Source organism: Aeromonas sp. SrichE-2G, from assembly GCF_017939565.1.
Taxonomy (GTDB): domain Bacteria; phylum Pseudomonadota; class Gammaproteobacteria; order Enterobacterales; family Aeromonadaceae; genus Aeromonas; species Aeromonas taiwanensis.
In genome coordinates this window covers 307,106-362,230 of record NZ_JAGKRG010000006.1, presented here as the reverse complement: position 1 = coordinate 362,230, position 55,125 = coordinate 307,106, and the positions used below count along the sequence as shown (strand labels likewise).

61 protein-coding genes (2 of these 61 only partly in view) are annotated in these 55,125 nt (G+C 60.6%); 13 read left to right on the top strand and 48 right to left on the bottom strand.

The annotated features are described in order from the left end of the window. The 4 genes in view from gshA to J9885_RS11650 are tightly spaced (at most 59 nt apart) and all read right to left on the bottom strand, a layout consistent with a single transcriptional unit that may run on beyond the window. Positions 1–51: the 5' portion of a glutamate--cysteine ligase gene (gene gshA / locus J9885_RS11665; RefSeq protein WP_210549521.1), read on the bottom strand. The gene continues 1,545 nt to the left of window position 1, outside the view; the window shows 51 of its 1,596 coding nt (coding positions 1–51); its start codon is at positions 49–51; the stop codon falls past the left edge of the window. 59 nt (positions 52–110) lie between these two features. Next, complete coding sequence (locus tag J9885_RS11660; RefSeq protein WP_210549520.1) at positions 111–2,924, bottom strand: pitrilysin family protein; 2,814 nt, start codon at positions 2,922–2,924, stop codon at positions 111–113. A gap of 26 nt (positions 2,925–2,950) precedes the next feature. Next, positions 2,951–3,388 carry a VTT domain-containing protein gene (locus J9885_RS11655; RefSeq protein ID WP_043757748.1) on the bottom strand — a complete coding sequence of 146 codons (438 nt, stop codon included), beginning with the start codon at positions 3,386–3,388 and terminating at the stop codon, positions 2,951–2,953. Then, entirely contained in the window at positions 3,385–4,359 is a 975-nt protein-coding gene (locus J9885_RS11650; RefSeq protein WP_043809011.1) for an NADP-dependent oxidoreductase, read from the bottom strand. Before J9885_RS11650 ends, J9885_RS11655 begins: the two co-directional genes overlap by 4 nt. A gap of 56 nt (positions 4,360–4,415) precedes the next feature. Between J9885_RS11650 and J9885_RS11645 the strand changes: the two genes are divergently transcribed. Beyond that, the gene (locus J9885_RS11645; RefSeq protein WP_167576551.1) at positions 4,416–4,583 is read left to right on the top strand and encodes a hypothetical protein; all 168 of its coding nucleotides are present in this window, start codon (positions 4,416–4,418) and stop codon (positions 4,581–4,583) included. A 48-nt stretch (positions 4,584–4,631) separates the two neighbouring features. Here J9885_RS11645 and J9885_RS11640 read toward each other — a convergent pair whose 3' ends face one another. Further along, on the bottom strand, positions 4,632–5,636 hold the full coding sequence (locus J9885_RS11640; protein ID WP_210549519.1) for a Preprotein translocase subunit SecY: 1,005 nt from the start codon (positions 5,634–5,636) through the stop codon (positions 4,632–4,634). 258 nt (positions 5,637–5,894) lie between these two features. Between J9885_RS11640 and J9885_RS11635 the strand changes: the two genes are divergently transcribed. Both J9885_RS11635 and J9885_RS11630 read left to right on the top strand, forming a co-directional pair. Beyond that, positions 5,895–6,191, top strand: a complete 297-nt coding sequence (locus J9885_RS11635) for a hypothetical protein (protein ID WP_210549518.1) — start codon at positions 5,895–5,897, stop codon at positions 6,189–6,191. 18 nt (positions 6,192–6,209) lie between these two features. Continuing rightward, positions 6,210–6,545 (top strand): hypothetical protein, encoded by a 336-nt coding sequence (locus J9885_RS11630; RefSeq protein ID WP_043757739.1) that lies wholly within the window; start codon positions 6,210–6,212, stop codon positions 6,543–6,545. 54 nt (positions 6,546–6,599) lie between these two features. Here the strand turns inward: J9885_RS11630 and J9885_RS11625 are convergent, their stop codons facing one another. From J9885_RS11625 to rpsF, 4 genes are all read right to left on the bottom strand, one after another. Then, entirely contained in the window at positions 6,600–7,343 is a 744-nt protein-coding gene (locus J9885_RS11625) for a ferredoxin--NADP reductase (protein WP_210549517.1), read from the bottom strand. Between the two features lie 113 nt (positions 7,344–7,456). Further along, positions 7,457–7,903 (bottom strand): 50S ribosomal protein L9, encoded by a 447-nt coding sequence (gene rplI, locus J9885_RS11620; RefSeq protein WP_043757734.1) that lies wholly within the window; start codon positions 7,901–7,903, stop codon positions 7,457–7,459. A 52-nt stretch (positions 7,904–7,955) separates the two neighbouring features. Beyond that, positions 7,956–8,186, bottom strand: a complete 231-nt coding sequence (rpsR, locus tag J9885_RS11615; RefSeq protein ID WP_005313392.1) for a 30S ribosomal protein S18 — start codon at positions 8,184–8,186, stop codon at positions 7,956–7,958. Between the two features lie 32 nt (positions 8,187–8,218). After that, positions 8,219–8,605: a 30S ribosomal protein S6 gene (rpsF, locus tag J9885_RS11610; protein ID WP_005331771.1), complete on the bottom strand. Its 387-nt coding sequence runs from the start codon at positions 8,603–8,605 to the stop codon at positions 8,219–8,221. Between the two features lie 236 nt (positions 8,606–8,841). Here rpsF and J9885_RS11605 point away from each other — a divergent pair, with 236 nt between their 5' ends. Both J9885_RS11605 and J9885_RS11600 read left to right on the top strand, forming a co-directional pair. Further along, positions 8,842–10,065: an Nramp family divalent metal transporter gene (locus J9885_RS11605; protein ID WP_210549516.1), complete on the top strand. Its 1,224-nt coding sequence runs from the start codon at positions 8,842–8,844 to the stop codon at positions 10,063–10,065. Positions 10,066–10,176: 111 nt separating this feature from the next. Continuing rightward, on the top strand, positions 10,177–11,025 hold the full coding sequence (locus tag J9885_RS11600; protein WP_210549515.1) for a hypothetical protein: 849 nt from the start codon (positions 10,177–10,179) through the stop codon (positions 11,023–11,025). Between the two features lie 45 nt (positions 11,026–11,070). On the opposite strand, the gene J9885_RS11595 is transcribed toward J9885_RS11600, so the two are convergent. The 5 genes from J9885_RS11595 to rnr form a co-directional block, all read right to left on the bottom strand. Then, positions 11,071–11,907 (bottom strand): DMT family transporter, encoded by an 837-nt coding sequence (locus J9885_RS11595; protein ID WP_210549514.1) that lies wholly within the window; start codon positions 11,905–11,907, stop codon positions 11,071–11,073. Positions 11,908–12,008: 101 nt separating this feature from the next. Next, positions 12,009–12,464, bottom strand: a complete 456-nt coding sequence (locus J9885_RS11590; protein ID WP_210549513.1) for a GNAT family N-acetyltransferase — start codon at positions 12,462–12,464, stop codon at positions 12,009–12,011. Between the two features lie 56 nt (positions 12,465–12,520). Continuing rightward, the gene (locus J9885_RS11585) at positions 12,521–13,090 is read right to left on the bottom strand and encodes a Crp/Fnr family transcriptional regulator (RefSeq protein WP_043757721.1); all 570 of its coding nucleotides are present in this window, start codon (positions 13,088–13,090) and stop codon (positions 12,521–12,523) included. Between the two features lie 7 nt (positions 13,091–13,097). Then, a complete protein-coding gene (gene rlmB / locus J9885_RS11580) occupies positions 13,098–13,847 on the bottom strand; it encodes a 23S rRNA (guanosine(2251)-2'-O)-methyltransferase RlmB (RefSeq protein WP_210549512.1) in 750 nt (249 codons plus the stop codon). Then, positions 13,844–16,237 (bottom strand): ribonuclease R, encoded by a 2,394-nt coding sequence (gene rnr / locus J9885_RS11575; protein WP_210549511.1) that lies wholly within the window; start codon positions 16,235–16,237, stop codon positions 13,844–13,846. The genes rlmB and rnr overlap by 4 nt, the downstream gene beginning before the upstream one ends. A 133-nt stretch (positions 16,238–16,370) precedes the next feature. Between rnr and J9885_RS11570 the strand changes: the two genes are divergently transcribed. Further along, positions 16,371–17,393 carry a GGDEF domain-containing protein gene (locus J9885_RS11570; protein ID WP_043757713.1) on the top strand — a complete coding sequence of 341 codons (1,023 nt, stop codon included), beginning with the start codon at positions 16,371–16,373 and terminating at the stop codon, positions 17,391–17,393. 59 nt (positions 17,394–17,452) lie between these two features. Here J9885_RS11570 and luxS read toward each other — a convergent pair whose 3' ends face one another. The 8 genes from luxS to J9885_RS11530 form a co-directional block, all read right to left on the bottom strand. After that, positions 17,453–17,962, bottom strand: coding sequence for an S-ribosylhomocysteine lyase (gene luxS, locus J9885_RS11565; protein ID WP_011704660.1), 510 nt, complete (start codon positions 17,960–17,962; stop codon positions 17,453–17,455). A gap of 18 nt (positions 17,963–17,980) precedes the next feature. Continuing rightward, positions 17,981–18,574, bottom strand: coding sequence for a transglycosylase SLT domain-containing protein (locus J9885_RS11560; RefSeq protein ID WP_209279864.1), 594 nt, complete (start codon positions 18,572–18,574; stop codon positions 17,981–17,983). Positions 18,575–18,579: 5 nt separating this feature from the next. Continuing rightward, positions 18,580–18,918: a nitrogen regulatory protein P-II gene (gene glnB / locus J9885_RS11555; protein ID WP_005308848.1), complete on the bottom strand. Its 339-nt coding sequence runs from the start codon at positions 18,916–18,918 to the stop codon at positions 18,580–18,582. A 9-nt stretch (positions 18,919–18,927) separates the two neighbouring features. Beyond that, entirely contained in the window at positions 18,928–20,550 is a 1,623-nt protein-coding gene (locus J9885_RS11550) for an NAD+ synthase (RefSeq protein ID WP_210549510.1), read from the bottom strand. A gap of 147 nt (positions 20,551–20,697) precedes the next feature. After that, positions 20,698–22,800, bottom strand: coding sequence for a prepilin-type N-terminal cleavage/methylation domain-containing protein (locus tag J9885_RS11545; protein ID WP_210549509.1), 2,103 nt, complete (start codon positions 22,798–22,800; stop codon positions 20,698–20,700). 14 nt (positions 22,801–22,814) lie between these two features. Then, the gene (locus tag J9885_RS11540; RefSeq protein WP_210549508.1) at positions 22,815–23,930 is read right to left on the bottom strand and encodes a PilX N-terminal domain-containing pilus assembly protein; all 1,116 of its coding nucleotides are present in this window, start codon (positions 23,928–23,930) and stop codon (positions 22,815–22,817) included. A 4-nt stretch (positions 23,931–23,934) separates the two neighbouring features. After that, positions 23,935–24,546 (bottom strand): prepilin-type N-terminal cleavage/methylation domain-containing protein, encoded by a 612-nt coding sequence (locus J9885_RS11535; RefSeq protein WP_210549507.1) that lies wholly within the window; start codon positions 24,544–24,546, stop codon positions 23,935–23,937. Beyond that, positions 24,537–25,070 (bottom strand): GspH/FimT family pseudopilin, encoded by a 534-nt coding sequence (locus J9885_RS11530; protein WP_210549506.1) that lies wholly within the window; start codon positions 25,068–25,070, stop codon positions 24,537–24,539. The genes J9885_RS11535 and J9885_RS11530 overlap by 10 nt, the downstream gene beginning before the upstream one ends. A gap of 87 nt (positions 25,071–25,157) precedes the next feature. Here J9885_RS11530 and J9885_RS11525 point away from each other — a divergent pair, with 87 nt between their 5' ends. Beyond that, on the top strand, positions 25,158–25,544 hold the full coding sequence (locus tag J9885_RS11525) for a type IV pilin protein (RefSeq protein ID WP_210549505.1): 387 nt from the start codon (positions 25,158–25,160) through the stop codon (positions 25,542–25,544). 202 nt (positions 25,545–25,746) lie between these two features. Here J9885_RS11525 and ispH read toward each other — a convergent pair whose 3' ends face one another. The 6 genes from ispH to murJ form a co-directional block, all read right to left on the bottom strand. Further along, complete coding sequence (gene ispH, locus J9885_RS11520) at positions 25,747–26,682, bottom strand: 4-hydroxy-3-methylbut-2-enyl diphosphate reductase (protein ID WP_210549504.1); 936 nt, start codon at positions 26,680–26,682, stop codon at positions 25,747–25,749. Continuing rightward, on the bottom strand, positions 26,682–27,134 hold the full coding sequence (gene fkpB, locus J9885_RS11515) for an FKBP-type peptidyl-prolyl cis-trans isomerase (RefSeq protein WP_210549503.1): 453 nt from the start codon (positions 27,132–27,134) through the stop codon (positions 26,682–26,684). Before fkpB ends, ispH begins: the two co-directional genes overlap by 1 nt. Further along, the gene (gene lspA / locus J9885_RS11510; RefSeq protein ID WP_210549502.1) at positions 27,131–27,646 is read right to left on the bottom strand and encodes a signal peptidase II; all 516 of its coding nucleotides are present in this window, start codon (positions 27,644–27,646) and stop codon (positions 27,131–27,133) included. Before lspA ends, fkpB begins: the two co-directional genes overlap by 4 nt. Continuing rightward, positions 27,646–30,507 (bottom strand): isoleucine--tRNA ligase, encoded by a 2,862-nt coding sequence (ileS, locus tag J9885_RS11505; protein ID WP_210549501.1) that lies wholly within the window; start codon positions 30,505–30,507, stop codon positions 27,646–27,648. Before ileS ends, lspA begins: the two co-directional genes overlap by 1 nt. Then, the gene (gene ribF, locus J9885_RS11500; RefSeq protein ID WP_210549546.1) at positions 30,507–31,481 is read right to left on the bottom strand and encodes a bifunctional riboflavin kinase/FAD synthetase; all 975 of its coding nucleotides are present in this window, start codon (positions 31,479–31,481) and stop codon (positions 30,507–30,509) included. The genes ileS and ribF overlap by 1 nt, the downstream gene beginning before the upstream one ends. A gap of 215 nt (positions 31,482–31,696) precedes the next feature. Then, positions 31,697–33,259 (bottom strand): murein biosynthesis integral membrane protein MurJ, encoded by a 1,563-nt coding sequence (murJ, locus tag J9885_RS11495; protein WP_210549500.1) that lies wholly within the window; start codon positions 33,257–33,259, stop codon positions 31,697–31,699. 191 nt (positions 33,260–33,450) lie between these two features. Between murJ and rpsT the strand changes: the two genes are divergently transcribed. Then, complete coding sequence (gene rpsT, locus J9885_RS11490; RefSeq protein ID WP_005308808.1) at positions 33,451–33,714, top strand: 30S ribosomal protein S20; 264 nt, start codon at positions 33,451–33,453, stop codon at positions 33,712–33,714. 49 nt (positions 33,715–33,763) lie between these two features. On the opposite strand, the gene J9885_RS11485 is transcribed toward rpsT, so the two are convergent. The 8 genes from J9885_RS11485 to rppH form a co-directional block, all read right to left on the bottom strand. Beyond that, positions 33,764–34,066, bottom strand: a complete 303-nt coding sequence (locus J9885_RS11485; RefSeq protein ID WP_210549499.1) for a metalloregulator ArsR/SmtB family transcription factor — start codon at positions 34,064–34,066, stop codon at positions 33,764–33,766. 49 nt (positions 34,067–34,115) lie between these two features. After that, positions 34,116–35,048 (bottom strand): transcriptional activator NhaR, encoded by a 933-nt coding sequence (gene nhaR, locus J9885_RS11480; RefSeq protein WP_043757675.1) that lies wholly within the window; start codon positions 35,046–35,048, stop codon positions 34,116–34,118. Further along, positions 35,035–35,439 (bottom strand): hypothetical protein, encoded by a 405-nt coding sequence (locus J9885_RS11475; protein ID WP_043757673.1) that lies wholly within the window; start codon positions 35,437–35,439, stop codon positions 35,035–35,037. The genes nhaR and J9885_RS11475 overlap by 14 nt, the downstream gene beginning before the upstream one ends. After that, positions 35,436–36,626, bottom strand: a complete 1,191-nt coding sequence (gene nhaA, locus J9885_RS11470) for a Na+/H+ antiporter NhaA (RefSeq protein ID WP_043757670.1) — start codon at positions 36,624–36,626, stop codon at positions 35,436–35,438. Before nhaA ends, J9885_RS11475 begins: the two co-directional genes overlap by 4 nt. A gap of 288 nt (positions 36,627–36,914) precedes the next feature. Continuing rightward, positions 36,915–37,709, bottom strand: a complete 795-nt coding sequence (gene thyA / locus J9885_RS11465) for a thymidylate synthase (protein WP_043757667.1) — start codon at positions 37,707–37,709, stop codon at positions 36,915–36,917. After that, positions 37,709–38,533, bottom strand: coding sequence for a prolipoprotein diacylglyceryl transferase (lgt, locus tag J9885_RS11460; RefSeq protein WP_210549498.1), 825 nt, complete (start codon positions 38,531–38,533; stop codon positions 37,709–37,711). Before lgt ends, thyA begins: the two co-directional genes overlap by 1 nt. A 66-nt stretch (positions 38,534–38,599) precedes the next feature. Then, a complete protein-coding gene (gene ptsP, locus J9885_RS11455; RefSeq protein ID WP_210549497.1) occupies positions 38,600–40,879 on the bottom strand; it encodes a phosphoenolpyruvate--protein phosphotransferase in 2,280 nt (759 codons plus the stop codon). A 13-nt stretch (positions 40,880–40,892) separates the two neighbouring features. Further along, positions 40,893–41,420, bottom strand: a complete 528-nt coding sequence (gene rppH / locus J9885_RS11450) for an RNA pyrophosphohydrolase (protein ID WP_082035008.1) — start codon at positions 41,418–41,420, stop codon at positions 40,893–40,895. 732 nt (positions 41,421–42,152) lie between these two features. Between rppH and mutH the strand changes: the two genes are divergently transcribed. Beyond that, positions 42,153–42,827 carry a DNA mismatch repair endonuclease MutH gene (gene mutH / locus J9885_RS11445; protein ID WP_210549496.1) on the top strand — a complete coding sequence of 225 codons (675 nt, stop codon included), beginning with the start codon at positions 42,153–42,155 and terminating at the stop codon, positions 42,825–42,827. 83 nt (positions 42,828–42,910) lie between these two features. Beyond that, positions 42,911–43,240 carry an isoamylase early set domain-containing protein gene (locus tag J9885_RS11440; protein ID WP_210549495.1) on the top strand — a complete coding sequence of 110 codons (330 nt, stop codon included), beginning with the start codon at positions 42,911–42,913 and terminating at the stop codon, positions 43,238–43,240. A gap of 105 nt (positions 43,241–43,345) precedes the next feature. Here the strand turns inward: J9885_RS11440 and rplS are convergent, their stop codons facing one another. The 5 genes from rplS to ffh all read right to left on the bottom strand — a co-directional run bounded on the left by rplS (position 43,346) and on the right by ffh (position 46,860). After that, a complete protein-coding gene (gene rplS / locus J9885_RS11435; protein ID WP_005313505.1) occupies positions 43,346–43,693 on the bottom strand; it encodes a 50S ribosomal protein L19 in 348 nt (115 codons plus the stop codon). 35 nt (positions 43,694–43,728) lie between these two features. After that, entirely contained in the window at positions 43,729–44,475 is a 747-nt protein-coding gene (gene trmD, locus J9885_RS11430; protein ID WP_043757649.1) for a tRNA (guanosine(37)-N1)-methyltransferase TrmD, read from the bottom strand. A 34-nt stretch (positions 44,476–44,509) separates the two neighbouring features. After that, positions 44,510–45,031 (bottom strand): ribosome maturation factor RimM, encoded by a 522-nt coding sequence (gene rimM, locus J9885_RS11425; RefSeq protein WP_043757647.1) that lies wholly within the window; start codon positions 45,029–45,031, stop codon positions 44,510–44,512. A 24-nt stretch (positions 45,032–45,055) separates the two neighbouring features. After that, positions 45,056–45,304, bottom strand: a complete 249-nt coding sequence (rpsP, locus tag J9885_RS11420; protein WP_010673084.1) for a 30S ribosomal protein S16 — start codon at positions 45,302–45,304, stop codon at positions 45,056–45,058. Between the two features lie 179 nt (positions 45,305–45,483). After that, complete coding sequence (ffh, locus tag J9885_RS11415; protein WP_043757643.1) at positions 45,484–46,860, bottom strand: signal recognition particle protein; 1,377 nt, start codon at positions 46,858–46,860, stop codon at positions 45,484–45,486. Between the two features lie 370 nt (positions 46,861–47,230). Here ffh and ccsA point away from each other — a divergent pair, with 370 nt between their 5' ends. Beyond that, positions 47,231–48,022 carry a cytochrome c biogenesis protein CcsA gene (ccsA, locus tag J9885_RS11410; protein ID WP_043757788.1) on the top strand — a complete coding sequence of 264 codons (792 nt, stop codon included), beginning with the start codon at positions 47,231–47,233 and terminating at the stop codon, positions 48,020–48,022. A gap of 40 nt (positions 48,023–48,062) precedes the next feature. Continuing rightward, positions 48,063–49,343: a CNNM domain-containing protein gene (locus tag J9885_RS11405; protein WP_043757640.1), complete on the top strand. Its 1,281-nt coding sequence runs from the start codon at positions 48,063–48,065 to the stop codon at positions 49,341–49,343. Between the two features lie 32 nt (positions 49,344–49,375). On the opposite strand, the gene J9885_RS11400 is transcribed toward J9885_RS11405, so the two are convergent. Beyond that, positions 49,376–49,843 carry an Rrf2 family transcriptional regulator gene (locus J9885_RS11400; protein WP_043757639.1) on the bottom strand — a complete coding sequence of 156 codons (468 nt, stop codon included), beginning with the start codon at positions 49,841–49,843 and terminating at the stop codon, positions 49,376–49,378. A gap of 111 nt (positions 49,844–49,954) precedes the next feature. Between J9885_RS11400 and hmpA the strand changes: the two genes are divergently transcribed. Next, positions 49,955–51,148 (top strand): NO-inducible flavohemoprotein, encoded by a 1,194-nt coding sequence (hmpA, locus tag J9885_RS11395; RefSeq protein WP_210549494.1) that lies wholly within the window; start codon positions 49,955–49,957, stop codon positions 51,146–51,148. Positions 51,149–51,231: 83 nt separating this feature from the next. On the opposite strand, the gene J9885_RS11390 is transcribed toward hmpA, so the two are convergent. From J9885_RS11390 to J9885_RS11365, 6 genes are all read right to left on the bottom strand, one after another. Continuing rightward, entirely contained in the window at positions 51,232–51,801 is a 570-nt protein-coding gene (locus tag J9885_RS11390) for a flagellar protein MotX (protein ID WP_349237388.1), read from the bottom strand. Beyond that, positions 51,782–52,057: a hypothetical protein gene (locus J9885_RS11385; protein WP_210549547.1), complete on the bottom strand. Its 276-nt coding sequence runs from the start codon at positions 52,055–52,057 to the stop codon at positions 51,782–51,784. Before J9885_RS11385 ends, J9885_RS11390 begins: the two co-directional genes overlap by 20 nt. Positions 52,058–52,210: 153 nt before the next feature. Then, positions 52,211–53,146: a malate dehydrogenase gene (mdh, locus tag J9885_RS11380; RefSeq protein ID WP_210549493.1), complete on the bottom strand. Its 936-nt coding sequence runs from the start codon at positions 53,144–53,146 to the stop codon at positions 52,211–52,213. A gap of 242 nt (positions 53,147–53,388) precedes the next feature. Beyond that, on the bottom strand, positions 53,389–54,051 hold the full coding sequence (gene artM / locus J9885_RS11375; RefSeq protein ID WP_134694865.1) for an arginine ABC transporter permease ArtM: 663 nt from the start codon (positions 54,049–54,051) through the stop codon (positions 53,389–53,391). A 2-nt stretch (positions 54,052–54,053) separates the two neighbouring features. Next, positions 54,054–54,704, bottom strand: coding sequence for an arginine ABC transporter permease ArtQ (gene artQ / locus J9885_RS11370; protein WP_210549492.1), 651 nt, complete (start codon positions 54,702–54,704; stop codon positions 54,054–54,056). Between the two features lie 3 nt (positions 54,705–54,707). Next, on the bottom strand, positions 54,708–55,125 hold the 3' portion of the coding sequence (locus J9885_RS11365) for a transporter substrate-binding domain-containing protein (RefSeq protein ID WP_210549491.1). Its footprint extends 320 nt past the window's final position; the window shows 418 of its 738 coding nt (coding positions 321–738); the start codon falls outside the window, past its right edge; its stop codon occupies positions 54,708–54,710.

Sequence of the window (55,125 nt, the reverse complement as noted above, 5' to 3'; positions counted from 1 at the left end):
GGTGCCCAGCGCAGCCAGCAACTCGGTGAACGACAAGCTAGTAGTGGTCATATTCACGGCTCATGTATGGCCGCCCCACCTGGGGCGGCACTCATTTTTTGCGACGCCCCTCAGGGCAGTTGCAGTGGATAGATGGGAAGATGAAGCTCGCTCAGGGGTTTTTCAAGCTTTTGCTTGTCCCCCACCACCACAATCACCATGTCGGACGGATCCAGCCAGCGGGCCGCACTGGCCTTTAGCGTCTCGGGTGACACCGTCTTGATCAGGTTGTTCTGGGCCTGCACATAGTCCGGCTTCAGGTCATACATGATCATCTGCAGCAGGAAACCCGCCTTCTGGCCGAGCGTCTCGTAGGAAAGCGCATCCTGCTGGGAGACGGCGCTGCGCATGTAGGCCAGCTCCACCGGGGTCGGCCCGCTCGCGCGATAACCGTCCATCTCCTTGAGGAACTGGCGGATGGCATCCACGGTCGCATCGGCCCGCACGTTGGCGCCGGTGGCGAACACGCCCGCCTCGCGGTTGGCCTGGAAACCGGAGCTCGCACCATAGGTGTAGCCCTTGTCTTCCCGCAGGTTCAGGTTGATGCGGCTGTTGAAGTTGCCCCCCAGGTTGAAGTTCATCAGGTTCGCGATGAAGTAGTCACCCGTGGTGTCGAACGCCATGGCCCGGCGGCCGATGCGGATCACCGACTGGGGCGCCCCCGGCTTGTCCACCAGATAGATGCCCGGTTTGGCCTGCTCTCCCCTGGGCTTGAGATCCCCCAGGGTCGGCACTGCCCCCTGCCACTGAGTCAGGAAGGCGAGACCGGACTCTACCTGCTGGGCCGTCACGTCCCCGGTCACCACCACCTTGGCGTTGGTCGGGTTGTAATAGTGCTGATAGAAGCGCTTCACGTCCGCCAGGGTCAGCTTCTCCACATCTGCCAGCACCCCGTCTGTGGGCTGGCCGAGGCGGTTCTGCTTGCCATAGACCAGCTCGCGGAAGGCCTGGCCCGCCAGCCACTCGGGCTGCTGTTCGCTCTGCTTCATCCCTTGCAACGTCTGCGCCTTGAGACGCTCGAAGTCCGCCGCACGCAGGCCGGGCTGCAGCAGCACCTCGCGTACCAGATCCAGGGTCTGGGGCAGCTTGTCCACCAGACTGCTGATGGTGATGAGGTTGTTGTACTGGGCGCTGGAGACGCTGATGCTGGCCCCGAGCTTTTGCAGCTCGTCGCTGAGCTCGGCCTCGGAGAGGCGCTTCGTGCCCTGCTCCAACATGGCGGCGGTGAGGCTGGCAAGCCCCAGCTCCCCCTTGCCTTCGGCCCGGATGCCCCCCGGCAGAGCGATCATGATGGAGACTGCGGGAATTTCGTCGCTCCGGGTGCCGATGATCTCGATGTTCTTGTCGAGCTTGCCGTGCCAGATGGCGGGCACCTTGACGCTCACCGCCTCAGCCGCCTTGGGCTGCACGCTGCGGTCGAAGCTGTCTTTCACCGGTCGCTCGGCCAGCGCCTCCCCATGCTTGCTGTAGTCAGGCAGCTCGCGCTTGGCAGGAGTGAAGTTGGGTTTGGCGACCTGCCAATCCGTCTTGCCCTTGGGTACCACGCTCAGCACCACGGCGGGCTTGTTCGCGATGAACTTGTCGTAGGCGGCCTGGACATCAGACCCCTTGACCCGGGCGATGGCATCCAGGTTCTTGAACACATAGTCGGGATCCCGGGCCAGCACCTGGCCCATGGCCAGCTGGCTCACCTTGCCCTCGATGCTGTCGAGGCCCCAGATGGCGGAGGCACGATAGCTGCTGATGGCCTTCTCCAGATCCGCCGGCTTGATGCCACGTCGGGCAAATTCGCCGATCACCTTGTCCACCTCCCCCTTGAGGGTCTTGAGGCTGCCATCCACCGCAGGGTTGGGATAGGCATAGACCGCCAGGGTGCAGGCCAGCTCCTCGCAGGAGTGGGAGGCCCCCACTTCGATGGCCTTGCCGGTTTTGACCAGGGACTGGTAGAGCATGGAACTGGCTGAGCCGCCGAGCACGTCGGCGAAGATGTCCAGCGCCGGCTCCTGCGGGTCACCGAGCGACACGGTCGGGTAGCTGACATAGAGCAGCGGCAGGTGCACCTTGTCTTCCAGCGTCACGTAGCGGGTCTCTGGCAGGGTCGCGGGCTGGGGCGTCGGCTTGGCCACCTCGGGCCCACGGGGAATGGGGCCGAAATACTGCTCGATCCAGGCCAGGGCCTGCTTGCTGTCGAAGTCGCCCCCCAGGGTCAGGGTGGCGTTGTTCGGACCATACCAGCGCAGGAAGAACTGCTTGAGGTCGTTCACGTCGACCCGGTCGAGATCTTCCACATAGCCGATGGGCTGCCAGGAGTAGGGATGGGTGCGCGGATAGAGCGCCTCCCCCACCCTCTCGCCCACCAGGCCATAGGGCTGGTTGTCGATGCGCTGGGCCCGTTCGTTCTTGACGGTGGCACGCTGGATCTCGAACTTCTTCTGGCTCACTGCGTCGAGCAGGAAGCCCATGCGATCCGCCTCCAGCCAGAGCACCTTCTCCAGCTGGTTGGCCGGCACTGTCTCGTAGTAGTTGGTGCGATCCCGGTTGGTGGTGCCGTTCATGTCACCGCCGGCCTCGTTGATGATCCGCATGTGCTCCTGATCCCCCACGTGCTTGGAGCCCTGGAACATCATGTGCTCGAAGAAGTGGGCGAACCCGGACTTGCCCACCGTCTCGCGGGAGGAGCCGACGTGATAGGTGACGTCCAGATGCACCAAGGGATCGGACTTGTCAGGTGCCAGGATCACGGTCAGGCCGTTGTCGAGCCGGTACATCTGGTAGGGAATGCCGAGCTTGCCTTCCTGCTTGACCTGCTCCGACACCAGGGTCGGAGCCGCCAGGGCCGGCAGTGTGAAGCCCATCAGCAGGCTTAATGGAATGAGTTTGTTCACGGTTACCTCGTGAGTGACAAAAAGGGCTAGAGGATCTGACTGGCCAGCAGAAACACCAGGGCATAACGAAGCAATTTGCCGAGCCCGATCAAGATGAGGGAGCGCCAGAAGGAGAGGCGCAGCCAGCCGGCCAGCAGACAGAGACCATCGCCGACCACGGGTGTCCAGGCGAGCAGCAGACACCAGTGGCCATGACGTTTGAGCCAGGAGAGCGCCTTTTGTTCCCCACGGCCTTGAAAATCTTCCGGTTTTTTCTTGTAGGTGGCGAGCCAGCCGAGCCACCAGGTGGTCATGGAGCCCAGGGTATTGCCCAGCGTCGCCCAGAGCAACAGGTTGGCCATGCTCCACTCCCCCCGGGTTGCCATGGCCCCCAGCAGCACTTCAGAGCTGCCGGGCAGCAGGGTGGCCGAGGTGAAGGCGCTCAGAAACAGCCAGCCGAGCCCCATTTCGCTGAGCTCGCTCATCCCGGCTGGCCGTCGGCGGCGGGCATGCGCAGCAGCAGCTTGCCGCGAACATGGCCATCCTCGATGGCATGGTGGGCCAGCGCCCCTTCCGCCAGGGGGAATTCGCCGGAGACGGTGATCTGCACCTCCCCCTGACGCAGCAACATCAGCATCTGGGTCAGCTGCTTCTGATCTGGATGGACCAGCATGCCGAGTACTTCGACCCCGAGCCCGGCCCCCGCGTCCTTGATCTGCTGGGCCGTGATGGTCGGCACCGTCACCAGCCGGCCGCCCGACCTGACGCAGGCAAGGGCGGCCTTGCCGCTCTCGCCTCCCACCAGGTCCAGCACCAGATCCACGGGCCCCTCGGCCACCACCTGGGCGGGCCAGTCGGCGTCGTGGTAGTCCATCATCTGGCTGGCCCCCAGACCGTGCAGGAAGCTGTGGTTGTCACGGCTGGCCGTGACCAGCACCTCGGCGCCATAGGCACTGGCAAACTGCACCGCCAGGTGACCGACGCCGCCAGCCCCGGCCAGGATCAGCACTTTCTGCCCGGCCTTGAGGCCGCCGTGCTCGAACAGACCCTGCCAGGCTGTCAGGCCCGCCAGCGGTAGCGCCGCCCCCTGCCTGAGACTGACCCCGTCCAGCTTGACCAGCTCCTCTTCACGCACCACCACGGACTCGCCATAGCCACCGGCCGAGAGCGGGAACCCCACCATGCCGCACACCCGATCCCCTTCGGCCAGCACGGTGACACCGGGCCCCACCTTCTCCACCAAGCCGGAGACGTCGTAGCCCGGCGTCCAGGGCAGGTTGTCCTTGTTCTGGGCTGCCGCCCAGCCGAGGCCGGCCCGGGTCTTCGCATCGATGGGGTTGACCCCCGCAAAGCAGATGCGTACCCGGACCTCGCCCTCGGCGGGCACCTTGTCCAGGGAAGGGTTGAGCCTGAGTACCGAGGGGTCGCCGAATGCGGTAATCTGAAGCTGCGTCATTGCACAATCCATCCTGTTGATTGATCAAGGGTCAACAGAATAACAGCGAGGACACCATGGCTCGAATGTTTCTTATCCCTCTGTTGCTGGCGCTGGGGTGGTGGGCGTTTCTGCTCTACTTCCGCATCCCGCTCAAGCAGGGGGCAAAGGGGTTTTACTGGATCATCGCCATCGGTGGCGGACTTGCCGCCTTCCTCAGCCTGATGATGGTGCTCACCCACTGACGCCGTGCCCACGGGTCAATAAGAAGGCCACCCGAGGGTGGCCCATGTTCAACCCGCTTGCTGGTTGAGATGATAGTGACGGTTGCTGCCCTGCCCCAACACCCCCAGAGCCAGCAGGTGCTGGAATACCCTGTCGACCTCTTCCAGGGACAGCGACAGGGCCTCGGCCACCTTGCGCTTGCTGCACTTGAGCTCGCCGCTCTCCAGCGCATCCCGCACCTGGGCCACCACCGCCGGCTCGGGTTCCGGCCGGCTTGCCACCACCGGCATGGCCGGCATCGGCGCCGACTCCGCGCGTCTGGCCTCCGCCTGTTCCCGCTCTCGCTGCCAGAGCCAGCTGCGGCGAAAGCGGTTCTCCTCGCCGATCAGACTGACGAAGAAGGCACCAAACGCATCGAGCAGCACGGAGAGGAAACAGACCAGCAGGAACTGCACCTGGCTGATGCTCATGCCCACCCCGTCCGCCAGGCTGCTCATCAGCCCCAGCATGGAGGATTGCTCCCCCAGCGGCTTGGCGTCCCGCTCCTGGCGCAGCTCGTCCTGACGCAGCCTGAGCTTGGTATTGGCCTGCTGCAAGCCGTTGACACCGCTGGAGATCCGCGCCATCTCGATGTACTTGCGAGCCGCCTCCTCGTTGAGCTGGATCTGCCGCTCTATGCTGGCGATCTGTTCATCGAAGCGGGCGATCTCCCGCTCATGGCGCGCCTGCTGGTTCAGGATGGTGTTGGTGGCGCTGTTGATGCCACCGATGCTGCCGCCGATGGAGATGGCGGCCAGCACGCAGTAGAAGAGCAGCGACCAGAAGGCGCCCCCCAGATCCCGCCGCGCCTTGCACTCACCGTATTCGTACCAGACATAGAACTTGCCCAGCTCGAAGATGATGGCCAGACCGCCGAACAGCCACTTCATCAGCGGGTTGTCATCGATGGAGAGAAACAGCAACAGGGAGAAGACGATGGAGGCCAGAATGGCCAGCCCGGTAAAACTGTACACTGTGGTGAGGGCAAACCACCCCTTGGGATAGCGCAGTACGGCAGAAACCTGTGTGGTCATGATAAAAAGGGTGCAAGGTGCAGGAAAAGTTGGCTGCCGATTATAGTCAGCGAGCCCCCGGAGAGAAGGGCAAATCCCCGAATTCCCGCATATGGACGATCAGCTGCCCAGAGTGCGACCAAAACGGACAAATCGACAACAAAAAGCCGGTACACTTTCTTGCCGAACTGAATAATATGATGAGATGGGGCACGGTTCCGTCCGGATTCAGCCCGGCTGGAATAGACTGACCCGCAATGACAATCAACCGAGGCCATCATGAACAGAACGACTACCTTGTTACTCTCCCTTCTTCTGGTTACCGGCGCGGCCAAGGCCATGTCACAGTATGAAGAAGAGGGCGGTTCAGCGTTCTCCGTCGATGCGCTTACCTTCAACCTGGACTGGGATGACAATCAATATCACTGGTCACAAGCCGATTGCCTCGATCTGGGCATGAACGATGTGATCCCTTCTGAATGCCGGGGAATGAAGGTCGATCTCGATGACACAGAGCAGCGCAATCAACCTCCCAGCACCAACCAGATCCCAGTCGACACGGGCAACGACCAGTAACCAAGGAGAATTCTCGCCATGACTCACAAATTCCTGCTCAACAAACACGCCCTGCTGCTCTCCCTGCTGCTGGTCAATGGCGCCGCATTTGCTGCTCCCCCTCACTCCAAGGATGGCGATGGCATCCGTATCTCCACCGACAACGTGAAGCTGAACGTCGACTGGGATGACAAGGAGTACGACTGGTGGCAGCACAACTGCCTGGATCTCGGCATAGGTGACAGCAGACTCAAGCTCAATTGCGACAAGATCGATGGCAAATACCGGGATCACTACAACCGCAGCATCCACAGCGGCAACAACCCGGGCCAGGGTCACAACAAGTCCAAGGACAAAGGCAACAAGAAACACTGATCGGGCCATCGGTCAGCGTGAAACAGGGGCCATTGGCCCCTGTTCGCATTCTGCCTACCAGTAATTTTCCACGCTGATGTTGCCGGGGGTTCGTCGCAGGTTCTTGGCCAACCCCATCCCAATCAGGGTCTGCTGGGTCTCCTTCACCATGTCGGGATTGCCGCAGATCAGCACCTGACTCTGTTCTGGGGAAAACGTGAGACCCACCCGTTCCTGCAGTTGGCCGCTGGTGATGGCGGCCGGGATCCGGCCGGCCATGGCCCCAGGCCAGAACTCGCGGCTGACAAAGGGCACATAGGAGAAACGGGCGCCGTAGCGCTCGGAAAAACTGGCGATTAGCGACTGATAAGTGAGCTCTTCTCCCGTACGTACCCCGTGAACCAGCACCAGATGCTCGAAGCGCTCGAAGGCCTCCCCTTGTGCCAGCATGGCGAGGAAGGGACCGATGGCGGTACCGGTGGAGAGCAGCCAGAGATCCCGCCCGGCCGGTACCTCGTCCAGCGTCAGAAAGCCGGTCGCATGGGACTGCACCAGCACGGAATCCCCCACCTGCAGGGCACCCAGGGAGGGGCTCAGCTCGCCATTCGGGATCTCGATCAGATAAAACTCGTGGTAGGGCATGTCGGGGGGATTGACGAAGGAATAAGCCCGCTGGATCCGCTGTTCGCCCCGTTGCAGGGCCAGCTTGGTGAATTGTCCTGCCTTGTAGGGGGCAAGTTCTGCCTCTACCCGCAGGGAGAACAGAGTGGGGGTCCACTCGATGCGATCGATGACCCGACCTTCAACCCAGGCAGCCATAAGGTTCTCCTTCAGAGGAACGGAACCTTCACTCTACCCTTTGATCCTCGCTTGATTCAAAAAGAAAAAAACCCGCGCAAGTGCGCGGGTTTTTTCTGCAAAGCGAGACGCTATTACAGAGCAACAACCTGGATTTGTACGGTTGCCTTGACGTCAGCGTGCAGCTGAACGGCAACTTCGTACTCACCGGTGTTACGCAGAACGTTGCCCATGCGGACTTCGCTCTTGGCAACGGCTACGCCGGCAGCAGTGATGGCTTCAGCCACGTCACGGGTACCGATGGAACCGAACAGCTTGCCTTCGTCGCCAGACTTGGAGGCGATAACCACGGTAGCCAGTTCGGCCAGCTTGGCAGCGCGCTCTTCGGCAGCAGCCTTGTTGGCAGCCAGTTTGGCTTCCAGCTCAGCGCGGCGAGCACCGAAGGCTTCGATGTTGGCCTTGGTGGCCATAACAGCTTTGCCTTGCGGGATCAGGTAGTTACGGGCATAACCAGCTTTAACAGAAACTTGGTCACCCAGACCGCCCAGTTTGGCGATCTTATCGAGCAGGATAACTTGCATTACCTTTCCTCTATAAATTTCGTTGAGTTAGGCGTAAGCGCCGAACCGATTCTTACTTGTTGTGCAGATCGGTGTACGGCAGCAGAGCCAGGTAACGAGCACGCTTGATGGCGCGTGCCAGCTGACGCTGATACTTGGCGCGGGTACCGGTGATACGGCTCGGTACGATCTTGCCAGATTCAGTGACGTAGTTTTTCAGAGTAACGATATCTTTGTAGTCGATCTCGGTAACGTTCTCGGCGGTGAAGCGGCAGAACTTACGACGACGGAAATAACGTGCCATGGCCTTTATCCTCTAATGCGGTGATCTAAGAATTACTCTTCGGAAGATGCTTCAACAGCATCTTCACGACGCTCGTCGTCACGACGGGTGAAGCGCTCTTCCTTGGCCTTGGCCATCGGAGAAACTTCAGTCACGGCGTGCTTGGTGCGCATGATCATGTTGCGGATAACGGCATCGTTGAAGCGGAAGTTGGTTTCCAGCTCATCGATAACGGCCTGCTCGGCTTCTACGTTCATCAGAACATAGTGAGCCTTGTGCAGCTTGTCGATCGGGTAAGCCAGTTGACGACGGCCCCAATCTTCCAGGCGATGAATGGTGCCACCAGCGGTGGTGATAGCGCCGGTGTAACGCTCGATCATGCCAGGTACTTGCTCGCTCTGGTCCGGATGAACCATGAAGACGATTTCGTAATGACGCATTTTAGCTCCTTACGGATTAATTCAGCCTCCGCCCAGGTGCAGCCAGACCTCGGAGGCAAGGAACATAGTGGTGTTTAGACGCTGCTTTCTAGGGCGGCGTATTGTACGAAATCACCTCAGCCACTGCAACTGGCGTCAACAGATGTTTTTCTCTATCACCTTGATGCAAAACTTCAATTGATAATAATTATCACTTAGATCTATGCTCTCCTCATATCCCCATGGAGGATGACAGCATGCAACCCGCAGTGACCACAGCCATTCCGGCCCGAAAATTCAAGCTGACCCTGCTCGGGCCCGCCTTCATCGCCGCCATCGGCTACATAGATCCGGGCAACTTCGCCACCAATATCCAGGCAGGTTCCACCTTCGGCTACCAGCTCCTCTGGGTGGTGGTGTGGGCCAACCTGATGGCCATGCTGGTACAGACGCTGTCCGCCAAGCTCGGCATCGTCACCGGCAAGAATCTGGCGGAACATATCCGCGACAGACTGCCCAGACCGGCCGTCTGGGCCTACTGGGTGCAGGCGGAGATCATCGCCATGGCCACGGACCTCGCGGAATTTATCGGGGCTGCCGTCGGTTTCAAGCTGCTGCTCGGCGTCACCCTGCTGGAGGGTGCCTGCATCACCGCCGTGGTCACCTGGGGCATCCTGATGCTGCAGTCCCGCGGTCAGAAGCCGCTGGAGTTCGTGGTGGGCGGGTTGCTACTGTTCGTCGCTGCCGCCTACCTTGTCGAGCTCGTCTTCTCCCGCCCCCACCTGCCCAGCCTGCTGGAGGGCGCCCTCTTCCCCGGTCTGCCCAACGGGGATGCCGTCTATCTTGCTGCCGGCGTGCTGGGGGCGACCGTGATGCCCCACGTCATCTACCTGCACTCGGCACTGACCCAACACACCCATGACAAGGGATCAGTCCACCAGCGACTGCACAGCACCCGGGTCGACGTGGCCATCGCCATGACCATCGCCGGTTTCGTCAACCTGGCCATGATGGCCATGGCCGCAGCAGCCTTCCACGCCTCGGGTAACCAGCAGGTGGCGGCGCTGGAAACCGCCTACCAGACCCTCACCCCCTTGCTGGGACCGGCCGCCGCCACCCTGTTCGGCCTCTCCCTGGTCGCCTCCGGCATCTCCTCCACCGTGGTGGGCACCCTGGCCGGCCAGGTCGTGATGCAGGGGTTCGTGCACTTCACCATCCCGCTCTGGTTGCGCCGGGCCATCACCATGGCCCCCGCCTTCGTGGTGATCGCCATGGGGCTCAACACCACGGAGATCCTGGTGCTGAGCCAGGTAATCCTGAGCTTTGGCATCGCGCTCGCGCTCATTCCCCTGCTGATCCTGACCGGCGATCGCGTCCTGATGGGGGATCATCGCAATCACCCGCTGACCCAGGCCATGGGGCGCCTCATCGTCACCCTGGTGATAGGCCTCAATGCCTACCTGCTGGTCACCATGATCTAGCGCCTTGCCCTGCCCCTGCTGGAGGCTCGTTATCACCGGTTAATGAGCCTCTTCGCACTTTCGCGTATGCTGCCGCTTTTCCTTCCTATTAATCGTTGCGGGAGCCCTGCCATGGAACATACCCGGGTCAGCTTCGTGCTGGGTCATCATCAGGAACAGGCCAGCGTCATCTATTGCGAGCAGGGGGAACCTACCCTGCTCGTCACCGATCTCACCCCCTTTCATCCCCAGAGCCACCTCTGGCCCGATCAACCCGGGGACCAGGGCACGGTGCACTGGGAGGGGGGCGAGGCGAGCGTCGGCCCCTGCCGCATGGGGGCCATCAGCCCGGCAGGCGAGCTGTTCGTGGATCAGGCCATCCCGGTCAAGCGGGGCGCCGAGGGCTGGGCTTTCGTGGTGGTGCATCCCCTCGCCGGCTCCCACCAGCTTGCTATCGGCACGCAAGTAGCACTGAAGGTGGATGCCGAGGCACGCCATGCCCTGAGCCTGGGTCACAGCGCCTGCCATCTGGTTGCTCTCGCCCTCAACCGGGTGCTCACCCCCTACTGGCGCAAGGAGGTGAGCGAGCGGGATGCCCTGGATCAGCCCGACTTCGATCGCCTCGCCATCCAGCGCTCCCGAGTTGAGCCTCTCGGCTCCCGCGAGCAGTACCGTATCGGCAAGAGCCTGCGCAAGAAGGGGGTCAACGGTGAGGCCCTGCTGGCGGAGCTGGCGCAGGTGGAAGAGCAGGTCAACCGGCAGCTCGCCGACTGGCTGGCTGCGGGGGGCGAGATCCGCCGCAGCCGGGCCGGCGAGGCCATCATCGACTCGCGCTACTGGCATGGTGTGCTGGAAGGACGAGAGCTGACCATTCCCTGCGGCGGCACCCATGTGGGCAGCCTGGCCGAACTGGGGCAGGTACAGGTGCAACTGGCCCCCTGTGAAGAGGGGTTCATCCTCACCACCCGGGTCACCCCCTGAGCCAGGCGCCGGGCCTGGCTTATTGCGGTCTGGCGTCGCTCTTCATCAGCCGAGGCGGATCAGCAGGATCCCGCCGAGGATCACCAGGGCCGCCATCAACCGGGCGCGCCCCAACCGCTCCCCCAGCCAGCCCCAGGAGAGCAGCATGGCGAACAGCACGCTGCTCTCGCGCAGGGCCGCCACCAGACCGATGGGGGCTCGGGTCATGGCCCAGATGACGATGCCATAAGCCAGAAGCGAGAGGGCACCACCCAGCGCCCCCGAGTACCAGTCGGCCCGGGTCAGGGTGCGCAGGGAGGTGCGACCCTGCCATCGCATCAGCAGCGGCATCATCAGGGCGGTCAGGGTAAAGAGCCAGAGGGTGTAGCGTACCGGAGCATCGGCCGAGCGGGCCCCCATGCCGTCAGACAGGGTATAGGCGGCGGTAAAGAGCGAGGTGATCAGTACCGCCTGCAGGGCGGCCGGAGCGAGCCGAAGACCACCTCGCCATGCCATCAGCAGCACCCCGCCCACCAGCACTAGGGCCCCCGACACCGCCACCGTCCCGGGCACCTCGCCCAGCAGCAGAGCACCGAACAACAGGGTCATCAGGGGAGCACAGCCCCGGGCCAGCGGATAGACCTGGCCAAACTCGCCCAGCCGGTAGGCTCGTCCCAGAAACAGGCAATAACCGCAGTGCAGCAGGATGGAGAGCGCCAGCCAGGGGTATTCCACTGTGGCCGGCAGCCCTACCAGGGGCAGGAAAGGCAGGGAAAACAGCCCGGAGCAGAGGGAGACCAGGAGTACGCTGACCCGCCCCGCTGCCTGGCGCTTGGCCAGCGCGTTCCACAGGGCGTGCAGCAGGGCGGCCAGCAGAATGGCCGCGAAAATGGAGAGTGTCACGACGGGGTTCCGAACGACAGGGGAGCGCCATCATACTCGTTTGCATCACCACAATGTGAGAGCCGGCGCATGGCCGTCCACTTTCCCGGCCATGTGACTGATCAGGCAGGCTGCCTGCGCATGCCCACGTGGGGAATGTCGTCCTCAAGATACCCCTCCCCTTCAGCCACAAAGCCGTGCCGGCCATAGAAGCCCTGCAGGTGGGCCTGGGCTCCCAGCCAGATGCTGTGGGCGGGCCAACGACCCAGGCACGCCGCCACTGCCTCGTCGAGCAGCTTGTGGCCAAGGCCATTCCCCCTCGCCCTGGGCGAGGTCACCACACGACCGATGGCAGAGCCCGTCTCATCGCCCACGCCTGGGGCCATGATCCTGGCATAGGCGGCCAGCAGATCCCCCTGATGGCCAAGCAGATGCCAGACCCCCTCGCGGCGATCCAGCCCGTCCAGATCCTGGAAGGGGCAGGTCTGTTCCACCACGAACACCTCGGCCCGCAGGGCCAGCAACTCGTACAACTCGTCCGTGGTCAGTTCCGACCAGGATTTCAGGGTCCAGTTCATGGATAGCTCCTTGTGAATGCGGCCCGCCAGCATAGTCCCGCGCCCGGGGGACGTCATTAACCTTGGTTAAGCGCTTTCAACCGCCTGCGAATGCGGCTCAGACTGATGGGGGTAATGCCGAGATAGGCGGCAATCAGGTGATCCGGCACCCTGGCATCCAGTGCGGGGAAACTCGCGAGAAAATGCTGATAGCGGGCCTGGGGGCTCCCGGTCAGCAGCAACAGCTCCTTCTCCTCCTTGATGCGCAGCTGCACGGCCAGCAGATGCTGATACCAGGTGGGCCAGCAGGACAGCGTGCGCAGATCCGCCAGTGCGAAGATCTGCAGCCGGCAGGGCTCCAGCGCCTCCACACTGTAACGGGCGGGGTCGCCGCTGAGCAGGTGGTGGAAATCGAGAAACTCGTCCCCCTCCCAGTAGAACTCCTTGATGTACTCGCGGCCATCCGCCAGCACCACCTTGGCCCGCAGCAGCCCCTCCTCCACCCTGACCAGGAGCGCCGGGCTGTCTCCGGCATGCCAGAGGCAAGATTTGGGGGAAAGGGTCAACGGCCGGGCAAAAGAGAGGAGGCGCGCGGCCTCCTGCTCATCTGCGACCCGATCCCAGTCGAAGGGGGGTCTGTCGGTCATCGCCCGATCAGCCGCGACGTTGACGCACGGCTTCGAACAGGCAGACACCGCTCGCCACCGAGACGTTGAGGCTGGAGACAGCCCCCGCCATGGGGATGCTCACCAGCTCGTCGCAGTGCTCGCGGGTCAGTCGGCGCATGCCCTTGCCTTCGGCGCCCATCACCAGCGCCATGGGGCCGGTGAGTTTCGCCTGGTAGAGATCGTGATCCGCCTCGCCAGCGGTACCGACGATCCAGACACCGCGCTCCTGCAGCTCGCGCAGGCTGCGCGCCAGGTTGGTGACCTGGATGAGCGGCACCACCTCGGCGGCGCCGCAAGCCACCTTGCGCACGATGGGCGTCAGGCCGGTGGCCTTGTCCCGCGGCACGATCACCGCATGCACCCCGGCCGCATCGGCACTGCGCAGGCAGGCGCCGAGGTTGTGCGGATCGGTCACGCCGTCCAGCACCAGCAGGAAGGGCGCAGTCTCTTGCGCCGCCAGACCATCCAGCAGGCTGGCCAGGTCGTGCTCGGCCAGCTTGGGCGCTTCAATGACCTTGGCCATGATGCCCTGGTGATTGTTGCCTTCCGCCTTGTCATCCAGCGTCTTGCGGTTCACGCTCTGCACCCTGATGCCGAGGGACTCCAGCTCCGCCAGCAGGGGGTGCAGCCGCTCGTCATCGCGGCCCTTGAGGGCCCACACCTCGATGAAGCGCTCGGGGGTACGCTCCAGCAGCGCGGAGACGGCGTGAATGCCGTAGATCAATTCAGTACTCATTTCGTGCTCTTGGCCTTGTCGCGAGCCTTCTTGCTCGGTCGTCTGTTGCTGGGTTTGGCACGGCCACCCTTGTCGGATTTGCCGCTCTCCTTGCCATCTTTGCGTTTCTCGTGGCGCTGGGCGCTCTTGGCCTTCTCTTTCTTGATCTCGGCCTGCTTGCGCGCCATCTCCTTGGCGTTCTTGCCGGTGGCCTTGAGCGGCTCTTCCACCATCACGAAGTCGATCTTGCGATCGTCCAGGTTCACGCCCATCACCTTGACCCGCACCTTGTCACCCAGACGGTAGCGACGGCGGAAGTTCTCGCCGATCAGCTGCTGGTGCAGGGGGTCGAACTGGTAGTAGTCGTTGGTGAGGGTGCTGACGTGCACCAGACCGTCGATGTGGATCTCCGCCAGGCGCACGAAGAAGCCAAAGCCGGTGACGCTGGCGATGACGCCGTCAAACTCGTCACCCACGTGATCCAGCATGTACTCGCACTTGAGCCAGTCGGCCACGTCGCGGGTGGCGTCGTCGGCACGACGCTCGGTCATGGAGCAGTGCTCGCCCATCGGGTCCACTTCTTCCAGCTGGTAGTGGTAGCCACCGCTCGGGGTCCACTTGTGGCGCAGGTTGCCCTGCTGCTCCTTGGCGGTCTGGTACTTGATCGCCCGGTGCAGGATGAGGTCGGGGTAGCGGCGGATCGGCGAGGTGAAGTGAGCGTAGGACTTCAGGGCCAGACCGAAGTGGCCGATGTTGTCGGCCTGATAGATGGCCTGGCGCATGGAGCGCAGCAGCATAGTGGAGAGCAGCTCTGCATCCGGGCGCCCTTCAAACTTGGCGGCCAGCTCGGCAAAGTCTTTCGGCTCGGGCTCCAGGCCCCCCTTGAGCTCCAGGCCGAGCTCGGCCAGGAAGTCACGGAAACCGGTGAGGCGCTCCTCGCCCGGGCGGTCGTGCACCCGGAACAGGGCGGAGGCCTCGTTCTTTTCGATGTAGCGGGCGGCGGCCACGTTCGCCTGGATCATGCACTCTTCGATGATCTTGTGGGCGTCGTTGCGCACCAGCGGCACGATGCGGTCGATCTTGCGCTGGGCGTTGAAGATGAAGCGGGTCTCCTCGCTCTCGAACTCCACCGCACCGCGCTGGTGACGGGCATGCTTGAGCGCCTTGTAGAGGTTGTTCAGCTCTTCAATGTGGCCCACCAGGGGATCATATTGCTGACGCAGCTTGGGATCCCCGTCCAGGATCGCCGCCACCTTGGTGTAGGTCAGGCGAGCGTGGGAGTTCATCACGGCTTCGTAGAACTTGTAACCGGACATGCGGCCGGCGGCGGAGATGGTCATCTCGCACACCATGCAGAGGCGGTCCACCTGGGGGTTCAGGGAGCAGAGGCCGTTGGAGAGCACCTCGGGCAGCATGGGCACCACGAACTCCGGGAAGTAGACGGAGTTGCCGCGCTGGTAGGCTTCGGTGTCGAGGGCCGTACCCGGCTTCACATAGGCGGAGACGTCGGCAATGGCAACCCAGAGGCGCCAGCCGCCGCCGCGCTTGGCTTCACAGAAGACGGCGTCATCGAAGTCGCGGGCATCTTCCCCGTCGATGGTGACCAGCGGCAGGGCACGCAGGTCGATGCGGCCTTCTTTGGCCTTCTCCGGCACCTGTTCGCCCAGACCGGCGACCTCCTTGGTCACCTCCTCGGGCCAGGTGTGCGGGATGCCGTGGGTACGCAGGGCGATCTCGATCTCCATGCCAGGCGCCATGTTCTCTCCCAGCACCTCCAGCACGGAACCGACCGCATTGAAGCGGGCGGTGGCACGCTGGTTGATGCGCACGACCACGACCTGGCTCTGGCGAGCGCCCTTGTTCTCCCCTTCCGGGATGATGATGTCCTGGCCGATGCGGCTGTCGTCGGGTACCACGAAGCCCACACCATTCTCGACGAAGTAGCGACCGACGATGTCCGCCTCGCGGGCCTTGAGCAGGCGCACCAGACGCGCCTCCTGGCGCCCCTTGCGATCGATTTCGGTCGGCTGCACCAGGGCATAGTCGCCGTGCATCAGACGCTGCATCTCGCGGTTGTTCAGGAAGAGATCCGCTCCACCACCTTCGGGACGCAGAAAACCGAATCCATCTTTGTGGCCAAGCACATAGCCTTTGACCAGATTCAGACGATCCGGCAGGGCGTAACATTGGTTGCGCGTGAATACCAGTTGCCCATCGCGCTCCATGGCGCGCAGACGACGGCGAAGGGCTTCCAACGGCTCTTCCTCGGTCAGCTTGAGGACCTTGGCCAGCTCTTCACGGGACATGGGTTTTTCATGGCCCTTGATGAGCTCCAGCAGCATCTCGCGGCTGGCGATGGGATTTTCGTATTTTTCGGCCTCGCGTTGGAGGAAAGGATCTTTTTGAGACATAAGCAGGCCTTAGGGTAGGTAGTTACGCAGACATTATATCGAAGGGGGGAGCTAATGGCATCCATCGACTGCCTTTTGGCCATTCTCTCTGTCATACTGGCCGCAGTTTGCAGGTATGTGAGACTCGGAACTCATGAGCAAGGACTCGTTCGCCCAATCTGCCGCCTATTTGAAACAGGCGGTACCCCTGATGATCAAGTATCAAATCCCCACCACGCCGCACAATTACCACCTCTGGTACAACTATGTCTCCGGCGACATGCCCGAGCTGAACCAGGCCATCGATCAGGCCATCAAGCTGCAGGGCACCTTCTCCCTTTCCACCTGTGAGCGCCTCTATCACCAGCACCTCGCCAGCCAGGACGAGCGACAGCTCGAGGAGATGAAGCTCAGCCTGGCGGCCATGGCCAACGAGCTCGGTAGCTCCATGCATGACGCCCTGGTGGATACCGGCCAGTTCCAGGCCATGCTCGACAAGAGCTTCGACAAGTTGAGTCTCATCGACGACGAGGGGCTGAGCCTGGACGACACCATGGCCATCTTGCGGGAGCTGGTACGCGAGTCGCGGGACGTACGCATGTCCACCCTGCACTTTCGCAGCCAGCTCAGCAACGCCGAGAAGGAGATCAAGGAACTGCGCGAGGCACTCAACGAGACCCGCAAGCTGGCCAACGAGGATGCCCTCACCAACCTGCTCAACCGCCGTGCCTTCGATCTGGAGCTGGACAGCCTGATCCGCAGCAAACGGCCCTTCTCGCTGATCATGGCCGACATCGATCGCTTCAAGAGCTTCAACGACGAGTATGGCCACCTGCTCGGTGACCAGGTGCTGCGCATCGTCGGCAAGCGGCTTCGAGAAGCCAGCAAGGAGGGGATCACGGCCTATCGCCTCGGCGGTGAGGAGTTTGCAATACTGGTGCCGAACCGAGCCCTTGCGCTGACCCGCCAGATGGCCGAAAGCCTGCGTCGCATCATAGAGCGGATGTCGATCCTGGATCGCAAGTCTGGCCGGCGCATCGACCACATCACCGCCTCTTTCGGCGTGGGAGAATATAGCGGCCAGGAGACGGGCGACAGCCTGGTCGAGCGCACCGACAAGCTGCTCTACAAGGCCAAGGAGCTGGGCCGCAACCGGGTGATGCCATTGCCCTCCTGAACCTCCATACGAAAAAGGCCGGTCAATGACCGGCCTTTTTCATGCTCACCACACCAGGATCAGAGGCTTTTCAGCTTCTCTTCCGGCAGGGCCAGCTCGTCGTTGCGGTTGACGCCGATGCCGCGCTCCAGCACGTGGCGGGCGATGGCGTGCGCCTCTTCCAGGGAGTGCATGCTGTAGGTGCCGCACTGATATTCGTTGAGCTCGGGGATCTTGCCCTGCTCCTGCACGGTCAGCACGTCGCTCATGGCGGCCTGCCAGGCGGCGCCGACACGGGCCTCATCCGGTGCGCCAATCAGGCTCATGTAGAAGCCGGTGCGGCATCCCATGGGAGAGATGTCGATGATCTCGACCCCATTCCCATTGAGATGGTCACGCATAAAGCCGGCAAACAGGTGCTCGAGGGTATGGATGCCGCGCTCGGAGAGGATCTCCTGGTTCGGCACGCAGAAACGCAGGTCGAACACTGTGATGGTGTCCTTGTTCGGGGTCTGCATGGTCTTGGCCACCCGCACTGCAGGGGCTGCCATGCGGGTGTGGTCGACGGTAAAACTGTCCAATAACGGCATTTCTGACTCCTGATGTGGTTACGAGAACCAGCCCCCGCTGGGCAGCTGATCCTTGCATTGTCGATACTGGGCGCCGTAGCGTTGGGCTCGGGCCTCCACCTTGCGGGAGACTTTCATCAGCCACCCCTTGCTGCGGTAACTGCCACGTCGGTAGCCACCCCAGCCTTCGTGATAATTCAGATACTGGCCATAGGCATCCCACTTGGAGGTGCCATTGAGCCGTTGTGCCTTGCTAGTGTACCAGCCCATGAAATCGATGGCGTCGGCAAAGTCGTCCCGATCACTCCAGCCGTTCCCGGTTTCCCGCTGGTAATCATCCCAGGTCTCGTCCTTCACCTGGGCGTAGCCGTAGGCGGAACTCGCCCGTCCGGTCGGGATGAAGAGGAAGTACTGCATCGGCGGCTGGGCATCGTGTACGAAGGAGGACTCCTGATACATCATGGCCATCACCACCTGCACCGGCGTTCCCCACCGCTCGTTCATCCTGAGCGCCGCCTTGTGCCAGTCAGGCTTCTCGCGAAAGATCTGGCACAGGTTTTCTGGCTGGGCCGGCGGGCGGGTACTGCAGGCGGTCAGACCAAACACCAGGCCAGCCACCACGGCGAGACGCATCCACATCAGATCGCGTCTTCGTTCTCTTCGCCGGTACGGATGCGAATGACGCGCTCCACCTCGCAGACAAAGATCTTGCCATCACCAATCTTGCCGGTGCGGGCGGTGTTCTGGATAGCTTCCAGACAGGCATCGAGATCCTCGTCCTGGACCACCAGCTCCACCTTCACCTTGGGCAGGAAGTCGACCATGTACTCGGCACCGCGATAGAGTTCGGTGTGGCCTTTCTGGCGACCAAAGCCTTTCACTTCGGAGACGGTCATGCCGTTGATGCCGATCTCGGCCAGGGCTTCGCGCACATCGTCCAGCTTGAACGGTTTGATGATGGCTTCAATCTTCTTCATGGTGACTCCTTACCAGTTCTGTTTGCCGAACCCGGACGTGATGGGATAACGGCGATCCTTACCAAAGTTGCGGGCCGTGATGCGAGGCCCGACCGCGGCCTGACGGCGCTTGTATTCGTTGAGGTCCACGAGACGGATCACCTTGCGCACCACCGCCTCCTCGAAGCCCTCCGCCACCATGTCGGCCACGGAGGCATCTTCTTCCACATAGCGCTTGAGGATGGCATCCAGAATGTCGTAGGGAGGCAGGCTGTCCTGATCCACCTGATCCGGCGCGAGTTCTGCCGAAGGGGGACGATCGATGACCCGCTGCGGGATCACATACTCCACGCTGTTGCGGTATTCGCACAGCTTGAAGACCAGGGTCTTGGGAACATCCTTGAGCACGTCAAAACCGCCAGCCATGTCGCCATACAGCGTGGCGTAACCGACCGCCATCTCGCTCTTGTTGCCGGTGGTCAGCACGATGCGACGACGCTTGTTGGAGAGCGCCATCAAGAGCACGCCGCGGCAACGGGCCTGCAGGTTCTCTTCGGTGGTGTCGCGAGCCGTCCCTTCGAACAGCGGTGCAAGCTGGGCCATGAAACCTTCGAACATGGGCTCGATGGAGATGATGTTGAATTCCACCCCCATCCGCTCGGCCTGCTCCTTGGCATCTTCGACGCTCATCTGGGCGGTATAGCGGAATGGCATCATGACCGCCTGCACCTTGTCGACCCCGATGGCATCGGCTGCGATGGCGAGCGTCAGTGCCGAGTCGATCCCGCCGGAGAGACCGAGTACGGCCCCCTGAAAACCGTTCTTGGTGACATAGTCGCGCACCGCCAGTACCAGTGCCTGATAAGTCTCGGCCAGCGGCTCGAGCGGCGCGGCAGGCTCCCGCTCTTTCACCGGTTCACCGTCAGCAAAGCGCACCAGCGCCAGCTCTTCGGCGAAGGGGGCCAGCTTGTGAGTCAGCTCGCCCTGGCTGTTGAACACCTTGGAGCAACCGTCGAAGATCAGCTCATCCTGGCCACACACCTGGTTGAGGTAGACCAGCGGCAAGCCAGCCTGCTCACAACGTTCCACTATCAGCTCGCGGCGGATCCAGGGTTTCTCCTGATCGTAGGGGGAGGCGTTGATGGTGATCAGCACGTCGGCGCCAGCGGCCTTGACGGCCAGCGCCGGCCCTGGTTGCCAGAGATCTTCGCAGATGAGCAGTCCCAGTCGATGGCCACGGAATGGCACCACGCAGCTCTCGGTTCCTGCGGCAAAGTAACGCTTCTCGTCGAAGACACCGTAGTTGGGCAGATCCTGCTTGAAGTAGCGCGCCACCAGCTTGCCCTGCTCATAGAGAGAAGCCGCGTTGTAGAGCTTCTCCCCTTCACGCCAGGGGTGCCCCACCAAAATGGCGCAGTTGCCCTGCCATGCAGCGACTCGGGCAAGCGCAGCCTCAGCCCGGATCATCAGATCGGCGCGCAGCAGCAGATCTTCAGGCGGATAGCCTGTCAGGGCCAGCTCGGAACACACCAGCAGATCGGCACCTTGCAGATCTGCCTCGGCGGCGGCAGCCAGCACCTTGTCACAGTTATCTTCGATAGCGCCTACCGTCAGATTTAACTGGGCAAGCATCAGAGAGAGGGCGTTTGCCATGGCGATGCATCTTGAATTCGAAAATGATGGGGAATGATAAAGAAAAGGCGCTGGCTGTGCCAGCGCCTTGGGGGGAAGGGGTATCATTACTCCCCCACCCTGTCTGACTAAATGTAGGCCCCGGCCTCCATATCACCGCGCTTCAGGCTAGGGCACTGTGGTGCACGTCGTCGTCGGTGTCGGCGTCGCTGCTGGCGATGCGGTCAGCAATGTCTCTTGTACCATCATCACACATCCCCCTACCGAAGTGCCGCTGGCAGGCAGGGTAAAAGTCTGAGAGGCTGGCGTAATCTGGTAACCACTCTTCGACAGGGTCAGCGTAAAACTGCTGCCAGGTACCCCGCTGCACGAATAATTTGGTTTTGCCGGTTTGCCCAGATCCAGCACCTGACACGTCACATTGGCATTGTTGACGCCAACGGTCAGGCCAATGGAGGTGGCATCGCAAGAGACCGAACTGTTTTTCAAGCCATTACCGTTGCCCGTCGTCTTCAGCTGCAAACACTCTACGATCCCGTGAATGCTGGCAACCGGTTGGTCTTGGATACTGACCAGCATGGTAGAGGTCATGGCTGCTGTGACATCCTCAGGCAGTACGGGTGACCCCACAACCCCCGAATTCCCCTGATAGCTTTTCACCGTGATGGTGATCGGGCTATCGGCGGGCGGTGTACCAGAGAAGGTCGTACTCTTGGCCGTCAGCACCCCACGACTGTAAGTGCCGTAATAGTTGTTGTCCGGGTCGACGATAGTGGCAATCGGCTGGCTGGTCACGGTGCCCTTGTCGGTGTCACTGCTACTCCATTCGCTCAGCAGCGTCATGTTCACATCCTGAAAGGGGATCTTGGCCAGAATCGGTTCGCTCACTCCCCCTTCAAAGACTTCATCACTTAGATAGCTGGGGGGCATGATATCCACGTAGATACCACGGCTTATCAATTGCCTGGAGCCGATCGATGTCGACAAGGCGGTGGTACCGTCACCAACCCGATTTGCCGCCAGCCAGCTATTGAATGACTGGATCGCCGGGGAGGAATTGGGGGCAGACCAACTGTTATCAGTTGTGCCAGCGAAGGCCGTTTTCTGCCATTTGGCATGCTCTGTTACCACATAGGTTACATAGGCCTGATAGTTTGCCAGATTGGTTGCATCATTCAGAAAGCTGGCCGAAAAACTGGTCAGGCTCGCAAGACGCCAATCCGGTGCAGGTCGGTAGAAACCATCAATGCGCATGAAGCGGCAGGCATCCTGATAATCACCTGTACTGGCAGCCACCAGATTGGCACCGCTCGCTTGGTATCTACCTCTGCTCGTATTTAGCGGGGCATAATAGCCCGCAAACCCTTGGGTACTCACATCATAATGTTCGCTGCAGCAGGTCGAGCAGAGTGTTTCCTGTTGATTGGCATTGCCCTTCAGCATCCCGACCGACTTGCTCAACTGTGTACCCGACTTCCAATATTGCAGGTCATCCGACTCGATATAATAGGGACGTGCAGGCAAATAAGCCGTTCCCGTACCACCGGAAAAAGTGCAGCTGCAATAAACCGTGGCAGTATCCTGCACCGACTGCCTCTGGCTGCCGGATCCTATTGTCTGGTAAGTCGCTGTATCAAATTGAATGGTTCGGCTGGAACTGGAGCCCCCCGATATATGGGGTAAAGGCTTGCTCGTCTCTTTATTGCTGCCATTACCAAGCGCTACCGCGACCACGTCCGGAACGCTTCCCTTTGTATAGTCAACGATGGGGTTTTCACGGGGTTTGACCAGACCATCCCCTGTTTCATCGCTGGTGAAGGAGCCGGTGGGGGAAATAGCTCCAGCTAGCTCCAAATAACGACCGGAGCCATCATTGTCATTCCAGGTGACTCTCACCACAATCCGCTTGCGTTCCGGATAGTCGTAAAGATAAGTGGCAGGCTGGGTTGTCGACCAGACACCACCGTTCAGAAACTGATTGGTAACCGTCCAGTTCACTGAATAGCTGTCATTCGAGAGTGACTGGCTGCCGCTACCGGTGGCAATGTCTTTATAAGCAGTAAGTGGCGGGGTCGCAGTGCGTACTTCGTTGAAGTTGCGAAACTCATCGAGCTTTGACTCAGCCAATCGCATGGCGATTTCGTAGCGCCCTCCTTCCCGGGCCGCGCTCAACATGCCACGTGCCAGCGAGACCAGCCCGGCCACCCCCACCCCGAGCAGCACCAGGGCAATCAGGATCTCCAGCAGACCAAATCCTTTCTGCTTGTTCATATGCGCTCCTCGCCTTACCAATCCCGCCAACTGCCGGGCACCATCTTTGTGGTCTGAAAACTGGCGCCCTGCTGAACACCGTCAAGCACGGATTGATCGTATTTGACATTGAAAGTACCGCTGGTGATATCGATAGGGGCATTGGCAATCAGGGAGCCATTCACCGTTGCCGTACCATTCGCTTTCACCCGTGGAGAGTTACTCGGATCATCAGAATGCGCGAAGATGATGCCATTGAATACCAAACCGCCATTCATAGTCAGATCACCATCCCGGACAATCAGAACCACGGGAGCAGCCGCACTTCCGATCAGGCTCGCAGTGAAGTCGCAATCGACACCGACATCGACAATAAAAATCCCGGTCGATGCAGCCCCAAGAGAGCTGCAATTGGGGATAGAGATCGCCCCGTTATCGAACATGTTGGCCCAACCTTCATCGGTATCCGGCTCTCCAAACAGGTACCAGAGCAGATCATCTGGGAAGGCGGGATCATTTGCCTTGATATCTGCTCCTATATCGTTCGTATCGCTTAGATTGGTGCTGCAACTGCCTCCGCTATAGTCCCCCTGATGGCAGGTCTGCCAGGAACCACTGCCCCCGACAGCCTGATCAGACCAAACCGACAACGGCACACCTGGCCCACCACCGTTGGGATTCGAGACCACGGTAAAGTTCCCCCCGATAGAGGTCCCCCCGGCAACCATCAGCGGCACCGCCTTTGCAGCGGAGAGTAGATGATAGCCTGCCACCTGAACCCGCACGGTGGCGGTTCCCAGATTGCTGGGCAAAGTGGCGGTGGATACCAACTCTACCGGCGTCACATCAAGAGTATTGGGGGGGGATCCGACCGTGATCGGCGTTGTGTTGGTCGCAGTAAGCAGATATGTGCCTTGCGCCGAGCTGACCGTCAAGCCGCCGCTGGGAATGGCAATACCGGCATCCTGCCGGCTCAGACCATCGGCAATGCCCAGCTCAGCCAGCGCCAGGGCCTGCCGATATTGCACCTCGTTGACGCTAACCTTGCGGTCGGCCACCATCAGCTTCCCCACAAGCAGGGAAATGCCAACAAGGATAAGGATCAGCAGCAGGGTGACTGTAAAGGTAGTGAAACCGGCGTGACGTTTCATGGCATCAAAACCCGTCGTTGCGCAGCTTGATATCCCGCTGCAAAGTGAGCGTCAGGGCCGGGGATTTAATATCGTTGCCCGTGATAGTAAGTCTGATGCTTCTGACCCCTGTGGAAACGGAACCGGAGAGCATGCTAAAACTCAGCGCACTGACCGCAATCGTGTCATCGGAGCTGAGCTTGCTGCCTGCCGAACAACTGGCTGTGTCTCCTTGATCTAGCCTCACTGCCTTGTCGGCACTGCTGTAGTTATAAAACCGAGTCTCACCGGCCGCAGAGGTGTTGTCCAACACACCATCCGCATTGTCGTCGTATTTCACCTTGATGCAGCCGCTCACCAGATCTGTGGCCGGATCGAAATAGAATGGGGAGGTCGCACCAGAAACCAATGTATGTGCAGCTGCACTGGCGTCATAACCTGCACGCTGGATATCACGGGCCATCATGTCCGTAATCGATTGAAGTTCCTGATTGAGGCGACTGACCTGCATGGCAGTCTTGTTGGCCTTGAGTATGCTAGCAAAGAGCGCCGAAGCGGCGGCGACCAGTAGCAAACCCGCCACCATGGCCACCATCAGCTCTACCAGATTGAAGCCCCGGTTGTGTCTCAAGAGCATGAGGGAACGCCTCCCACTTTGCTGCCTGTAGGCGCACAGGTAGATACTCGCCCCACATTGTTGGAGACAACCCGCAGGTTATAGGTATCAGAGCTCAGCTCAATATTACCCGCAGCTAACGTCCCCCTGCGTGGTGAAAAGGTGAGTTTGCCCCCGGTATAGCTGGCGGTCAGGGTGAGACCCGGATATTCACTGGCATCGCCACCTTTTCTCCCTTCCACGCTGGAGCAACTGTCGGCGCAGCTGTTACAGGTACCCGCCCCATCTACCGCCACCCGATAGCACCAGCCGCTCAGTCCGCTGTTGAAAATGATGAGGGTGAGATTGCTGTTACGTTTGACCGCCTCGGACTTGAGCAGCATGACATCGGTGTAGATGGCCTGGGTGGCGGCCCTGACCATCTGTTCCTGGCGCAGCGAACGATAGCTGGGGAGCGCGACAGCGACCAGGATCGCTACCAATGTCAAGGCGAGTATCAGCTCTATCAGGGTAAAGCCGGACACCGGCCTGATCCGCATTTCCATGTTTGCCCAGACTCCTGTCTATAGCCCGTTCTTGGGCTGGCGAGTACTATCCTATGATAGTCTCAACTCACTTATGGAACCATGCCGATGCCACTACGCTTCGCAAGAGGAATAACGCTGATTGAATTGATGGTTGTGGTCGCCATCGTGGCCATCATTGCCGCCATTGCCTATCCCTCTTTCCAGAATGGATTGTTACACTCCCGACGCGCCGATGCATTCAAGACTCTGATGACCATGCAACTCAAACAGGAGGAGTATCGGATCACCAGCAGCGCTTACAGCACGAACCTAGCGGATCTTGGTAACCCCAGCAGCAACTATTACGGTTTTTCCGTGGTTGCAGCCTCGACCAGTGCCGCCACCTACAAGCTGCAAGCTCAGGCCAGCGGAGCTCAGAGCAATGATACCGGTTGTACCCTGCTCACCATCACCAAGGCCGATGTGAAGGAGCCTGCCGACTGCTGGAAGTGAGCCTGCATAACTATCAGCACCCAGTTGAAGATACCTGAGAGGAATACCTCTCATGCATAGGTCATGGATAGGGAAAACACAGGAATAAGAAGAAAGTGAAGCCTGTGCCAATCATGGCCCTTTCCCCGGAAGCGCCTTTGGCCTCGATGCTGGAGTTGCTCGCTCTGCCTACAAAAATGCCGGCGCTGGGCCGGCATTTTCATCAGAGGATACGAAGTTCGGGGGGGACTTCGAATACCACGTTTTCCTCGCGGCCCGGATGCTCAGTCACTATCTTGCCTCCCAGCTCGCGCAGACGGGCGATAACGTTCTGCACCAGCACATCGGGGGCAGAGGCACCCGCAGTGACCCCGATACGATCGACACCGTCCAGCCACTGAGGGTCAATCATGGACGCATCGTCGATGAGGTAGGCCTGGGTCCCCACCTTCTCGGCCAGCTCCCGCAGGCGGTTGGAGTTGGAGGAGTTGCGCGATCCGACCACCAGCATGGCATCCACCAGCCCTGCCATCTCCCGCACCGCATCCTGGCGGTTCTGGGTGGCATAGCAGATGTCATCCTTGCGCGGCCCCTGGATCTTGGGGAAGTGCGCCCGCAGCGCATCGATCACGTCCGAGGTCTCGTCCACGCTGAGGGTGGTCTGGGTCACGAAGCAGAGGTCATCCGGGTTCTTCACCTGGAGCTTGGCCACGTCTTCTGGCGTCTCCACCAGATACATACCCCCCTCGCGATTCTCGTACTGCCCCATGGTGCCGATCACCTCGGGGTGACCGGCGTGGCCGATAAGCACGGCTTCGGAGCCCTTGCGACTGGCGCGATGGACCTCCATGTGCACCTTGGTCACCAAGGGGCAGGTGGCATCGAACACCTTGAGAGCACGGGACTTGGCCATCTCGCGCACCGCCTTGGAGACGCCGTGGGCGGAGAAGATGACGATGCTGTCGTCCGGCACCTCATCCAGCTCCTCGACGAAGACGGCGCCCGCCTCCTTGAGCTTGTTCACCACGTAGCGGTTGTGCACCACTTCATGACGGACATAGATGGGGGCACCGAACTTCTCCAGTGCGCTCTCGACGATGCTGATGGCGCGGTCGACACCGGCGCAGAAGCCACGGGGATTTGCGAGCAGGATATCCATCAGTTCACTTTCTCCTCGTCGTCAACCCCCAGGATCTCCACCTCGAAGGTGACGGTGTGGCCGGCCAGGGGGTGGTTGAAATCGACCGTCACCGACATCCCTTCCACCGCCCGGATGATGCCCGGCAGCTCGCTGCCGTTGGGCTGGTCGAACAGGATGATGGTACCGACCTTGGGCTCCACCTCGGCGCCGAACTTGGCGCGGTCCAGATGGTAGATGTTGTCGGGGTTGGAGAGGCCGAACGCCTGTTCCGGTGCCAGGGTAAAACTCTTGCTCTCCCCCTCGCGCAGCCCCAGCAGACACTGCTCGAAGCTCGAAGTCAGACTGCCATCCCCCATCCGCAGACGGGCCGGCTTGCCGTGCAGCGCAGTGCTGTCGGCCACCGAGCCATCTTCCAGCTTGATGGAGAAGTGGAACTGTACGCTGCTGTCTGCTGCTATCTGCCGACTCATGAGGTCACTTCCTTCTTCTTCTCGCTGCGAAAACCGTCCAGCACTATCATGGCAGCACCGATGAAGATGAAGCTGTCCGCCAGGTTGAATGCCGGCCAGTGGGCACGTCCCCAGTAGAAATCGAGGAAGTCGACAACGTGGCCCAGCACCAGCCGATCAAACACGTTGCCAAGGGCGCCGCCGATAATGAGCGAGTAGGCGATGCCGCTCCAGCGCTGGGTGACGGATTGCTTGCGCAACCAGTGGATCAGCAGGCCGCAGATGGCAAACGCCAGCACGGCGAAGAACCAGCGCTGCCAGCCCCCCTGATCGGCCAGGAAGCTGAAGGCTGCCCCCTTGTTGTAGACGTGGACCAGGTTGAAGAAGGGGGTGATCTCCACCCCCGGGTAGCCAAACGGCAGCAACTTGACCACGGCGAGCTTGCTCGCCTGGTCCAGTACGAAGGCCAGTACCGCCAGCCACAGCCAACGCAGGCCGGTTTTGTTGTTCATCTCGTTTTGAGTCATGTTCATCAGGCAAATTGACGAGTTTCGCCGTCACCCTCGACGTTGGTGACACAGCGGCCACAGATCTCTTCGTGGCCTGCGATGGTACCCACGTCTTCCACATGGTGCCAGCAGCGGTCGCACTTGGCAGCGACAGACTGGGTCACGCTCAGCCACAGGTCATCGCGCTCGGTCGCTACTGCGTCTGCCGGAGCGGCATCGACGCTGACCACCTTGGCCTTGGAGGTGAGCAGCACGAAGCGCAGCTCATCGGCCAGGGAGTTCAGGCGTGCAGCCAGCTCAGGCTTGGCGAACAGGGTCAGTTCGGCTTGCAGGGAGCCACCGATGCGCTTCTCGCCACGGGCCACTTCCAGCGCCTTGTTCACTTCACCGCGCACGGTGAGGATCTCGGCCCAGAACTCGTCGTTCAGCACTTCACCCGCTTCCAGCCCGAACAGGCCGTCGTACCACTCCTCGGTGAACACAAACTCGCCTCGCTCGCCCGGCAGCAGGGCCCAGATCTCGTCGGCAGTGAAGCTCATGATGGGCGCCATCCAGCGTACCATGGCCTCGGCGATGTGATAGAGGGCGGTCTGGCAGGAGCGACGGGCCAGGCTGTCAGCCTTGGCGGTGTACTGACGATCCTTGATGACGTCCAGATAGAAGGAGCCCATCTCGATGGAGCAGAACTGCATCAGCTTCTGGGTCACACCGTGGAAGTTGTACTCGTCGAACGCCGCCACGATCTCGGCCTGTACCGCCTTGGCACGGCCCACGGCCCAGCGATCCACCACCACCATGTCGGCTGGTGCCACCATGTCGGTCGCCGGATTGAAGCCGTTCAGGTTGGCCAGCAGGAAGCGGGCGGTGTTGCGGATACGGCGATAAGCGTCGGCGGAGCGCTTGAGGATCTCGTCGGAGACGGTCATCTCGCCGGTGTAGTCGGTGCTGGCGACCCACAGACGCAGGATGTCGGCACCCAGCTTGTTCATCACGTCCTGCGGGCTCACCACGTTGCCGATGGACTTGGACATCTTGCGACCCTGGCCATCCACGGTGAAGCCGTGAGTCAGCACCTGGTTGTAGGGGGCCTTGTCCTTCATCGCCACGCCGATCATCAGGGACGACATGAACCAGCCGCGGTGCTGGTCAGAGCCTTCCAGATACATGTCGGCCGGCTTGCCGTTGAACTCGGGACGGGCGTCGACCACGGAGGCGTGGGTAGAGCCGGAGTCAAACCAGACGTCCAGGGTATCGGGCACTTTCTCGTAGTTGTCGGCGTCCGCGCCCAACAGCTCGGCCTTGTCCAGATCCCACCAGGCCTGGATGCCGGACTGCTCGACCCGCTTGGCCACCTCTTCCATCAGGCGCACGGAATCCGGGTGCAGCGCCTGGGTATCCTTGTGGACAAACAGGGAGATGGGCACACCCCAGGTACGCTGACGGGAGATACACCAGTCAGGACGGTTCTCGACCATTGCCTGGATGCGGTTCTTGCCCCAGGCCGGCACCCAGCCGCTCTGGCCGTGCTGGGCAATGCCCTCTTTCTCGATACGCTCGATCTCTTCCAGGGCGCGCTGCCGAAGACCCTTCTGCTCCATGCTGATGAACCACTGGGGGGTGGCACGGAAGATGATCGGGGTCTTGTGACGCCAGCAGTGCGGGTAGGAGTGGTTGAACACCTTGTGGTGCAGCAGGGCGCCACGCTCGGTCAGCACTTCGACCACGGCCGCATTGGCCTTGAACACGTGCTGGCCGGCAAACAGTTCGGTATCCGGCAGGTAGACGCCGTTGCTGCCAACCGGGTTGGCCACTTCCAGACCGTACTTCTGACCGACCACGAAGTCTTCCTGACCGTGGCCAGGGGCGGTGTGCACCGCGCCGGTACCGGCGTCCAGGGTCACATGATCACCCAGCACCACAGGCACGTCGAAGCTGTAGAAGGGGTGGTTGAAGCGCAGCAGCTCGAGCGCCGCGCCCTTGGCGTAGCCCAGGTTGTGGAAGTGCTCGATGCCGGCACGATCCATCACATCCTTCACCAGCTCGGCGGCCAGGATCAGACGCTCGGGGTTATCCCCTTCCACCTGCACCAGCGCATAGTCAAGATCGGCGTGCATGGCGATGGCGCGGTTGGCCGGCAGGGTCCAGGGGGTGGTGGTCCAGATCACGGCAGAGAGGGGGCCCTTGCCGGTGTGGCCTTCGGCGCAGTCAAACTTGGCTGCAACGGCAGCCTCGTCGACGGCCTTGAAGCGCACGTCGATGGAGGGGGAGTTCTTGTCGTAGTACTCCACTTCCGCTTCAGCCAGCGCGGAGCCGCAATCGGTACACCAGTGCACCGGCTTGGAGCCTTTGTGCAGGTGGCCGTTTTCAACGATCTTGGCCATGGAGCGGATGATGTTGGCTTCGGTGCCAAAATCCATGGTCAGGTAGGGGTGTTCCCAGTCACCCAGCACGCCCAGACGGATGAAGTCGGTCTTCTGCGCTTCGATCTGGGTCTTGGCGTATTTGCGGCACTCGGCGCGGAATTCGGCGGCGGAAACCTTCTCACCCGGCTTGCCGACCATGCCCTCCACTTTCAGCTCGATGGGCAGACCGTGGCAGTCCCAGCCCGGCACATAGGGAGAGTCGAAGCCGGAGAGGCCCTTGGACTTGATGATGATGTCTTTGAGGATCTTGTTGACCGAGTGACCGATGTGAATGCTGCCGTTCGCATAGGGGGGGCCATCGTGCAGAATGAAAGAAGGCTTGCCCACTTTGGCGCGGCGAATGGCGCCGTAAAGATCCTGATCGTACCAACGTTTCAGCATGTTGGGTTCGCGCTTGGCCAGATCGCCGCGCATCGGAAACTCGGTTTCCGGCAGATTCAGGGTATGTTTATAGTCGCTCATCAGTCCTGGGTTCCCTTCTTTTCTAAAAGAGTGCTGGGTAAATGAAATTGTGGCAGCCCGAACCAGGCTCGGGCCGCCAGGGCATCTCGTTCGATCTGCTCTTTCAAGGCGGTGAAAGAGTCAAATTTCTGCTCTTCGCGCAGCTTGTGGCGAAGCAGCACCTTGACCTGCTGACCGTATAGATCACCAGAAAAATCAAATAAATGTACTTCCAATCTGGCTTGTGTACCGCTCAAGGTCGGCCGTACACCCACATTGGCGACACCGGGGAAGATCTTGCCGGAACATACCACTTCCACCGCGAACACGCCACCGACCGGGATCACCTGGCGCTTGAGGGCCAGGTTGGCGGTGGGAAAACCTATGGTGCGCCCCAGCTTGTCACCGTGGGCCACCCGACCGCTGATCGCATAGGGGCGGCCGAGCATCAGCTCCACCTCCGCCATGCGGCCCGCCTTGAGGGCCTCGCGCACTAGCGTACTGCTGACCCGCTGGCGGGAAAGCTGGAAGCTCTGGGTGCTGATCACCTCGAAGCCGAAGCGCCGTCCCGCCTCTTCCAGCAGGTGGAAGTCCCCTTCCCGCCCCTTGCCAAAGCGAAAATCGTCGCCCACCACCAGATAGTGCACGCCGAGTTTCTCCACCAGCAGTTGCTCGATGAAGGTACTGGCCGCCTGCTCGGCAAAGCGGTGAGTGAAGCGCACGCAGAGCATGCGATCGATCTGCATGGCCTTGAGGGCTTCGTATTTCTCTCGCCAGCGGCTGAGGCGGGCGGGTGCCGCAGCACCGGCAAACAGCTCCAGCGGCTGGGGTTCGAACAGCATGACACAGGCTGGCAAGCCCAGCTGGGCCGCTTTTTCCTGCAAGCGGGCCAACACCGCATGGTGCCCCTGATGAACCCCATCGAAGTTGCCTATGGTCAATACACAGCCTCGGTGACGGGCCTTGATATTGTGAATGCCGCGAATAAGCTCCATCAGTGCCTTGTGCGTTGCTGCCATGGAAATCGGCGGATTATATATCAGGCAGCAGGCAGGGTCAGCCCTGCATTACCCCGATTTCAGCCATCCCGCCCGGTTCCCGGGATCAGCCTGGGCCATCTCGCCTCGCAGTGGATCAACCCGGCGGCCCGCCAGGTCACGCTGACAGCCCCATGTCCCCTGCTCTGCCACCCGGACTTGCCGCAAGCCCGTTATTGCTGATCGGCTCTCAGGTGTCGTGGCCGTATGCCCAGCGCCACCAGCACAATCCCGTACACAGCCCCGCCGAGGCAGAGCAGCAGGGTCAGCTCAAGACTGGCTTTGCCCATGCTCCAGGCGCCCCACTGGGCGAGATCCGGTGACAGGTAGGCGAGCAGCCCTCCCATCAGCACAGTGGCAACCAGCAGTTTGAGGCAGAACACCCCGGTGTTGCGGGAGGGGCGGTAGACATTCTGTTGATAGAGTCCCTTGAACAGCAAGGCGGCGTTCAGGGTGCCAGAACAGGCGGTAGCGAGCGCCAGCCCCACGTAACCGAGCGGGTAAATGAAGATGAGGTTGCAGACCATGTTGGCCACCATGGCCATGATGCCTATCCGCACCGGGGTCTTGGTGTCCTGGCGGGCATAGTAGCCCGGCGCCAGCACCTTGATGAGCATCAGGGAGAGCAACCCTGTGGTGGAGGCCAGCAAGCTGGCGCTGGACATGCTCACCTCGTGCAGGCCGAACTCGCCGCGCATGAAAAGCACCCGCAGGATGGGCTCACGCAGTACGGCGATGCCCACCATGGCGGGCATGCCGAGCAGCATCACCATACGCATACCCCAGTCCATGGTACGGGAGAAATCTGCCGGATCCGCATCCACATGCTTGCGGGCCAGGGCTGGCAGGATGACGGTGCTGATGGCCACCGCGAACAGGCCGAGGGGAAACTCCAGCAGGCGATCAGAGTAATACAGATAGCTGATGGCGCCAGTGGCCAGGAAGGAGGCCAGCATGGTGTTGATAAGCAGATTGATCTGGCTGACCGAGACACCAAACAGGGCCGGGATCATCAGGGTACGGATCTTCACCACCCCGGGGTGATGCCAACCCCACTTGGGCCAGACCAGCATGTTGAGTTGGCGCAGGAAAGGATACTGGAACAGGAACTGCACCAGGCCACCGAGGAAGACGCCGATAGCAAGCGACAGTTCGGGACGGTCCAGCAAGGGGGCAATCCACCAAGCGGCCCCTATCATGGTGATGTTGAGAAATACCGGCGTGAACGACGAGACAGCGAAACGGCCGAAGGTGTTGAGGATAGCCCCCGCCATGGCGGTAAAGGTGATGAACCAGAGATAGGGGAAAGTGATCTTGAGCATCAGGCTCGCCAGCTCGAACTTCTCGGCCGCGGGCCCGCCGTGCAGCCAGTCCCAGAACCAGCCCCACCCGAAGACGGCGGTCAGCACCCCTGACCCCAGCACCCCCAGCAGGGTCACTATGGTGACGATGCCACCGAGCGTCCCCGCCACTGCGGCCAGCAGCTCACGCAGCGCCTGCTCGTCACCGTTTTTCTTGTACTCCGTCATCACGGGCACGAACGCCTGGTTGAACGCCCCTTCTGCAAACAGGCGGCGCAAGAAGTTGGGAATGCGATTGGCGAAGAAGAAGACGTCTGCGGCCACCCCGGCACCGAGCAGATTGGCGATGACCACATCGCGCACCAAGCCCATCACACGGGATGCCAGCGTCATTCCGGACACTATCATGCCGGATTTGATCAATTTCTTACTCAAGACGAGGCCTCTGGAACTGTCGGAAAGAAAAGAATGCTGTTAGAATCGGCCGACAGTTTAACCGTCTCCCATCTGACACACCACCGGGGGGCGGTGTTTATTTGCACAAATCATTTGACAATATGTGGTTGGGAAGGCATATTTCCGGGCCTTTTCAATACACTCGCTAAGACAGTTTTAGGAGTTTTACCTTGGCTAACATCAAATCTGCTAAGAAGCGTGCTCTTCAGTCAGAGAAACGTCGTCAGCACAACGCCAGCCGTCGTTCCATGACCCGTACCTACCTGAAGAAAGTGATCGCTGCCATCGCCTCTGGCGACAAGGCTGCTGCCACTGCCGCTTTCGCTGTTGCTCAGCCGATCATGGATCGTATGGCGACCAAAGGCCTGATCCACAAGAACAAAGCTGCTCGTCACAAGAGCCGCCTGTCTGCCCAGATCAAAGCCATGGCTTAATCAGCATCCGCTGATGAAAGCTGAAAAAACCGGCCTTAGTGCCGGTTTTTTATTTGGTGTCGCTGCAGTACAGTCTGTGCAACAACCCTATCATCTCCCGTACCTCAACGCTGCGCAGGGAATAGTAGACCGTCTGGGCCTCTTTTCTTGTCGCAACCAGCTCATCCCGGCGCAATACCGCCAGGTGTTGTGATAGAGCCGATTGACTCAACCCAAGCACTTCGTTCAACTCGCCGACCGACAGCTCCCGCTCCAGCAACTGACACAGAATGAACAGTCGCCGCTCATTGGCCAACGCCTTGAGCAGGGCAACCGCACGTCCGGCATTCGCCTCCATCTCTTCCAACTGCATCTCTTACCTCTTCCTGCGAGGCGGGGATCATAGCCCCGGCCTCGACGATTTAAAATGACAGGCTTGCCGGCTGAATGGTGGCGAAGTCCTCCTGTCCGGCAAACAGGAAGGAGAAGTCACTCTCGCACACCCGTTTTACCGCCGGGTGCTGGATCATTCGCTCGGCGAAGATGACATAGTACTCCTCCATCAAATCCTGGGTCTCCCCCAACAGCATCACCTCTTCCCCCTCCAGGATCTCCTCCCGGTAGATGGTCGGCGCCATGAAGATGCCCTGGTTGAAGAAGCCGAACGCCTTCATCAGCGCCGCATCGTCGAACTCTCCCAGAATGCTGGGGGAGATGCCCTGCTGCTCGAACCACTGGGTCAACTGACGCCCCATGGCTGTGCGCCGTCCGGGAATGAGCAGTTTGCGTTCCTCCAGGCAGGCCGGGAATGGCAACGATGGCAGGGGAGCCTTGCAGAAGAAGCTGACGCCACAGCCCCCCAGCCGCTTGGAGAGCAGACCGGCATGTTGGCTGGAGTCCACCGGACAGTCGGAGAGGATCATGTCCAGCTTGTGTTCGCTGAGCTGCTCCAGCAAGAGTTCGTGGGTCGATTCAAAGCAGCGCAGGTGGATGGATCCATCATTCGGGATGACGGAGAGCAGTACCCGGCTGGCCAGACGCTTGGAGAGGGCATCGGCAATGCCGACATCGAACAGGACCTGGCTCTCCTTGCGATAGTTGACGATATCCAGCATCTCGTAGGAGAGGCTGAACATCTTGTCGGCATAGCGAAACACCAGCTGGCCAAGTTCGGTGGCTTCGAGGGAACGACCTTTCCTGATCAGCAACTTGCCGCCGAGGCGCTGCTCGAGCAGCTTGATCTGACCGGTGACGGTCTGCGGGGTCAAAAAGAGGGCTTCCGCCGCTTGCGTGACGGAGCCCTTCTTCTGAGTCATCCAAAAATAGTAGAGATGGTTGTAGTTAAGGTGTGACATCCGATGGGGTTCCCGCGCCAGGCGGGCTCCGGTAGCAGCTGAGTTCAACCGCCAGAATGTCATACATGTCGCTGATCGAGTCAACCTTGTTCGCGCCGAACTGCTGTTGCAGATGCGCCTTGAGACGGGCCGCATCCGGCATCCGCTCGTTGCAGTAGCGCTTGTTGGACTGCTTGACCCGCTCGCCGGCACGGCTGCTCAGGGCCCGTTCGGCAAAGGTCTCGCCGAACCTGGCCTTGGCCTGCTGATCTCCCAGCATCAGGGCGCTGTCGACCACCCCGTTGAGGTAGGCCGAGCAATTGGCCGATGCCGCATCCTGCTGGCAATCGGCCAGGCTATTCGCCCAGATTGCAGGGCTCGCCAGCAGAACTAACCATCCGAGTCTTTTCATAACCCCTCCGTGCTTTGATTAGCCTCCCCCCTCGGCAGCGATATCCGCAGGGCGATGTAACCAGCCACGGCCGCCAGGGTGGAACCCGCCAGGATCCCGAGGCGGGAATAGCTGCCGTAATCCACTCCGCCATGCTCGAACGCCAGCGATGCGATGAACATCGACATGGTGAAGCCGATGCCACACAGGATGCTGACGGCAAAGATCTGTTTGAAGTTCACTCCCTTCGGCAGCTGGGCAACCCCGAGCTTCACGGCCAGCCAGCTGATGGTGAAGATCCCGAGCGGCTTGCCGACGAACAGCCCCAGAATGATGCCCATGGGCAGCGGGCTGAGCAGGGCTGACAGAGAGATCCCCTCAAGCGACACCCCTGCGTTGGCAAAGGCGAACAGCGGCAGGATGAGGAAGGCGCTCCAGGGGTGCAGCACATGCTCCAGATGCTTGAGCGGCGACGCATAACGCTTGCCGTTGAGCGGGATCATGAAGCCCACGATGACGCCAGCCAGGGTCGCATGGACACCGGACTTGAGCACGGCCACCCAGAGCACCAGCCCTACCAGCATGTAGAGGCCGATCCTGTCTTCACCGCGACGGTTCATCCACAGCAGGGTCAACGTGGCCGCTACCCCTATTGCCAGTGCGCTCAGCGACAGCTGCTGGGTGTAGAACAGGGCGATGATGACGATGACACCCAGGTCATCCATGATGGCCAGCGCCAGCAGGAATACCTTGAGACTGGTCGGTACCCGCTTGCCCAGCAACGCCATCACTCCGAGGGCGAAGGCGATGTCGGTCGCGGCCGGGATGGCCCAACCAGCCCGGGTCGCCTCGTCTCCGTAGTTGAAGAAGCTGTAGATGAGCGCGGGGGCCAGCATGCCCCCCACGGCGGCAATGGCCGGGAAGGTGGCCTGCACCCGGGATGAGAGCGCCCCTTCCAGCATCTCCCGTTTGACTTCAAGCCCGACTAGCAGGAAGAAGATCGCCATGAAGCCGTCGTTGATCCAGAGCAGCAGCGGCTTGTTGATGTCGAGCGCCGCGATGCGAACCTGCACCTCGGTGTTGAGGAAGCTCTGATAGTGCTGCGCCAGGGCGGAGTTGGCCAGACCGATGGCCACGAGGGCGGCCAGGATCAGAATTATTCCGGAAGCCGACTCCAGTTTGAGAAATCTCTTGAACACGTCACTCATAAGCTAACTACCCATAAAATTGCATTTTTGCAGTCTAGAGTCCGAGGTAGTTAATGAAAAATCGTTTCTAACAGCCAATAACAACGAAAAAACCGAAGGCAAAAAGTTGCATGCCTGCTATAAGCACTGGATATCCTGCCTTTTCAGCAGACACTCTCATTCTCTTTTTTGAATATAAATTCATTTCAGACATAAAAAAGGCGCCCGCAGGCGCCTTTAAAACGTGAGTGTCGAGTTGTCGTCATACAGAGCCTCACGGGAGATATCTCCCCCACACCGTATGCGAGATCAGATGGCGACGGGCGCCTTGATCCCCGGGTGGGGATCATAGCCCTGGATTTCGAAATCTTCGAACTGGTAGTCGAAGATGGAGTCAGGCTTGCGCTTGATCACCAGTCGCGGCAGCGGTCGTGGCTCGCGAGAAAGCTGCAGCGCCGTCTGCTCCATGTGGTTGGAGTAGAGGTGTACGTCACCACCGGTCCAGACGAAGTCACCCACTTCGAGATCGCACTGCTGGGCCATCATGTGGGTCAGCAGGGCGTAGCTCGCGATGTTAAACGGCAGGCCGAGGAATACGTCGCAACTGCGCTGGTAGAGCTGGCAGGAGAGCTTGCCGTCCGCCACATAGAACTGGAAGAAGGCGTGACAGGGGGCAAGCGCCATCTTGTCCAGCTCACCCACGTTCCAGGCGGAGACGATGATGCGGCGAGAATCCGGATTGTGCTTGATGTCGTCCACCGCCTTCTGGATCTGGTCGATGACAGCCCCGTCGGCGGTCGGCCAGGAGCGCCACTGGGCGCCGTAGACCGGGCCCAGATCGCCGTTCTCGTCGGCCCACTCGTCCCAGATGCTGACGCCGTTCTCTTTGAGGTAGGCGATGTTGGTATCGCCGTCGAGGAACCAGAGCAGCTCGTGAATGATGGAGCGCAGGTGACACTTCTTGGTGGTCACCAGCGGAAATCCTTCTGCCAGATTGAAGCGCATCTGATGACCAAAGAGGGAAACGGTCCCGGTCCCGGTGCGATCGGATTTGACTGTCCCCTCGTCCAGGATCTTCTGCATCAGGTCGAGATAGGCACGCATTACTTGGCCTCCTTGGTGGCATTGCCGAACAGGCGCGGCTGCTTGTAGGCGGCCCAGATCATGAGTGTCCCGGCCACTATCATCGGGGTGGAGAGGATCTGGCCCATGCTGATCTCGTTGAAATAGAGGCCCAGCTGGCTGTCAGGCTGACGAACAAACTCCACCAGGAAGCGGAACAGGCCGTAGAACAGCAGGAACATACCGGAGATGGCACCGCGGGGCGGGTGCTTGCGCCAGAACAGGTTCAGAATGATGAAGAGCACCACCCCTTCCAGGGCAAACTGGTAGAGCTGGGAGGGGTGACGCGGCTCTGGGCCCGCCTCCGGGAAGATGATGGCCCAGGGCACATCGGTGACCCGGCCCCACAGCTCGCCGTTCATGAAGTTGCCGATACGGCCGACGCCAAGCCCAAACGGAATGAGTGGTGCCACGAAGTCAGCCACAGTGAAGAAGTGGCGCTGGGTCTTGTGGGCGAACCAGATCATGGCGGTGATGACCCCGATCAGGCCACCGTGGAACGACATGCCCCCGGTCCAGATCTTGAACAGGTAGGTCGGGTCGGCGAGGAAGAGATCGAAGTTATAGAACAGCACGTAGCCGATACGGCCACCCAGGATCACCCCGAGGAAGCCATAGAACAGCAGATCCGACACCTCGTTGCGGGTCCAGCCGCTGTTCGGCGCATCTGCGCGGCGCCCCGCAAGCCACATGGCGAAGGCGAAGCCAAACAGGTACATGAGACCATACCAGCGTACCGATAGTGGTCCCAAACTGAATGCTACGGGATCAATCTGCGAGAAAACCCAATATCCGTCGTGCTGCATAAGCGGCCCCAATCATAAGAAAAGCCGCATTCTCCGATCATTCTTACGCAGTAACAAGACGGAATATCAATCTGGCAACTTCACCTTGTGGCCCGCCCGCAGCAAGCCCCCCAGTCCGTGCTCTTCCAGATAACGGGCGAACAGGCCGCGCAGCACGTGGGGATTGTCGTGCTTGAGGCCATCAGCCAGCAGCGCCTTCAACTCGTCGAGGTGGGACTGTCGCAGCACGTACTTGATGCGAGAGATGTTGTGGGTGTTCATGCTGAAGCGGCGATAGCCCATGGCCAGCAGCAGCAGTACGCCCACCGGATCGCCGGCCAGTTCGCCGCACACGGACACCGGCTTGTGATAGTGCCGGGAGGTGTCGACCAGGAGTTGCAAGGCACGGATAACGGCGGGATGGAAGGCGTCATAGATGCTGGCGACCCGGGCATTGTTGCGATCCACCGCCAGCAGATACTGGGTCAGGTCGTTGCTGCCCACCGACCAGAAGTCGATGAGGGGCGCCATCTCAGGCAGGATATAGAGCGCTGAGGGCACTTCTATCATCACCCCGAGGCTGGGGTAGCGGATCACGGCATCGCGGCTGGCTGCCTCCTCCGACACCTCGCGCCAGGCCTGATCCAGCAGGCGACGGGAGGCCTTGATCTCACTGACGCTGCTGATCATCGGCAGCATGATGGCCAGGTTGTCCAGCCCTTCGCTGGCCCGCAACATGGCCTTGAGCTGCACCAGGAAAAGCTCGGGGTGATCCAGGGTGAGCCGGATCCCCCGCCAGCCAAGGAAGGGATTTTCCTCCACGATGGGGAAATAGGGCAGCTGCTTGTCCCCCCCCACGTCCAGGGTACGCATGCAGACCGGGCGATCCCGATAGGTCTCCAGGATCCCGCGATAACGGGCGGTCTGCTCCCACTCCGACGGGAAGCTGTCCTGCAGCATGAAGGGGATCTCGGTACGATAGAGCCCGACCCCGTCCGCCAGATGATTGAGGGAGATCTCGGTATCGGCGCTGAGCCCGGCGTTGAGCAGCAGGGAGACAGGGGTACCGTCGGCGGTTTCGGAGGGCAGGCTGTCGACGCTGCGCACCAGGGTATCCAGGGCCCGTTCCTCGCTCAGCAGCTGCCGGTACTCGGTCAGGATCACCTGGTTGGGTTCGATGAAGAGATCGCCGCTGTAGCCATCGATGACCAGGGTGCGCCCACCGATATCGCCGAGGGGCAGATCCACCCCCATGATGGCCGCCACCCCCATGGCACGGGCCAGGATGGCGGCATGGGAGTTGGTGCCCCCCTTGAGCGACACCACGCCGCTCAAAAATTCCCGCGGGATCTCGGCGAGTATGGTGGCGGTCACCTCGTCGGCGACCAGCACCACGGGCTCGCCGATGGTGAGCTGCTCGGGCTCGTCCTGCACCAGGCGGCTGATGAGCCGCTGGGCGATGTCTTTCACATCAGTGGAACGCTCCCTCAGGTAGGGATCCTTCATCCCCTTGAACTGCTCGATCAAGCGATCGCTGACGAGCTTGACCGCGGAGATCGCGGTCCAGTGCTCCTTGCTGACCTTGTTGCGGATAGGCTTGATATAGCCGGGATCATTCAGCAGGTGCAGATAGATGTCGAAGATAGCGACCGAGTCCTGGCTGTAACTCTCGCGAAAGCGCAGGGCCAGGCTCTCAAGATCGTGGCGCACCTCCTCCACCGCCAGCTCGAGACGGGCCAGCTGCTTGGCATGATCCTCGTCCTTGCGCGGGGTGATGGTGTTGAGCGCCTTGCGCGGACGCCACACCCAGGCCTTGGCAATGGCGATGCCGCTCGCCCCGGCGATGCCGCGCAGCGGCTTGCTCCAGTCCGTCTTCTGCAACCACCCCTTGGCCTGGGCATGGGCGATACGGGCAGCGAGCTGCGCCGCCAGCGTGACCATGAAGGACTCTTCCCCCTCATCGAAGAAGCGGCTCTCCTTCTGCTGTACCACCAGAATGCCCACCACCTGGCGCTGGTGCATGATGGGTGCACCGAGGAAGGAGCGGAACGCCTCCTCGGCCACATCGGGCAGGAACTTGAAACTGGGATGTGCGGGCGCATCGGCCAGGTTGATCAGCTCTTCACGCTGACCCACCAGACCGACGATGCCCTGCTCGAATGGCAGGGTGGCCTTGCCCACGGCCGACTCGGCAAGACCATCGGTGGCCGCCAGCCGGTAGCGACGCATCTCGGGCTCGGCGACATAGACGGAGCAGCAGTCCACCGTCATGGCGAGCCTGGTCTGGCTTACCAATGCTTGCAGGGCCTGTTCGAGGGTATTGGCCTCGGCCATGCTCTCCACGATGCGTCTGAGTTCCGTCAGCAACTAGTCATGCTCCTTAGCGCGAGCGGTTGCGCCGCCCATCCTTTCGATTAGCCTGCACCACGGGGACTGGCATCGCCAGCGGGGCAAACTCCTTCATCACCCGGCGGTAGACTTCCCGCTTGAAGGAAACGACCTGGCGAACCGGGTACCAGAAGCTGACCCAACGCCAATCATCAAATTCCGGGTGACCATGACAGCCAAACTGGATCCTGGACTCTTTGCCGGGATCGAGCTGCAACAAAAACCATTTCTGCTTCTGGCCAATACAGACCGGTGAACTGTCCCAACGGACAAGACGCTTGGGTAAACGATACTTCAGCCAGTTGCGACTGGTCGCCAGTATGGTCACATCGTCCGGCTTGAGGCCTATCTCCTCATACAGCTCACGATACATGGCCTGTTCCGGCGATTCACCATCATCAACCCCCCCCTGCGGAAACTGCCAGGAGTGCTGCCCATAGCGCTTAGCCCACAATACTTGTCCGTCACGGTTACAGATCACGATGCCGACATTGGGACGAAATCCGTCACCATCTATCACGTGATCACCTTATAAAGGCTGAATCTATAAAGGGATTGTTCCACATTCACTCCGTGGCGGCAAACAGGGACTGTCATCTTCCATTCATGAATAACTTGCTATTTCAAGCAAAGTTATAAACAAACCAGAAGCACAAGCCGGGCAAGTTGCCCACCCAGACTGTGCATAAACCTGTGATCAAGCAGGTATATACAGTAGTTTGATACTGTGCCCTCTCACGGAGTCATATCATAACCGATTCATCAGATAACAGAATATGCATTTAAATACATAAACTTAGACTTTGATTACTGGATCTGGATCCATGCGTTTCGCCCCCAAGGATCCTCCATGTCAATTGTGAACAAGTTCGACTGCTCAAAGATCCATCAAGGCTGATTTATCCACAGATATGGCGCACTATCTGCACCGAAATGGCGAGAAAAATTGGCGTGCTCTCACATTTATTTCTGATGACGAGCTCCGTATCACCACTTTCTCCCAGTTATCCAAGATTTCTGTGGATAAGTATGTGAAACAGCCGACCCAAACCCTTGGACAACTCATTCAGGCGGAGATCTTCCCCTTTACCAGGCTGGAGAAAAAAGACAAATTCCTTTAAAATCATTGCTATATGCATAAATCAACGATCTCCCCCCCTCTGTGCATAGCTGGACAGGGATCGGTTACAAAATCGACGATTCTTGGCAAGGATCCACCTTGCCAGGGCCGTTCTCACTCACAGGAGCCCTCATGCCCGCCAATCCCCAGTCAGAACAGGAGCTGCTGGCCCGCGCCTACGCCATGGCGGGCCTCACCCTGGCCCAGCTCGCCGCGACGGCAGGGATCCCGGTTCCGCAGGATCTCAGGCGTGACAAGGGCTGGACGGGGCAGCTGATCGAGTGGCAGCTGGGAGCCAGCGCAGGCAGCCGGCCCGAGCAGGACTTCCCGGAACTCGGTATCGAGCTCAAAACGATCCCTGTCGATCCTCAAGGGCGACCGCTCGAGACCACCTTTGTCTGTGTGGCCCCCCTCATCGGGGTCAGCGGCCAGCGCTGGGAGGAGTCGAACGTGCGCAACAAGCTGTCACGGGTCCTCTGGATCCCGGTGGAGGGGAGCCGCGAGATCCCGGTCGGCGAGCGCCGCGTCGGCATGCCCCTGCTGTGGAGTCCGAGCGAGGAGGAAGAACAGCTGCTGCGCCAGGACTGGGAAGAGCTGATGGACATGATAGTGCTGGGGGAAGTGGAGCAGATCAGTGCCCGCCACGGCCAAGTCATGCAGCTTCGCCCCAAGGCGGCCAACAGCAAGGCCCTGACCCGGGCCATCGGCCGCAACGGCCAGCCGATCCAGACGCTGCCCCGTGGCTTCTATCTGAAGATCGACTTCACCTACCAGCTGCTGCAGCGCCATTTTGCCCTCCCCGGTTGATCTTGCTTATCAACATCCTTGTCATAAGGTGGTATAAAAATAACCAGCGCTACTTTCTTCGCAGCCAGTGACAAGGAGTCAATATGCCGATCAACAAGCAATTTCTGAAATCGCGTCCCGAGGTCAAGGTGACCTTCGCCGTGGAAAAGGAGGCCGCAGGCGAGGCCGAACAGGTACTGCTGCTGGGTGAATTCAGCCAGTGGCAGCCCATAGAACTGAAAAGAATGAAGAGCGGGGAGTTCAAGGCGACACTCAACCTGCCCACCGATGGTCCCAGCCATTTCGAATACTGCTATCAGCTGGTGCAACCAAACGGGGAGACCCTCTACGACAACGATTGGGAAGCGGATGACTATGTGCCCGGCCCCTTCGGACGGGACAACTCTGTGGTACGGGTCAGCCAGCCCGGCTGAGCTCGCCGCTTGCAGACTCTGGAAACAAAAAAGGCTCGCCATTGGCGAGCCTTTTCACTACCTGTCGAGCTTTTCGCCGACATATCGACACCAATTCGAATCGAATTAGTTGAGCTTCTCTTTGATACGAGCAGCTTTACCGGACAGGTTGCGCAGGTAGTACAGTTTGGCGCGGCGAACATCACCACGACGCTTCAGTTCTACACTGTGGATCAGCGGAGAGTGAGTCTGGAATACACGCTCAACACCTTCGCCGTTGGAGATCTTGCGAACGGTGAAAGCAGAGTGCAGACCGCGGTTACGCTTGGCAATCACGATGCCTTCGAAAGCCTGCAGACGCTCTTTACCACCTTCTTTAACACGAACTTGAACACGTACGGTGTCGCCCTGGGCAAAAGCCGGGATGTCGGTACGCAGTTGCTCTTGTTCAAGCTGCTGAATAATCTTGCTCATTGTCTTTCCTTACCTAGGATAAACTGAAAACTCTACTAAACGTTGTCACGCAGTTCGCGGACATACTCGGCAAGAAGTGATTCTTGCTCGTCAGTCAGAGCTAGGTTGTTAATAAGTTCCGGCCTTCTTTGCCAGGTTCGTCCGAGCGATTGCTTGAGTCGCCAGCGCCGAATCACTTCGTGATTGCCGCTTGTCAGCGCCTCGGGCACTGTCAGCCCATCCAACACCTCCGGCCGAGTATAGTGGGGATGATCCAGCAGGCCATCCGTGAAGGAGTCCTGCTCGGCACTGGCCTGATCACCCAAAACCCCCGGGACCAGACGCGAAACCGCATCGATCAGGGTCATGGCAGGCAGTTCGCCACCACTTAACACGTAATCCCCGATAGACCACTCTTCGTCGACTTCGGTTTGTATCACGCGTTCATCGATACCTTCGTATCGACCGGCTACCAGAATCAGTTTCTGATTCGTCGCCAACTCGGTTACGCCCGCTTGAGTCAGCTTGCGTCCCTGAGGAGAGAGATAGATGACTTTCGCCCCGTCTCCCGCCGCTTGCTTGGCTGCATGAATGGCATCACGCAGCGGCTGAACCATCATCAGCATGCCGGGCCCACCACCATAAGGACGATCATCGACCGTACGGTGCTTATCGTGGGTAAAGTCCCGGGGGTTCCAGCACTCAATCTGCAACAGGCCACTCTTGACGGCCCGACCCGTTACCCCGTGCTCGGTAATGGCTCGGAACATTTCAGGGAAGAGGCTAATGACCCCAATCCACATAAGAAACCTCCGGCACCCGTATTAGCGCGGGAAACTAGAAACCAGGATCCCAATCAACTTCGATTGTTCGAGCAGTCAGATCAATGTTCTTGATCACCTGCTCTTCCAGGAACGGAATCAACCGCTCCTTTGCACCAAAGGCATCTTTTACATTGGCCTCAACCACCAACACATCGTTGGAGCCGGTTTCCATCAATTCGGTCACCTTGCCCAGGTCGTATCCCTTGGTGGTTACCACGGTGCAACCAATCAGGTCACGCCAGTAGAACTCCCCTTCGGGCAACGCAGGCAACAGATCGGCGGGGACGCCAATCTCGACGTTGGTCAATGCCAGGGCTTCCTCGCGCACGTCGATACCATCGAGTTTGCAGATCAGACCCTTGTTGTGACGCTTCCAGGACGAAACCCGAATCTCACGCCACGCCCCGTTCTGATTGATCAGCCAGGGGTTGTAATCGAAAATCGCTTCGGCAACATCGGTGAAGGAGTTCACTTTAAGCCAGCCCTTGATCCCGTAAACGGTCCCCAGGGTGCCCAGAACTACAGGTTTTTCCACCTTAACTCCCTACCGTTTGGCTGATTAAGCAGCTTTGGCAGCGTCTTTGATCAGCTTGGCAACGCGGTCAGAAACAGCGGCACCAGTAGCAACCCAATGCTCGATACGAGCCAGGTCCAGGTTCAGCTTTTCAGCGTTACCAGCAGCAACCGGGTTGAAGAAACCAACGCGCTCGATGAAACGACCATCACGGGCGTTACGGCTGTCAGCAACTACTACCTGGTAGAACGGACGCTTTTTCGCGCCACCACGTTGTAAACGAATGGTTACCATATCGTCCTCATTAACATCTAATGAACAAGGCCCGCAAACACGCGGACCCTAGCTTAAAATAAGCCGCATAATTCTACTTGGATTCGTAATAATTGCAACCAAGCCAGCCATTTTTTGCGCAGAGCCCTAATGAAAAGGGCCTGCCGATGGCAGACCCTCTCTCAATACGGCAGGGATGATCAGAACGGGCCGCGGCCGCCGCCGAAGCCGGGGGGGAGCATATTCTTCATCTGGCTCATCATCTTGCGCATCCCACCCTTGCCGGACATCTTCTTCATCATGCGCTGCATCTCGGTGAACTGCTTGAGCAGCTTGTTCACGTCCTGCACCTGCATGCCGGAGCCCGCAGCGATGCGGCGCTTGCGGGAGCCCTTGATGAGATCGGGATGGGCACGTTCCTTCGGGGTCATGGAGCTGATGATGGCCTCCATCCGTACGGTGAGCTTGTCATCCATCTGATCCTTGACGTTGTCCGGTAGACCGGACATGCCGGGCAGCTTGTCGAGCATGCCCATCATGCCGCCCATGTTGCGCATCTGGGCCAGTTGCTCGCGGAAGTCTTCCAGATCGAAGCCCTTTCCGCTCTTGACCTTGCTGGCCAGCTTGGCCGCTTTTTCCTTGTCGACGTTGCGCTCCACCTCCTCGATGAGAGACAGCACGTCCCCCATGCCGAGGATGCGGGAGGCGAGGCGGTCCGGGTGGAAAGGCTCGAGCGCGTCGGTCTTCTCACCCATACCGATGAACTTGACCGGCTTGCCGGTGATGTGACGCACCGACAGGGCAGCACCACCGCGGGCGTCGCCGTCCGCCTTGGTGAGGATCACGCCGGTGAGCGGCAGCGCCTCGTTGAACGCCTTGGCGGTGTTGGCTGCATCCTGACCCGTCATGGCGTCGACCACGAACAGGGTCTCCACCGGCTTGATGGTGGCGTGAAGGTGCTTGATCTCCTCCATCATCTCGCCGTCGACGTGCAGACGACCTGCGGTATCGACGATCACCACGTCATAGAATTTCTTGCGTGCGTGGTCGATGGCTGCGGTGGCGATGGCGACCGGCTTCTGGGTGGCATCGCTCGGGAAGAAGTCGACGCCGATGTCGCCGGCCAGGGTCTCCAGCTGCTTGATCGCTGCGGGGCGATAGACGTCGGCACTGACCACCAGCACCTTCTTCTTGTTGCGCTCCTTGAGCAGCTTGGCCAGTTTGCCGACGGTCGTGGTCTTACCGGCGCCCTGTAGACCCGCCATCAGGATGATGGCCGGCGGCTGGGCTGCCAGGTTGAGCTGCTCGTTGGCTTCCCCCATCACGGTGACCAGCTCGCCGTGCACTATCTTGATGAAGGCCTGGCCCGGGCTCAGGGACTTGGCCACTTCCTGGCCTACCGCCCGCTCCTTGACGCGAGCGACAAAGTCACGCACCACCGGCAGGGCGACGTCCGCCTCGAGCAGCGCCATGCGGACTTCGCGCAGGGTATCCTTGATGTTCTCTTCCGTCAGGCGACCACGGCCGCTGACGTTGCGCAGGGTGCGCGAGAGTCGTTCAGTCAAATTCTCAAACATGACGCTTTCCGGTTCTTGGCGTGACGATGGGGGCATTATACCCCGATCCGCACTGTGGGGACGATGACTCGCCGCTTGTGGCGGCAACCCGCCATCGGGCGGGCAGATTAACCAATGAGGGCATTATACCCTCACCAACACTGCAGGGATGATTGCGTGCCGCTCTTGTGGCGGCCCCCATCGGCGAGCAGGTTAACAAATGGGGGGCATTATACCCCAGTCAGCGCCCGAGGACGATTATTCACCGCAAGGGGCAATCAGCGACTACTTATATATGGGCAGTTAGCCCCTGGCACAACTGGCGAGCATATCTTGTGCAAGGTATACTGCCCCTCTTATTCCCTAAAGCTTGTTTGACAACGACCTGGTTATGATCGTGATCTCTGTTCTGGCCCTGGCGTTTTACCTGCTGGCCATCATCGCCTCACTGCACCTGCTGCTCAGCGCCAAGCCTGTCGGGCAAGTTCCGCTGTTTGCCTGTATCGGCCTGGCCCTGACCGCCCATGGCGTGGCGGTCGGCAGCGAAGTACTGGCCACCCATTCCGGCCAAAACCTCAGCATGCTGAACGTGGCCTCTCTGGTCAGCCTCATCATCAGCTGCTTCATGACCTGCGTCACCCGTCGCTTCAACGGCTGGATCCTGCTGCCCGTGGTCTACAGTTTCTCTGCGTTGCTGCTGGCAGCCAGCGCCCTGATCCCCGGCCGCTATATCACCCATCTAGAGGCCCATCCCCAGCTGTTGCTGCACATCGGTCTCGCGCTGATGGCCTACTCGGTGCTGATGATCGCCTGCCTGTTTGCACTCCAGCTTGCCTGCCTCGACCGGCAACTCAAATCCAGGAAGATCAGCCACCTGCCGGCCATGCCGCCCCTGATGACGGTAGAGAGACGCCTGTTCCAGCTCATCTCGGCGGGGTTGCTGCTGCTGACACTTTCCATCGCCTCCGGCCTGTTCTTCCTGGAAGACATGTTCGCCCAGGGCAAGTCCCACAAGGCCATCCTCTCCATCCTGGCCTGGTGCGTCTACGCCCTGCTGCTGTGGGGCCACCACACCCGCGGCTGGCGGGGCCGCAAAGTCATCATGCTGAGCCTCGTCGGCAGCGTCATTCTGACCCTGGCCTATTTTGGCAGCCGCTTCGTCAAGGAAGTCCTGCTCAGCTGACCACCCGCTTATCCCTCAACCACCCATACAGGAGCCCTGCTTGGACAGTATCTCAACGAGTACATTGCTGATTGTTCTCGTTATCTTGATCCTTTTGTCAGCCTTCTTCTCCAGTTCCGAAACCGGTCTGATGTCCCTCAACCGTTACAAGTTGCGGCACCTGGCCCAGACCAAGCACAAGGCCGCGCGCCGGGTCGAAAAGCTGCTCGCCAGGCCTGACAGGCTGCTCGGCCTCATCCTCATCGGCAACAACCTGGTCAACATCCTGGCCTCCGCCATTGCCACCATCGTCTGCATTCGCCTGTTCGGGGATCTGGGCGTCGCCATCGCCACCTTCGGCCTGACCCTGGTGGTGCTGGTCTTCGGGGAAGTGACCCCCAAGACCCTGGCCGCCATGTTCCCGGAGAAGATTGCCTATCCTGCCTCCTGGGTGCTCAAGGGGCTGATGGTGCCCCTCTCCCCCTTCGTCTGGCTGATCAATGGCATCACCAGCGGCCTGCTCAAGATGCTGAGGATCAACCCGAACACGGACGACTCCCTCAATACGGAGGAACTGCGCACCATCGTCAACGAGGCGGGCAGCCTGATCCCCCAGCACCACCAGGAGATGCTGATCAGCATCCTGGACCTGGACAAGATGACGGTGGAAAACATCATGGTGCCCCGCAGCGAGATCTCCGCCATCGACATCAACGATGACTGGAAGGTCATACTGCGCCAGCTGGCTCACTGCGCCCACACCAAGACCCTGCTCTATCGCGACAACATCGACGACGTGGTCGGCTTCCTGCACGCGCGCGACGCCCTGAGGCTGGTCGCACGGGATCAGTTCAGCAAGTCCAGCCTGCTGCGAGAGGTCGACCCCATCTACTTCATTCCGCAGGGCACCCCTCTCAACGTGCAGCTGGCCAAGTTCCAGCGCAACAAGGAGCGGATAGGGCTGATTGTCGACGAATATGGTGACATCCAGGGGCTGATCACCCTGGACGACATCCTGGAAGAGATTGTGGGCGACTTCACGACCTCCATGGCGCCGGCTCCCAGCGACGAGATCCATCCCCAGCCGGACGGCACCTTCCTGGTCGAGGGCTCGGCCAACATTCGCGAGCTGAACAAGGAGATGAACTGGCACCTCCCCACCGACGGCCCGCGCACCCTCAATGGTGTGATCCTGGAGTACCTGGAAGAGATCCCCCAGCCCAACATCAGCGTCAGGCTGGCGGGCTATCCCATCGAAATCGTCGAAGTGGAGAACAACATGGTGAAGATGGCGAGGATCATGCCGCACCTGTACCGCGACGACTCGGATTACGAGGATTGAAAAAAAGGCTGCCGATGGCAGCCTTTTTCGTCTCACTCGTTCTCGTCATCCGGCTCCAGCACCAGGGTCGGGATCAACTCGCCAAACACCTGCTGCAGCTCGTCACGGTTGGCCAGCAGATCTTTCAGCGTGTAGCCATCCATCACGGCGAGGAAGGCGTTCATCGCCTCCTTCAGGGCGCTCTTGAGCAGGCAGACGGAGACGATATGGCAAACCGGCGAACCACAATCGATGCCGTCCAGATTGCCTTCCAGCGCCCGGATCACCTGGCCGATGTTCACCTCTTCCGGCGCGCAGGCCATGCGGATGCCGCCGTTCTTGCCACGCTGGGACTGCAGGTAACCCAGCTTCACCAGCTGGTTAACCACCTTCACCATGTGGTTGCGGGACACGTCGTACAAGGCGGACACCTTGGCCACGCTAGACAGCTCACCCTCCGGCAGGGTGGCCAGATAGAGCAGGGCTCTCAATCCAAAATCGGTATAGCTAGTCAGTCTCATAATGCCTGCGGCGCATAGCGCAAAGAATTGATGATTGATCCAGGTCAATTAAACATTTAGGATGCAACTTAGTAAGTGACATTCCAGATGCTTAATTAAAAGGGACCTCCTATGTTAGACCAAGCCACCATCGCCGTCATCAAGAGCACCATTCCTTTGCTCGAATCGGCGGGTCCTGCCCTCACCCAGCACTTCTACCAGCGCATGTTCAGCCATAACCCGGAGCTGAAGGATGTGTTCAACCTGGCGCATCAGCGCAGTGGCGGACAACCGCTGGCGCTGTTCAGTGCAGTGGCAGCCTATGCCAGGAATATCGACAACCTGGGGGCCCTGGCCGGTGCCGTGGAGCGCATCGCTCACAAGCACACGGGCTTCCTGATCCAGCCGGAACAATATCACATTGTGGGTAGCCATCTCTTGGCCACGCTCAAAGAAATGGGCGGTAGCGCGGTCACCGACGAGGTGCTGGCGGCCTGGGGCAAGGCGTATGGGGTGCTGGCCGACATCTTTATCGGCCGGGAGGGTGAACTCTACCGGGAGAAGGCAAGCCTGGCCGGTGGCTGGCAGGGGACCCGCCCCTTCCTCATCAAAGAGAAACGCCAGGAGAGCGAGCTCATCACCTCCTTCGTGCTGGCACCCGTCGATGGCAAGCCCGTGCTGCACTTCAAACCGGGGCAGTACATCAGCATCAAGCTGGTCCATCCCGATCTCGAGCATCAGGAGATCCGCCAATACTCCCTCTCCGATGCCCCCAACGGACGCGACTACCGCATCAGCGTCAAGCGCGAGCCACAGGGACAGGCCTCCAACCTCTTGCACGACAAGCTTCACGTCGGTGACGAGGTGGCACTGATGCCGCCGGCGGGTGACTTCTTCCTGCAAGAGGAAGCCACCACCCCGGTGGTACTGCTCTCCGCCGGGGTGGGGCTCACCCCCATGCTGAGCATGCTCAACCACCTGTTGGCCGGCCAGCATCAGGCCGAGATCCGCTGGCTGCACGCCTGCGAACAGGGCGCCCTGCATGGGTTTGGAGAAGATATCCGGGAAAAGAGCCGGCAGCACGCGCACCTGCAGAGCCGCACCTGGTACCGGATCCCCGGCGAGCGGGACGTGCAGGGGGTGGACTACGACTTCAGCGGCACCATGCAGCTGGAGCAGGTCACCGACCTCATCCCGGCCAACGCCCACTACTATTTCTGCGGCCCCGTCCCGTTCATGAAGTCGGTGAAGGAGCAGCTGGGCAATCTGGGCGTACCTGCCGGGCGGATGCACTACGAGGTCTTCGGTCCCCACCAGGAGATCTGATCCCGACTCACCGCCACGCACAAAGGACAAGGCCCGGACACCTAAGTGTCCGGGCCTTCTTTATGATGCCTGGCCGCCTGGGATCAGCGCATCGCCTTGGCGCGGGCGATGGCATTGGCGGGCATGCGATTGCCGAGCCGGCCGAGCAGGCTCGCCGCCTTCTGGTGAGTCGCCTTGTCACCGATGACGGCGCCGTGCAGCCAGTGATAGGCCTCCTCGTAATCCAGCGGGCTCCCCATGCCCTGCAGCAGCATCTCGACCCACTCCATCTGTGCCCGCAAGAAACCGAGGCTGGCGGCTTCCCGCATCAGGGTCTCGGCCCGCACCAGATCCTTCTGGACCAGAATGCCCTTCCAGTAATAGCGGCCGAGCTGTTCCAGCGCGGGTGCCAGCCCCTGGTTGGCGGCATCCCACATGTACTGCACGCCTATCTGGGCGTCGGGCTTGATGCAGACCCCCCAGGCGAGCATGTCCCCCCAGAGGAACTGATAGGCGGGGATCTTCATCACCGAAGCCCTCGCCTCGATGTCCTGGGTCAGCTGGCATCTGTCCTGCTTCACTCTGGCCAGATGGCGCCCCTGCTCTATCCAATTGAGCAGCTCGTCCTGCCGATAGAGCGGCACCGCCTGTAGATCACCGGTGGCGGGTGACACGGGCGCCGCCTTGGGCAAGGGGGCCGCAGCTGGCGCAGTCGCTTCCGGGACTGCGGCTGCCGGAGTAGGTGCCGGTGCCGTCGACTCCGGCACTGGAGCCGGGGCCGCAGCCGAGGGCAATGGTGCCGGCGAGGGCGTTGTCGAGGCGGGGGCGAGAGCCGTGGCAGCCGAGGGAGCCTGAACAGACGCAGCCGCCCCCCCCTGAGTGGGCGTGGCAGCCGACACCGGCTCGGCCCCCTGCACGGGGAGGCTGCACAAACCGACGATGGCGATGAGGGTACTGGGTTTCATCATAGGGATCTCCTGCTGCCCTCTGTTATCGGCAGCCGGGCTCATCTCCTTAGCCCGCCACACGCCGCCAAAAACGACAAAGGGGAGCCGAGGCTCCCCTTGTGATCGACGATACGCCTTATTTGACGAAGTCGACGCCCAGCTGGATGTCGGCCTTCAGGGTGGCCAGCATGCTGTCCATCGCTTCCTGCTCAAAGGCGCTCAGCTTGCCGTAGTCCAGCACGGTCTCGACGCCGTTCTTGCCGAGCAGCACCGGCTGCGCGAAGAAGGTGGCGTGCTCGCCGTTACCTTCCACATAGGCGCACTCGATGACGTTGGCTTCGCCCTGCAGGCCCTTGATGAGCGACAGACCGAAGCGGCAGGCCGCCTGACCCATGGAGAGGGTGGCAGAACCGCCACCTGCCTTGGCTTCTACCACCTCGGTACCGGCGTTCTGGATGCGCTTGGTCATGGCAGCGACCTCTTCAGCGGTGAAGCTGGCGCCTTCGACCTGGGAGAGCAGCGGCAGGATGGTCACGCCACTGTGGCCACCGATAACGTTGATGCGCACCTTGTCGACGTTCAGGCCCTTGGCGGCAGCCACGAAGGTCTCGCCACGGATCACGTCCAGGGTGGTGACGCCGAACAGGCGACGCTTGTCATAGACACCGGCCTTCTTCAGCACTTCGGCGGCGATGGCGACGGTGGTATTGACCGGGTTGGTGATGATGCCGATCAGGGCCTTCGGGCAGGAGGCGGCACACTTTTCCACCAGATTCTTGACGATACCGGCGTTGATATTGAAGAGATCGGAACGATCCATACCGGGCTTGCGCGCCACGCCGGCGGAGATCAGCACGACATCGGCGCCGACCAGAGCCGGGCTCGGATCTTCACCGCAGAAACCTGTTACTTTCACGTCAGTCGGGATATGGCTCAGATCTGCCGCCACGCCCGGGGTGACCGGTGCGATGTCATACAGGCTCAGTTCGGAACCGGCAGGAAGGCGATTTTTCAACAGCAGAGCGAGGGCTTGGCCGATGCCACCGGCGGCACCCAGAACGGCAACTTTCATGATCAACTCCATGTCTAAGCGTAGGTTTAAGGTTGTTTCTAGTTGGGGTAAGGCTGTCTTTTATTGTGCGCCTCACCTTAAAGGATCCCCTCCTAAAAAACAATCTGATAACAGTTGTAATCACAGGTTCTGTGAGCCAGGGAACAAGCGGCGACGAAAGCGGAGAGGAATATGCGATAAATGGGAGGAAAGACACAGATTTCCTGTGCCACCCTCACCATTAAGAGGTAAATACGACTGCTTCAGGACTGGAATGCCAGTGCCCTGCGCTCACACCAGCGGAAACCTATTGTTAACAATCCATTCATGGTCAGGTAGAGGGCGCCGGCCACGGTGAACACCGCCAGGGTGTCATAGGTCTGGGCGTTGAGGCGCTGAGCCAGCCCCATGATGTCCATGATGGTGATGGTACTGGCGAGCGAACTGCCCTTGAGCACCAGGATCACCTCGTTGGAGTAGGCGGGCACCAGTCGCCGGGCGGCGTGACGCACCTTCATCCACAGGGTCTGCCCGGCGGAGAAGCCGAGTGCGCGGCAGGCCTCTACCTCACCGGCCGGAATCGCATCGAGCGCCCCCTTGAACAAGCGGGTGGAGTAGGCGGCGGTGTTGAAGCCAAGCGCCAGCACGGCGCAGAACCAGGGCTGCTTGAGCAGCGGCCAGAGCGCACTCTGTTTAAGCCACTCGAACTGGCCCGGCCCGTAGTAGATAAGGAAGATCTGGATGAGCAGCGGCGTGCCGGTGAAGACCAGTACCCAGAGCTGCACCAGCTGGGTCGCCACCGGAATACGACGTTCCAGCACCCAGGTCATGCCGGCCGCCAGCAGTACCCCGAGCAGCAGGCTGAACGCAGTGAGCTGCAAGGTGATGGCCAATCCCCCCAGCAGGGTCATGAGATAGTCCTGCATGATCAGCCTCCGTAACGGCGGGTATAACGGGCCGCCAGCTTGAGGCCGAACTCGCTCACCAGGCTGATGGCCAGATAGATGAGGGCGGCGGCGGCGTACCAGGTAAAGGGTTGATAGGTACTGGCAGAGGCCATCTGGGCCTGGCGCATCATCTCGTTCACCCCGATGAGGGAGACCAGGGCGGTGTCCTTGAGCAGCACCAGCCACTGGTTGCCCAGCCCCGGCAGGGCATGACGCCAGGCCTGGGGCAGCACGATGCGAAAGAAGGTGTGCCCCTTGCCAAGGCCGAGCGCCAGCGCGGCCAGCCGCTGCCCGGCGGGCACCGCATTGAGGGCGGCCCGCAGGGTCTGGGTGGCATAGCTCGCGAACAGCAGGGAGAGCGCCAGCACGCCGCAGGCGAACGGGCTGAACTCCACGTACTCGCCGGTGATGAGGAAGAGCACCTGGGTCGAGCCGAAGTAGATGAAGAGCACCACCAGCAGTTCGGGCAGGCCGCGGATCAGGGTGGTCAAGGTGGCCACCGGCCACACCAGGGCAGGCCGCTTGCTGAGCTCGGCGGCGCTGAACGCCAGCGCCAGTACCATGCCCCCGACCAGGGATGCCAGGGCCAGCCCGAGGGTCATCCAGGCTGCATCCAACAACAGGTTCAACATGGCTTACTGCGCGAAGTACTTGTCATAGATCTTCTGATAGGTGCCGTTGGCCTTGATCTCGGCCAGCCCCTTGTTCAGCTGGGTCAGCAGCTCCAGGTTCCCCTTGGCCACCGCGATGCCAAAGCCGGTGCCGAAGTACTTGGCGTCGGTCACGGGGGAGCCGATCACGCCGTACTCCTTGTGCTGCTTGAGCCAGTCGGCGGCGACTGCGGTATCGGCAAACACACCGTCGGTACGGCCGTTCATCATGTCGAGGAAGGCGCTCTGGTAGCTGGCGTACGGCACGGTCAGCAGACCCTTGCCTACCCAGTTGTCCACCAGATAGGACTGGTGGGAGGTGCCGTTCTGCACGCCGACTGTCTTGTCCACCATCTCTTCTGGCCCTTTGAAGGCGCCCTTCTTGGCGACGAACACGGCGGAG

What these genes read in the sequence shown, in the direction of transcription:
- J9885_RS11655 (WP_043757748.1), bottom strand. Translation starts at nt 3,388, where the DNA reads ATGAGCGAGCTCAGCGAAATGGGGCTCGGCTGGCTGTTTCTGAGCGCC.
- J9885_RS11650 (WP_043809011.1), bottom strand. Translation starts at nt 4,359, where the DNA reads ATGACGCAGCTTCAGATTACCGCATTCGGCGACCCCTCGGTACTCAGG.
- J9885_RS11645 (WP_167576551.1), top strand. Translation starts at nt 4,416, where the DNA reads ATGGCTCGAATGTTTCTTATCCCTCTGTTGCTGGCGCTGGGGTGGTGG.
- J9885_RS11640 (WP_210549519.1), bottom strand. Translation starts at nt 5,636, where the DNA reads ATGACCACACAGGTTTCTGCCGTACTGCGCTATCCCAAGGGGTGGTTT.
- J9885_RS11635 (WP_210549518.1), top strand. Translation starts at nt 5,895, where the DNA reads ATGAACAGAACGACTACCTTGTTACTCTCCCTTCTTCTGGTTACCGGC.
- J9885_RS11630 (WP_043757739.1), top strand. Translation starts at nt 6,210, where the DNA reads ATGACTCACAAATTCCTGCTCAACAAACACGCCCTGCTGCTCTCCCTG.
- J9885_RS11625 (WP_210549517.1), bottom strand. Translation starts at nt 7,343, where the DNA reads ATGGCTGCCTGGGTTGAAGGTCGGGTCATCGATCGCATCGAGTGGACC.
- rplI (WP_043757734.1), bottom strand. Translation starts at nt 7,903, where the DNA reads ATGCAAGTTATCCTGCTCGATAAGATCGCCAAACTGGGCGGTCTGGGT.
- rpsR (WP_005313392.1), bottom strand. Translation starts at nt 8,186, where the DNA reads ATGGCACGTTATTTCCGTCGTCGTAAGTTCTGCCGCTTCACCGCCGAG.
- rpsF (WP_005331771.1), bottom strand. Translation starts at nt 8,605, where the DNA reads ATGCGTCATTACGAAATCGTCTTCATGGTTCATCCGGACCAGAGCGAG.
- J9885_RS11605 (WP_210549516.1), top strand. Translation starts at nt 8,842, where the DNA reads ATGCAACCCGCAGTGACCACAGCCATTCCGGCCCGAAAATTCAAGCTG.
- J9885_RS11600 (WP_210549515.1), top strand. Translation starts at nt 10,177, where the DNA reads ATGGAACATACCCGGGTCAGCTTCGTGCTGGGTCATCATCAGGAACAG.
- J9885_RS11590 (WP_210549513.1), bottom strand. Translation starts at nt 12,464, where the DNA reads ATGAACTGGACCCTGAAATCCTGGTCGGAACTGACCACGGACGAGTTG.
- J9885_RS11585 (WP_043757721.1), bottom strand. Translation starts at nt 13,090, where the DNA reads ATGACCGACAGACCCCCCTTCGACTGGGATCGGGTCGCAGATGAGCAG.
- rlmB (WP_210549512.1), bottom strand. Translation starts at nt 13,847, where the DNA reads ATGAGTACTGAATTGATCTACGGCATTCACGCCGTCTCCGCGCTGCTG.
- rnr (WP_210549511.1), bottom strand. Translation starts at nt 16,237, where the DNA reads ATGTCTCAAAAAGATCCTTTCCTCCAACGCGAGGCCGAAAAATACGAA.
- J9885_RS11570 (WP_043757713.1), top strand. Translation starts at nt 16,371, where the DNA reads ATGAGCAAGGACTCGTTCGCCCAATCTGCCGCCTATTTGAAACAGGCG.
- luxS (WP_011704660.1), bottom strand. Translation starts at nt 17,962, where the DNA reads ATGCCGTTATTGGACAGTTTTACCGTCGACCACACCCGCATGGCAGCC.
- J9885_RS11560 (WP_209279864.1), bottom strand. Translation starts at nt 18,574, where the DNA reads ATGCGTCTCGCCGTGGTGGCTGGCCTGGTGTTTGGTCTGACCGCCTGC.
- glnB (WP_005308848.1), bottom strand. Translation starts at nt 18,918, where the DNA reads ATGAAGAAGATTGAAGCCATCATCAAACCGTTCAAGCTGGACGATGTG.
- J9885_RS11550 (WP_210549510.1), bottom strand. Translation starts at nt 20,550, where the DNA reads ATGGCAAACGCCCTCTCTCTGATGCTTGCCCAGTTAAATCTGACGGTA.
- J9885_RS11545 (WP_210549509.1), bottom strand. Translation starts at nt 22,800, where the DNA reads ATGAACAAGCAGAAAGGATTTGGTCTGCTGGAGATCCTGATTGCCCTG.
- J9885_RS11540 (WP_210549508.1), bottom strand. Translation starts at nt 23,930, where the DNA reads ATGAAACGTCACGCCGGTTTCACTACCTTTACAGTCACCCTGCTGCTG.
- J9885_RS11535 (WP_210549507.1), bottom strand. Translation starts at nt 24,546, where the DNA reads ATGCTCTTGAGACACAACCGGGGCTTCAATCTGGTAGAGCTGATGGTG.
- J9885_RS11530 (WP_210549506.1), bottom strand. Translation starts at nt 25,070, where the DNA reads ATGGAAATGCGGATCAGGCCGGTGTCCGGCTTTACCCTGATAGAGCTG.
- J9885_RS11525 (WP_210549505.1), top strand. Translation starts at nt 25,158, where the DNA reads ATGCCACTACGCTTCGCAAGAGGAATAACGCTGATTGAATTGATGGTT.
- ispH (WP_210549504.1), bottom strand. Translation starts at nt 26,682, where the DNA reads ATGGATATCCTGCTCGCAAATCCCCGTGGCTTCTGCGCCGGTGTCGAC.
- fkpB (WP_210549503.1), bottom strand. Translation starts at nt 27,134, where the DNA reads ATGAGTCGGCAGATAGCAGCAGACAGCAGCGTACAGTTCCACTTCTCC.
- lspA (WP_210549502.1), bottom strand. Translation starts at nt 27,646, where the DNA reads ATGAACATGACTCAAAACGAGATGAACAACAAAACCGGCCTGCGTTGG.
- ileS (WP_210549501.1), bottom strand. Translation starts at nt 30,507, where the DNA reads ATGAGCGACTATAAACATACCCTGAATCTGCCGGAAACCGAGTTTCCG.
- ribF (WP_210549546.1), bottom strand. Translation starts at nt 31,481, where the DNA reads ATGGAGCTTATTCGCGGCATTCACAATATCAAGGCCCGTCACCGAGGC.
- J9885_RS11485 (WP_210549499.1), bottom strand. Translation starts at nt 34,066, where the DNA reads ATGCAGTTGGAAGAGATGGAGGCGAATGCCGGACGTGCGGTTGCCCTG.
- nhaR (WP_043757675.1), bottom strand. Translation starts at nt 35,048, where the DNA reads ATGTCACACCTTAACTACAACCATCTCTACTATTTTTGGATGACTCAG.
- J9885_RS11475 (WP_043757673.1), bottom strand. Translation starts at nt 35,439, where the DNA reads ATGAAAAGACTCGGATGGTTAGTTCTGCTGGCGAGCCCTGCAATCTGG.
- nhaA (WP_043757670.1), bottom strand. Translation starts at nt 36,626, where the DNA reads ATGAGTGACGTGTTCAAGAGATTTCTCAAACTGGAGTCGGCTTCCGGA.
- thyA (WP_043757667.1), bottom strand. Translation starts at nt 37,709, where the DNA reads ATGCGTGCCTATCTCGACCTGATGCAGAAGATCCTGGACGAGGGGACA.
- lgt (WP_210549498.1), bottom strand. Translation starts at nt 38,533, where the DNA reads ATGCAGCACGACGGATATTGGGTTTTCTCGCAGATTGATCCCGTAGCA.
- mutH (WP_210549496.1), top strand. Translation starts at nt 42,153, where the DNA reads ATGCCCGCCAATCCCCAGTCAGAACAGGAGCTGCTGGCCCGCGCCTAC.
- J9885_RS11440 (WP_210549495.1), top strand. Translation starts at nt 42,911, where the DNA reads ATGCCGATCAACAAGCAATTTCTGAAATCGCGTCCCGAGGTCAAGGTG.
- rplS (WP_005313505.1), bottom strand. Translation starts at nt 43,693, where the DNA reads ATGAGCAAGATTATTCAGCAGCTTGAACAAGAGCAACTGCGTACCGAC.
- trmD (WP_043757649.1), bottom strand. Translation starts at nt 44,475, where the DNA reads ATGTGGATTGGGGTCATTAGCCTCTTCCCTGAAATGTTCCGAGCCATT.
- rpsP (WP_010673084.1), bottom strand. Translation starts at nt 45,304, where the DNA reads ATGGTAACCATTCGTTTACAACGTGGTGGCGCGAAAAAGCGTCCGTTC.
- ffh (WP_043757643.1), bottom strand. Translation starts at nt 46,860, where the DNA reads ATGTTTGAGAATTTGACTGAACGACTCTCGCGCACCCTGCGCAACGTC.
- ccsA (WP_043757788.1), top strand. Translation starts at nt 47,231, where the DNA reads ATGATCGTGATCTCTGTTCTGGCCCTGGCGTTTTACCTGCTGGCCATC.
- J9885_RS11400 (WP_043757639.1), bottom strand. Translation starts at nt 49,843, where the DNA reads ATGAGACTGACTAGCTATACCGATTTTGGATTGAGAGCCCTGCTCTAT.
- hmpA (WP_210549494.1), top strand. Translation starts at nt 49,955, where the DNA reads ATGTTAGACCAAGCCACCATCGCCGTCATCAAGAGCACCATTCCTTTG.
- mdh (WP_210549493.1), bottom strand. Translation starts at nt 53,146, where the DNA reads ATGAAAGTTGCCGTTCTGGGTGCCGCCGGTGGCATCGGCCAAGCCCTC.
- artM (WP_134694865.1), bottom strand. Translation starts at nt 54,051, where the DNA reads ATGCAGGACTATCTCATGACCCTGCTGGGGGGATTGGCCATCACCTTG.
- artQ (WP_210549492.1), bottom strand. Translation starts at nt 54,704, where the DNA reads ATGTTGAACCTGTTGTTGGATGCAGCCTGGATGACCCTCGGGCTGGCC.